This window comes from Dichelobacter nodosus (assembly GCF_001263335.1).
In the GTDB taxonomy this organism is placed as follows: domain Bacteria; phylum Pseudomonadota; class Gammaproteobacteria; order Cardiobacteriales; family Cardiobacteriaceae; genus Dichelobacter; species Dichelobacter nodosus.
Genome location: NZ_LGVW01000028.1, coordinates 275,105 through 332,775, shown reverse-complemented (window position 1 = coordinate 332,775; position 57,671 = coordinate 275,105). Strand labels below are relative to the sequence as shown.

Here is a 57,671-nt window from a genome sequence, read left to right as displayed (position 1 = left end):
CGGCGGCTAATTGCGGCGCAACCGTTTTGCGTGCATCAGAAAGCCTTGCCGCGCAACGGTGATAATCATCAGCCGCTAACGCGCATTGTTCGGCTAATTGCGCCTCTTGCAGCGCATGATTTTCGATTTGTTCGAGTTCGCGGCGTAATTGTTGTTCATAATCATAGAGTTGTTCGGGCGTAATGCGATATTTTTTCGCGGCACCGTGTAATGCCGCCATACGTTCATCAATCGCCGCTAAACGTTCGGGATCCAATTCAATATGGCGCAATTGCGTTGCGAAACTATCGTATGCCTCGCGCAAATAAATCAAACTTTGCTGCAATAAATCCGCCGCCTCCTGAAAATCGGAACATTTTTCCGCCAATTGCACCATCATTTGACCGCTGCGATGCAACGAAAAATCAACGCTTGCCGCATCTTCATAAAGCATTTGCGACAATTGCGCGCCTTTTGAAAGCAATTCATCGGCATAACTGAGGCGATGATGCTCTTGGCTTAATTGCATAAACTCATTTTCTTGCACGGCAAGTTCATCAAATTGCGCCAATTGATAACGTAACCATTCTTGCCGTTGCATAAAATCACTCTGCTGCGCTTGGGCTTCTTGATAACGTTTTTGCTGCGTTTGCCAATGTTGCCACGCCGCACGCACCGCATTTTTTTCCGGCGTTAATTGTCCAAAATCATCGAGCCGCGCGCGTTGTTCGTCGGCTTTGAGCAGCGCTTGATTTTTATGTTGACCGTGAATGGTGACGAGCGCCGGCGCGAACGTTTTTAAAAATTGCGCGGTACTTTTTTGTTCGTTAATCCAAATTTTTCCACTTTTTTCGCGAATACTGCGCCGAATAACGCAAGACGGCGTTTGCTGTTCTGCCGTTAACAGTATTTGCGCCGCTTCGGGCAACGCGTCAAATTGTGCGCAAATTTCGGCAGTATCTGCGTGAGGACGAATCATCGCCGCCTGCGCGCGTTCGCCGAGCAATAAAGCAATCGCATCAATTAAAATCGATTTGCCGGCGCCCGTTTCGCCAGAGATCACATTAAATCCCGCGCCAAAGGCAATTTCGCTGTAATCGATGAGAGCAAATTGTTGAATACAAAGACGATTAAGCATGATAATTCTCGATTAGTCGGGCGTAATTCCCCAATTGAATTTTGTGCGCAGCCGTTGTTGGAATTGATAATCAGCAGGGTGAATTACGAGCAATTGATTCGCGGCGGTGATATGAATGCGGTCGGACGTTTGCAGTATCCATTCTTCTTGCCCGTCAACGGTGATTTGAACGTCATAAGAATCATGAAACGGTTCAATATCAATATCGCTATTGGCATCAATCACTACGGGGCGGTACGTTAAAGAATGCGGGCAAATCGGCGCAATAACTAACGCCGGCATACTGGGCTCTAAAATTGGACCGCCGGCGGCTAAAGCGTAAGCCGTTGAACCGGTGGGCGTGGAAATAATCAAACCATCGGCGCGATAAGCAGAAAAAAATTGCCCGCGGGTATACGTATTGAGTTCAACCATGCGCGCCATCGTGCGTTTATGCACCACGGCATCATTGACCGCATAACTTTGCCACAACAGCGTTTGTTGTTGATCAAAAACTTGCACGGTGAGCACTTGCCGCATTTCCTGACAATAAGCGCCGCTTAAAATCGCATTTAAATCCTTTTCCAATTGATTGACGGCAACATCAGCCAAAAACCCCAAGCGCCCCATATTTACGCCCAAAAGCGGAATATTTTTCGCACAAACGGCGCGTCCGGCATATAAAAAAGTTCCATCACCGCCAACAACAATGCACAAATCAATCTCATCAGACCAATCCACAATCGGAATCGCGCGATAATGCCGCGCGAGCGGCGCCGGAATTGTGTTACGGTCGAGGGTATAGTTGAGCTTGCGTTCTTTTAAAATGGAAATAATACGGGTGATGGTTTCCTGCGCGTGTGGAGCGCCATATTTGCCGACGATCCCGATATGGCGGAAGACATTTTCGTGCATGATGGTATTGGTTGAAAAAACGGGCATTATAACGGAATTTGTAGTTATTCTTGGGAGGAAACCATGCAACGTTATTTAGTTGGCGGCGCCGTGCGCGATCGTTTATTGGGATTAGACGGCAGCGATCGAGATTGGGTTGTGATTGGCGAAACCATGGATTCGATGCGCGCGCGGGGATTTCGTCAAGTGGGGCGCGATTTTCCCGTTTTTTTACACCCCGAAACCGGCGAAGAATACGCTTTGGCGCGAATTGAACGCAAAATTGCCCGCGGTCATCAGGGATTTTGTTTCGATTTTCATCAAAATATTACTTTGGAAGAAGATTTAATTCGGCGCGATTTAACGATTAACGCTATGGCTGAAGACGAAAATGGTCAACTCATTGATCCGTACGGCGGCAGCGCCGATATTCAAGCGAAAATTTTGCGCCACGTTTCACCGGCATTTAGCGAAGATCCGTTGCGCGTTTTACGATTAATGCGTTTTTGGGCGCGGTTTGCGCATTTGGGTTTTACGATTGCGCCGGAAACGTTGCAATTATGTGGCGAAATGGCGCGCAGCGGTGAATTGCAAACCTTAACCGCCGAGCGCGTTTGGCAGGAATGTGAAAAAGCATTAAAAGCGCCCAATCCAGAATGTTTTTTGATGGGGTTGGCACAAATTCACGCGTTAAACGTGCTTTTTGGCGCCACTCAACCTAGCGCGCGCCAATTAGCGGCAATGAATCAACGTTTAATGAATACGCCGACGCTGGAAGCGCATCAACGTTTGGCGCGGTGTTTGTGGCATGAAAAAGATTTAATTGCTGCCTTAAAAAAACAAATGCCGTTGCCGCAAAAATATCATTATTGGTTGGATTTAGTTGCCCGATATGGAGAATTGCTGCAAAACTGGCAACACATCAGCGGTGAACAGCGTTGGGCGATATTAAAAGCCTGCGGTGGATTGCGCGCGGCGGGTGATGTTTTCGCGTTGGCACAAACGTGCGGCGTTGATGAAGCGTTACAAACTCAAATCACGGCGGCGCAAGAAAAAGTAAACAGCGTTCAAGCAAACGATGTGCAAAAAGCGGGATTTTCCGGCGCGGCTTTGGGCGCGGAATTAAAACGGCGGCAAATCGTTTTATTAACGGATTAAGTTTGATCGGCAACATAAATACTCGTGGGCGCAAAATGTCGGCTGCGCGTGTGAGACGCGCAATAACGTTCAGTAAAACCATTTTTTTGCCAAAATTGCGCCACACCTTCTTGATAATTAAAACTGGTTGCAAAACGATAATCGGGATAACGTGCGCGGGCAAAAGCAAGCAATTGGCTGGCGATGCCGCGGCGACGAAAAACCGCGTGTACCGCAAGACGATGAATGCGGGCGATGGTGCGCGTGTTCCATTGTGGGTTTTGCGTATGAATGAGTAATTGTTGCAAAAGCAGCCGACCGCGCGGGCGGCGTTGACCAGCAATCACCGCCGCGCATAAATTTGGGGGCAGCGGCGTTTCCAGCAAAATATGCAAAACGCCCAATAACTGTCCTCCTTGATAAGCGGCAAACAACATTTGTTGCGGCAAATCGAGCAGACGTTTTAAATCTTCCGGACGATTGCGGTAATGCGCTTGCCGTAATAGTTGCCAAATTGCGGCTAATTGCGGCGATTGAGCGAGATCGTGCGGCGAATATTGAATAATATGCCGCGGTGCTGGCGGTAAATTGTTAGCAACGGGGTAATCATCGCGCAAAAAGCAGCGGCGCAAAACGCAATCCAGCGCGTCATTTTCGTGATAACGGTAATGATGATGAAGATAGGTGATTGCCGCCGGCGGTAATTTCAGAGCGTTGAGCGTGTGGTAATGAAAAGTATTGGCGCTGCCTTCATAACCTTCCGTGGTGGTGGCGAGGGTGAAGTTGGAATAATGATGGCATAGTTGCAACAATTGCGCGGGCGCGCAGGCGGCGGCTTCGTCAATGATGAGATGTTGCGCTGTCGGCAATAATCGACAGGCTTCATCGGGCGGTAAAAAGCGCAGAAAACGTTGCACCGATTGAGGCAACGTTAAAATACGGTTGATATTGGCTAAAAACGGCGCTACTACGAGAATTGGCGCGATGTTTTGTTGCACGAGCCAGATTATTTTTTCGGCGAGTAAGGTTGATTTTCCGGTGCCGCGTGCACCGAGAATGCATTGTTGGGCGTGATGAAAACTGATGGCGGTGTCGTGCTGAAAAGTGGATTTAATGCTGTTGGGTGCGCTGATAATGCGCCGTAAACGGTGATTAAAATGATGATGACATTGACGGATATCGCCGCCGAAATCGAGTAAACGCCGATGATCGGGATCGCTTTCGGGATAATATTCGGGCAGATGTAAATAAAGATGATGGTGATCCGCGATGCCGCCGCATAATGCGGCAAAGGCGTTAGGAAATAATCCACCGCGGGCGTCGTAATAAATATTGCCGCAATTTTTGCCCAACCATTGGCGATAATGTTCAAGGGCGATGTCGCGCCCGAAAACGGCTTTTTGCGGTAACGCTTCAGCAGGAATCAGAAAGATGTGACGCATGATAATCAAAGATGAATAAAGCGTTTTATCATAACGTTTATATGGATTTTTTCAGAAATAAAATGATGGAGCATATTTTGAGGAAATGATGATTGATTTGAGTAAAAAATTGGTGCTTTTTGATCGTGATGGCGTGTTAAACGAGGATCGCCGTGAACATGTGCGCGCGCCGGAGGAATTGTTGTTATTTGACGGGGCACTTGCTGCGCTGGCGGATTTGACGCGGGCGGGCATTCGCATTGGTATTTGTACGAATCAAAGCGGAATTGAACGCGGTTATTTTGATGAAGCAATGTTGACGCAGATTCATCAGTATTTATGCGCGCGGGCGGCGACTTTTGGGGCGCGGATTGATCGAATTGTTTTTTGTGCGAGCGCCGATAATGCGCACCCGTGGCGCAAACCCAATGCCGGCATGTTGTTAGATCAGGCGCGTTATTTTGCGGTGGATTTAAAAGGTGTACCTTTTGTTGGCGATAATATAATTGACGTGCAAGCCGCGCGGGCGGCGGGTGCGCAACCGGTGTTAGTAAAAACGGGAAAAGGGTGTTTGGTGGCGAAAGAGTACGCGCAGGAATTATCTGATGTTTTGGTTTATGACGATGTGCAAACAGCGATAAAGGATTGGTTATGAAATGGATTCGGACGGGACTTTTTTATGGTTTGTGGTTTTTTGTGATTATTTTTTGGGCACTTTTTATTTTATTGATGTATTTAGTGCCGTATCGCGTGCGCCATTATGTTGCGACTTATTGGGCAGATAGCACGATTCGATTATTGCGCGTGATTTGCGGCGTTGATTGGCACGTCACCGGTTTGGAACATTTGCCAACGGCGCCGGCGATTATTGCGGTAAATCATCAATCCACTTGGGAAACGGTTTTTACGCCAACTTTGTTGCGTCGCCAGCTTTGGGTGGTGAAAAAAGAATTGGTGCGGATTCCGGTTTTTGGTTGGGCGATGGCAGCGCTGCGACCGATTGCTATTGACCGTAGTCAAAAAAAGGCGGCGATGATACAAGTTATCGAGCAGGGAAAGGAAAAGATTGAACAAGGTTATTCATTGGTGATGTTTCCAGAAGGACATCGTTTTCCGCCCGATGCGCCGTTGCAATTTCGTTTAGGCGCCGCGCGTTTGGCAAAGGCGTTAAACGTACCGATTGTGCCGATTGCGCATAATGCAGGGCAATTTTGGCCGCGGCGCGGTTTGATTCATGAGGGGACGGTGCAAGTATGCATTGGTGCAGCTTTTTTGCCGGAAAATTATCAAACACCCGAAACGCTTAATGCGGCGCTTGAAGATTGGGTGCGGCAAAAACGTGATGATTTTGTGCAGGCGGAAAAAATAAGAAGAGGAGAAAACGGTGCATAATATTTATGGTTTGCCGTTTATCAGTGCCGCTGATTGGTTGAAGAATTTGTATTTATTAGCTTTTAAAAAATAACAATATTTTGATATACGTTACATAAAAACAAAGCAGTGAGCATTATTTGAAAATCGCAATAAAAATACGAAAACAGAATTTATCGCAGTATTGAATTATTTGCCGGCATCGGTGGATTTCTTGCCAAGCGTTTTTCTGTTTTCAACTAACTGTATCACCGTTATAGGACAATGACAGATGCTTTAAAAGCAGGGGTTGGAGAATACGCGCATTCAAACTGTTCCAGATGATTGATTTTTCAAGGTTTGATAAATCAAATTGGTAACGCGTTGCCGGTAAATTTAGCTTGTGTCGCGGGGAAAAGTGTGATCATTTTATTGGATTCGTGAGTAGCCATGAATTAATCATAAAAAAACACCGCTTTTGCGGTGTTTTTTTATTCAGCGGTAGAGTTAGCCGCGCGGTTTACTTTCAGCAACGCGCGCTTTTAGTTTTTGTCCCGCTTTAAAGCTCACCACCCGACGCGCGGTAATCGGAATTTCTTCTCCGGTTTTGGGATTGCGTCCGGGGCGTTGATTTTTATCGCGCAATTCGAAATTACCAAAGCCGGAAAGTTTGACCGGTTCGCCAGTAGCTAAACAAGAGCGAATTTCTTCAAATAAATCATCTACGATTTCTCGCGCTTCCGGACGAGGAATGCCAATTTGCGCAATAATGGCTTCTACGATATCTGCTTTAGTTAGTGTCATTAATTTTTACCTTAATTCTGCACCAAAATTTTGGTGTAATAACTCAATAAGGGGGGCAATAATACGCTCAACATATTCATCTTGCAAGGTTTTTTCATTATCTTGCAGGATAAGCGCAACTGCCATACTTTTTTTATCATCGGTCAGCGGCGCACCGGTAAACACGTCAAAACAAAAACAATGTTTGAGAACGTTTCCGCCGTGTTTTTTCAATAAATTGAGCACGGATTCAGCATCAATGCTGCGATCGAGCACCAATGCAATATCACGGCGCACGCTGGGAAATTTAGCAATCGTTTGAAATTGCGGCGTGTGGTGGAAAAGTAACGGCGCGCTGGTGATTTCAAAAACGGCAATGGCGCCGCCTTTGGTGTTTAACGTTTCCAACATTGAAGGGTGCAACATACCAAAGCGTCCAATCGATTGATCGCGATAGATAATTTCCGCACTTTGATGAGGGTGCAAATAAGCAACGTTGCTTCGTTGATAGGAAACGTCTAATCCCGCAACCAAACGTTCTACAACGCCTTTTACGTCAAAAAAATCAACGGTGCGGCTGTTAAATCCCCATTGTTCGGGTTGGGCGTGACCGCTCATCACGCCGGCAATATGCTCAATTTGTTGACAATCTGCCGCGCTGTTTCCCTGCGGAATAAATACGCTGCCAATTTCAAACAAACGCACATCATTTTGTTGCCGGTGGCGGTTGTAAATTAATTTTTGCACCAAACTGGGCACCAAACTTAACCGCATTTCCGAAAGTTCAGCCGAAATGGGATTAAATAAATTGACCGTGGGCGCGTCGGCAAAAAATGCCGCATGCGTGGCGCGATCGATGAAACTTAACGTAATGGTTTCTTGAAAACCCATGGCAACCATTTCGCGGCGCAAAACGGCATCAGAAGGCGGCGCTTGATGATCTTTTTGATAAACCTGCGCCGGCAATTGTTCGGGAATATGGTCATATCCTTCAACGCGCGCAATTTCTTCAATGCAATCCGCAGCGATTGCCAAATCAAAACGCCACGCCGGCGGTGTAATCAACCAACTATCCGTTGTTTTTTCAATCGTGCAACCCAAAGAAACAAATATATTTTTAATGTTTTCATCGGGATAACTGTAGCCGAGCAGCCGCGGAATTTCTGTAAACGGTAACGTAATCGGTAAACGTTGCGGCAAAAATTCCGGCGCGTGATGTTCCACAATTGCGCTCGCGCTGCCGCCGCAAATTTCTATGATTAATTGAGTGACGAGATCGAGAGCTTGCCGTTGCAGTGTAAAATCCACGCCGCGTTCAAAACGTTGCGCGCTGTCGCTACTTAATGCAAAACGGCGCGCTTTGCCGGAAATGGTAACCGGTTGAAACCACGCACTTTCCAAAATAACGGCTTGAGTATTTTCCGTGCATGCCGTTTCTTTTCCGCCCATTACGCCGGCAATTGCCAACGCTTTTTCCTGATCGGCAATCAGTAAAACGTCTTCATCTAAAGCGGCTTGGTGATCATTTAATAAAACAAGTGATTCTGCTTTTTGCGCGCGTCTGATGACGATATCGCCGGCGACTTTTGCTGCATCAAAAGCGTGTAACGGCGTTCCCAAAAGCATCATGACGTAATTGGTGCAATCAACGATAGGATCGTGGGTACGAATGCCGGCGCGGCGCAGCCGTTCGCGCAGCCAAAACGGCGTTTCCTGATGATTATTAATCCCTTCAATTCGGCGCGCCAAATAAAGCGGGCAATCTTTGGGCGCACGGTTATCAATGTGAAAACGTGCATCAGCGGTTGCGGGATATTCGGGAACGGGCGTAAATGTGAGCGGTTTTTGCAGCAAAAGCGCCACTTCACGCGCTAATCCGCGCATTGAAAAACAATCGGCGCGGTTGGGCGTTAAATCGATTTCTAAAATGGGATCGTCTAATTGCAAATAGTGCCGCAGATCGGAGCCGATCGGTGCATCTTGAGGCAAAATCATCAAACCGCTGTGATCGTCACTCATGCCGAGCTCGCGCGCCGAACATAACATGCCGAAAGAAGCCACGCCGCGCAGTTTGCTTTTTTTAATATGAATATTGTCGGGCAAAACGGCGCCAATTAATGCTACGGGCACACGAATACCTTGGGCAACGTTTGCCGCACCGCAAACGATTTGCAGCATTTCATCAGTGCCAATATTGACGGTAGCAATTTTTAATTTGTCGGCATTTTCATGCGCGGTTAATGCGATGACTTCACCAACGATGACGCCAGAAAAATCCGGCGCTGCCGGCAAAATGCCGTCCACTTCTAAACCTGCCATAGTTAACCGTTGGCTCAGTTCGGCGCTGGCAACGGTCAATTTGAATTCGTTTTTCAGCCATGCTGTGGATAATTTCATAAAAGATAACTCCTAACGTTCGCGGCGGAATTGTTGTAAAAACCGCAGATCGTTTTCAAAAAAGAGGCGCAAATCGGTGATGCCGTAGCGCAACATTGCCAGCCGTTCGATGCCCATGCCGAAGGCGTATCCTTGATAAACGTTGCTGTCGATACCAACGTTTTTTAAAACGTTGGGGTGCACCATGCCGCAACCCAATACTTCTAACCATTGGGTATTTGTTTCATCATTTTCTTGAGGGAAAAAGGCGATATCTACTTCCGCCGATGGTTCGGTGAATGGGAAAAAGGAAGGACGAAAACGAATGCGTAAATCGTCGCGTTCGAAAAAGTCGCGCAGAAAATGGATTAATAATCCTTTTAAGTCGGCAAAAGTGGAATGCGTATCCACCACTAAACCTTCACATTGGTGAAACATAGGGGAATGCGTGGCATCAGAATCGCTGCGATAAACGCGTCCCGGCGCAATCATGCGCAAAGGTAGCGATTCTTTTTCTAAAGTATGGATTTGTACGTTTGATGTTTGCGTGCGTAACACGATTTGCGCCTCGCGATCAAAATAAAATGTATCTTGCATGGCGCGCGCGGGGTGATGTTCGGGCACGTTTAACGCGGTGAAATTATGAAAATCGTCTTCAATTTCAGGCCCCGTGCGGATAACAAATCCTAGTTGACCAAACCATTGTTCAATGCGTTTGCGGGTTAATGTGATGGGGTGTTCACCGCCTAAATAATTTTGACGACCGGAAAGCGTAATATCAACGGTTTCTTGGGCGAGTTTTTGCTGCAGTGCGGCTTGTGAAACTGCGGTTTTTTTGGCGTTAAAAGCGTTTTGAAAATGCGCTTTTGCTTGATTGACGATTTTGCCAAATTGCGGACGCTCAGTAGCGGGCAATGCGTTAAGTGTTTGCATGTAACCAGCAAAAATGCCTTTTTTTGCCATATAGGTATTTTTAACACCCTCTAAAGCGACAAGATCATTAGCGGTTTCCAGCGCTAAAAGTGCATCGTTTAGTGTTTTTGCCAATTCCGTTTCCAAATTAATATGATTCACGGTATTCCCCGTTTGCGAAAAAGCGCGATTCTAACAAATTACCTTTTATCAATAAAATATTGATCGTGAAAAAAATGTTGTCTTTTTAGCGCCATGACTTTTTTGAGGGGTAAATTTGACATTAATTGCGCGGTATTCACATAATCTGCCATTATTTTTATATTCACAGGAAGATAACTCATGGCAACTTTTCTCACTTCCATTACACGAAAAAATACAACCGCAACACAATGGAAATTTTATGATTTATTAACTCGTTGTTTAGATGATGATTATTTGGTTTGGTTTGAAGCACCCAATGTTTTTTCTGGACGCACTTTGCCGGATTTTCTCATTTTTCATCAACGCTACGGTTTATTGGGCATTGAAATTCGTGATTGGAAAATGAAAAGTGTGAAGAAAATAGACGCTGAAAGCGTTTATTTGGGCATAAAAAGAGAGGCGTATCGTCACCCTGTTCAAGTTGCGCGCGAATGTTTATTGCCATTTATTTTGCAGATGCAAAAAGATGCGCAATTAGTGCAAAAAGCCGGTCAACGGGCGGGCGATTTAGTTTTTTCTTGGGGATACGGTGCCGTGATAGGGGGATGGGAAAGATGCAAAGTTTCGCCATCAAAAAAAGTGTTGCTAGATCGCTATTTTTCGGAGCATGACTGTTTGCTTGATGATGAATTACTCACGATAGATGAACCCAGATTTTTGCAATGGTTACACGGTTTATCACTTTATCATTACTCGCAACCGTTAACTGAAGTACAAACGCAAAAAGTGCGCGCTTATTTATTTCCGGAATGTATTGCCAATGATGTGCGTTTCAAGTTGCCGAAAAATTTAGACAAAATGGATTTACCGGATACGGTGCGTGTGATGGATAACACGCAAGAATACATTGTGCGTAATTTAGGAGACGGGCATCGCGTGATTCACGGCGTTGCCGGTTCGGGGAAAACGTTACTTTTGGAATATTTCGCGAAAAAACGTGCTGCCGAAGAATTCCAAAAACCGATTTTGGTGATGTGTTTTAACACGATGTTATCCAGTATTTTGCGGAAACGTCTGCCGAAAAACGTGGATGTATTTTATTTTTATGAATGGTGCGACAAAATTAAGCGCGAGTACGGCATTTCGGGAAAAGATGATGAAATGTCGGTTGCCGATGATGTGTGTCGAGCAATTTTGCAACGCGGCGTATTAAATGGTGCGTATTCGTCGATATTAATTGATGAAGGTCATGATTTTAAATCTGAACAACTTAAAGCATTGGTAAAAACAGTTGATCCGGATACGAATTCTTTATTGCTTTTCTATGACGACGCACAAAATATTCGCGATACACAAAATTTGAAATTTCCCTTGAAATCGGTGGGCATTAAAGCGCAAGGGCGTACCACGATTTTGCGGATTAATTATCGTAATACGCAGGAGATTTTGTCGGTGGCTTTTAATTTTTATCAACAGTTTATTGCGGTTAATGATACAGAAGATGGCGAAGACGGTGCGTTAAACAGAGAAATATTTGCCGATGAAGAACAGAAAATTCCCTTGATTCGTCCCGTAAAATCAGGGCGGGCGAGTGGAATTGTTCCGATTTTGCGATTGTGTCAATCCGCTGATGAAGAGTGTCAATACATCGCAAAAACCATTGATAATTGGCTAAAAGCAGGCGTTTTGCGCGGCGATATTGCCGTTTTATATTTCAATAAAAAATCACAATTAGGCGACGAATTAAAAGCCGTTTTAGAAAAAGAAGGAATATCCGCGCAGTATTTAAACAATCCCAAAGCTAAAAAAGAGTTTGTTTATCAATCAGATAAAATCACTTTAAGCACGGTTACCGCGAGTAAAGGTTCGGAATTTAGTCACGTTATTCTTGCCGGCTTGGGCGATTTTAAAATGGAAACACTCAAACTTAACAAGTTGGAATCTAGTGTGCGCCAAATTTATGTGGGCATGACGCGGGCGATTCATTGCTTGGTATTGACTTCAGCGCGGGAAAATGTATTTACAAAAACGCTGGAAGAGGTGCTTTCAAAATCTCTTAGCGACGAAGGTACTTTGAATGAGGAAAAATGACGGCGTGCTTTTGATGGCGCGCCGTCGGGCTTTATTAAATGGCTGCGCGGTTTATTTTCTTATTCGTTTTTCCAATGATTAACAGCATAACCAGTTGAAAAATCGCCGCTTTATTTACGGGCGGTCAATCAGTTATGCCCGCTGCATTAGATCATGAATTTTAAGCGTTCAACAAAATAGCGAGCATGCGGCGCAGCGGTTCTGCCGCGCCCCAAAGCAATTGGTCGCCAACGGTAAATGCGGATAAATATTCTTTGCCCATTGCTAAATGGTGCAGCCGTCCCACGGGAATGGTTAACGTTCCCGAAACCGCCGCCGGACTCAAAGCATGGATTGTTGCTTCTTTTTCATTCGGAATTAGCCGCACCCAAGGATTATGTTGGGCAATTGCCGCTTCAATATCCGCCAACGGAATTTCGCGTTTAAGTTTAATGGTTAAAGCTTGCGCGTGCGAACGCATGGCGCCAATACGAACACATAAACCATCGATAATTACGGGATTGTGTTGACGGTTTAAAATTTTATTGGCTTCAACTTGCGCCTTCCATTCTTCACGACTTTGTCCGTTTGCCCACGCTTGATCAATCCACGGAATTAAACTACCAGCAAGCGGTACGCCAAAATGACGGCAATCGAGCGCATCATTTTTTAAAAGACTCGTGATGCGGCGATCAATATCTAAAATACTGCTGGCGGGATTGATGAGATCTTCGCCGGCAACATGCGCCAGCGCGCCCATTTGAATGAGTAATTCGCGCATATGTTGCGCGCCGCCGCCGGAAGCCGCTTGATAGGTCATCGGTACAATCCATTCCACCCAATCTTGCGCAAATAAACCGCCCATCGCCAATAACATTAATGAAACCGTGCAATTACCGCCGATAAAATCTTTTTTACCGTCAGCAATCGCCGCATCAATCACCGCGCGGTTCACCGGATCGAGAATAATCACGCTGCTGTCGTGTAACCGTAAAGCGGAAGCGGCATCAATCCAATAACCTTGCCAACCGTGTTGACGCAATTGTGGGTGTATTTTTTCGCTGTACGCGCCGCCCTGACAACTGATCAAAATATCCATTGCGGAAAGCGCATCTAAATCATCAGCATCAGCGAGACGTTTTTCGGAAACGGGTATTCCCGCTGGCGCCGCCGCACCGGCTTGAGAAGTGGAAAATAACGTGCTGTTTATTGCGGCAAAATCATTCATTTCTTGCATGCGTTCGATTAAAACGGAACCAACCATGCCGCGGTATCCGATGATGCCAACTTTTTTCATAAATTATCCTCGTCTGCATTTGGGGGCTGGATTATAGCTGATTGCGGTGCCATCGCTGCCAGCGCTTGCTGCCAAACGTTGATATCGGATCCGGCGCGCGGTGCGCATTCGCTTAAAATTTGCCGAAAACGTTTGGCGCCGTTTTTGCCGTGAAAAAGTCCTAATAAATGCCGCGTGTAATCGTGTAAACGTTCGCCGCGATCGAGTGCGTTCATTAATAATTGCGTGATTTGCGGCACGATTTCTGTTTCACTCATCACGGCATCGCCGAATAACGCGCGCGCGGCAAGCAATAATTGCGGTTGTTGATAGGCGGCGCGTCCGAGCATAACGCCATCAACATAATGCAAATGATTTTGGCAAGCGGCGATGAAATCGATGCCGCCGTTGATAATTATGGTTAATTCGGGAAATTGTTCTTTGATTTTGTAGACGATTTCATAATGAAGCGGCGGCGCGGTGCGGTTTTCTTTAGGACTCAATCCTGATAACCACGCTTTGCGCGCGTGCACAATAAAAATGCGGCAGGGACTTTCTTGGCTGATTTGGTCAACAAAATCAAAAACTAAATGTTCATCTTGTTCATCAATGCCTAAACGATGTTTGATGCTGACCGGCACATCGCTTTCTTTTTGCATCGCGGTTAAACATTGCGCCACTAATCGCGGCGATTTCATCAAACACGCGCCAATTTGATTATTTTGCACGCGATCGCTGGGGCAACCAACGTTTAAATTCATTTCCGCGTAATGATAAGATTGCGCAATTGCCGTTGCGCGGGCAAGTTCGTCAGGATTACTGCCGCCGAGTTGCAGCGCGCAGGGTTCATCGTTTTGATGCGTTAAATAGCGCTGTGCATCGCCGAAAAGAATGGCGCCGGTTGTGATCATTTCTGAATACAATCTTGCTTTGGGCAATAAAATACGGTGAATTTGACGACACGCCGGCGTTGTCCAATCCATCATCGGCGCTACGCAAAATCGCCAAGCAGAATTATCAGGCATCTTTCGTGTTCCTTTTTGTGGTTCGGATTGATTGAAAAACGGCAAATTGTAGAAAAAAATAACACAGAGATCATGATGATTTCGGTATCTTCGCGCTTTTTGGTATTGATTGTGTTTCTTGGTATTTAAAAAAAATCGGCGGTAGAATAGCCAATTCTTATTATAAAAAAGGGTGCTTACTCATGAAAAACGAAATTCAAGACGGGTTGGGATCAGCCTTGATATTGGTCGCTAAAAATCATGGCATCGATATTCGATTATTAGATCAAGCCATTGAAATAGAACGATGCAAAGACCCTGAAAATGGGGATTTTGCCAGCAATATCGCTTTGAAATACGCCAAAGTATTCAAGATGAAACCGCGGCAATTAGCCGATGAATTGGTGGTTTCTGTACCGCTGATGGATAGCGTTGCGGGCATGGAAGTTGCGGGTCCCGGATTTATCAATATTCGTTTATCTCGAGAAAGCATTACCGCTGTTTTAGAAAATGTTGTTGCTAAAAAAGAACGGTATGGCTGCTTTGAAAATCCCAACGCGCGCAAAATTTTAGTGGAATTCGTTTCCGCTAATCCAACCGGACCGTTACACGTGGGACACGGGCGCGGCGCGGCTTATGGCGATTCTTTGAGCCGTTTATTAATTGCCAACGGTCATCAAGTTGACCGCGAATATTATATTAATGACTTCGGCAGACAAATGGATATTTTGGCGTTGTCGGTTTATTGGCGTTACGTTCAAGAATGCGGCATCGGCGTGGCGTTGCCAAAAGGTATTTATCAAGGCGATTATGTTATTGATATTGCTAAAAAATTAAAAGAAAAAGAAGGAAAACGCCTTGCCTATCCCGTCAATGAATGGGCGCCTGATTATCCGCAAACTTGGACGCAGGAACAAGTGGATAACGGCGACCGCGATCGCTGGATTGATGGCGCAATTGCTGGTTTGAAAGAAAAATTAGGACAAAAAGAATACCGCGGCGTTTTTGATTTAGCGTTAAGCATGGAATTGGACGATATTCGCGGCGATTTGGAAGAGTTTGGCGTCTTTTTTGATCGTTGGTTTTCCGAGCGTTCGATGTCAGAAAACGACATGATTAATAACGCGTTAAAGAAAGTTGATGAAGCTGGTTATTTGTATGAAAAAGACGGCGCGGTTTGGTTTAAATCAACGGCTTTTGGCGATGAAAAAGACCGCGTGGTGCGTCGTAAAAATGGCATGACCACTTATTTTTCTTCCGATATTTCCTACCATTTTGATAAATATAACCGCGGCTATGATCAAATGATCGATATTTTAGGCGCCGATCACCATGGTTATATGGCGCGCGTCCGTGCTTCTTTGGCGGCTTTGGGTTTGGATCCGGAAAAACTCGTGATTGCTTTGGTGCAATTTGCCGTGTTATACAAAGGCGGCGAAAAAATGCAAATGAGTACGCGCAGCGGTGAATTCGTGACTTTGCGCGATTTGCGGGAACATGTTGGCGCTGATGCCGCGCGGTTTTTCTATGTGATGCGTAAACCTGAGCAACATTTGGATTTTGATTTGGATTTAGCAGAATCTAACAGCAAAGATAATCCATTTTATTATGTGGAATATGCGCACGCGCGTTGCTGCGGTATGCTCAATAAAGCTGAAGAAGAAGGTTATGAATTTTCACCGGAAGCGGCGTTGAAATGTCGTAATGCCTTAGTGGAACCGGAGGAAACGGCTTTAATTTCGGAATTACACCGTTATCCAGAAGTAGTTATTGCCGCGGGCAAACAAATGGCACCGCATCAAGTTATTATTTATTTGAAAGAGTTAGCAACACGCTGGCATCATTATTACGATGTGGGTCATAAAGTTTTGCATGAAGACGAAGAAATTCGTAATGCCAGATTGTTACTGACTTGGGCAGTGCGGCAAGTGTTGCGTAATGCTTTAGCAATTATTGGTGTGCAGGCACGGGAGCGGATGTGAGCGGACGCGTTCGCAGAAGAAAAGAACAAAAATCACGCGCACAAAGTAATGCACAATTTGTGCGCCAGAGGTTTGCTGGCATTGTGTTGTTAATAATTATCGTCATGGTGCTGGTTTTTATGTTGATTCATATGTTATTGGGAAAAGATGATGCGCCGCTTGCGGTGCGTCATCAAGAAACGATCGCAAAAGCGCAAGTTTTAGCAGATTCGAGCGCGCCGCGTGCCGGTGATAAACCCAAATATACTTTTTATGATGAACTTAAAAAACGCCATGAAGAAGTTGATGCTGAAGTGCGCCGGCGGGTTGAAACGTCGGAAAAGTCAACGGTGACGGGGCGTAATTTTAGGATTCAAGTGGGCGCGTTTAAAGAGGTTGAAGCGGCAGAACGACTGCGGGCAAAGATGATTTTGCGGGATTATCCGGTGACGATGATTCGTAATGGTTCGGTTTATTTGGTGCAAATTGGTCCTTATGTTCAACGTGAAGAAGCGTTGGAAGTGCAGAAAAAAATCGAGCGCGAAGGCATGAAAACTTTGCTAAAAGCTTATGTAAATTGATTTGATAAATATTTTTAAATTGAGGTTGATATGAAAAAAACATGGATTGCCGTGTTAGCGGTTTTTTTAAGTGGAATGAGCGCGGCGCAGGAAAAAGCATCGGTGAACTTGTCGCTTTCTGATGAAAAAGCGGTGGAAAAAGAAGCCTGTGAAGTTTTTTTAGAAGCCGATGATGCCATGCATTTTAATCAAGATACGTTAATCATTAACAAAATGGATTGCGCTGAATTTACGCTGCATTTAAAACATACCGGCAAATTACCTGCCGAAAAAATGGGGCATAACGTTGTTATTGCTAAGATTACTCAAAAAGATAGTAAAGATGATTTTGAGGATATCGTGCAAACCAATATCGCAGCCGGCGTGAAAAATAATTATGTACAACAAAATGATAGACGCATTATCGCGCATACTGATTTAATCGGTGGCGGCGAGGAAACAAAGATTACGTTTAAAACGAATATCTTCTCCGCAAATTTTGATTATGTTTTCTTCTGCAGTGCGCCGGAACACGCCAAAACTATGCGCGGCACGGTAGTTGTTGCTGAATAGGGAATATTTGCAAAAACCGATCGTTTCTTATAAAATCGCTCGCCTTTTGTTAAGCCATGCCGTCGGTTTATATTCGTTTTTTCGGAGTACACAATGTTAACAGTTGAAAATAAAGCAGATATTATTAAAAAATATCAGAAGAAAGAAGGGGATACGGGTTCAACCGAAGTGCAAATTGCATTATTGAGCGCGCGTATCAGCGATTTACAAAGTCATTTTGATCTCAATAAAAAAGATCACCACTCTCGTCGTGGTTTGCTCAAAATGGTTAGCCGTCGCCGCCGTCTTTTAGAATATTTCAAAAGAACTAACTTTGAAGGCTATCGCCAACTGATTGCTGATTTAGGATTGCGTCGTTAATTATTAATAGGGTTTGCTGTGAAACATTCTGTCTCTTTTACATACGGTCAGCACCAAGTTACGCTGGAAACTGGGGAAATCGCTCGGCAAGCGGACGGGGCTGTCATCGTTAATATGGACGATACGATCGTTTTGGTAACGGTAGTTGCTAACAAAACCGTTGCCGAGGGGCAGGATTTTTTCCCGCTTACCGTTGATTATCAAGAAAAAAATTATGCCGCGGGTAAAATACCGGGTGGATTTTTCAAACGTGAAGGGCGTCCGAGCGAAGAAGAAACATTAATTTCTCGATTGATCGATCGCCCGATTCGTCCTTTGTTTGCAGATGGTTTTTTAAATGAAGTGCAAATTATTGCGACGGTACTTTCTTATAATCCGGAAGTCAGTCCTGATATTCCTTCTATCATTGGCGCATCAGCGGCACTGAAATTGTCTGGACTGCCTTTTAACGGACCTATCGCGGCGGCGCGCGTGGGTTATGTTAATGATGCGTATGTTTTAAATCCATCACCAAAAGCTTTGAAGAATTCACGGTTGGATTTGGTCGTTGCGGGAACAGAATCAGCGGTATTGATGGTTGAATCGGAAGCCGATCAACTTTCTGAAGCGGTCATGCTTGAAGCCGTGATGTTCGGACATCGTCAGCAACAAGTTGTTATTAAAAGTATTAATGAGTTAGCCGCTCAAGCTGCTAAACCCGCTTGGGCTTGGCAATCGCCAGCACGCGATGAACAATTAGATACGGAAGTAAAAAATCATTTCGAAGAACGATTGGTTGCGGCTTATCAAATTGCGCATAAACAAACGCGGCAAGAAACGGTAGCACAAATTCATGCCGATGCCGTTGCGCTGTTAGGCATTCAAAATAATGCGCACGGTTGGGAAGAAACGCTGGTTAACGAATACGTACATCACTTAGCCTATCGCATTGTGCGCGACCGTATTTTAAAGAAACAACCGCGCATTGATGGTCGCGATACAAAAACCGTGCGCCCCATTACTATTCACACGAGTGTTTTGCCACGCGCACATGGTTCTGCTTTATTTACGCGTGGCGAAACGCAAGCGCTGGTGGTAGCGACTTTGGGCACGGGACGCGATGCGCAATTGCTGGATACTTTAGATGGTGAAGTTCGGGATAATTTCATGCTTCACTATAATTTTTTACCGTTTTCGGTCGGTGAGATCGGGCGGATTGGTTCTCCCAAACGTCGTGAAATTGGTCACGGACGTTTAGCACGCCGCGGATTGTCCGCAGTATTGCCGCTAGAAGAAGATTTCCCTTATACAATTCGCGTTGTTTCTGAAATTACGGAATCTAACGGCTCGAGTTCTATGGCTTCTGTTTGTGGTTCAAGTTTGGCTTTGATGGACGCTGGTGTACCCGTACAAACGCCCGTTGCTGGTATTGCGATGGGATTAATTAAAGAAGGGGACGAGTTTGCTATTTTGACCGACATTCTCGGAGATGAAGATCATCTTGGGGATATGGATTTTAAAGTGGCAGGTTCGGCGACAGGGGTAACCGCGCTGCAAATGGATATTAAAATCAACGGCATTACCGAAGAAATTATGCGTCAAGCGCTTTCTCAAGCGCATGAAGGGCGTTTGCATATTCTTGAAGTGATGAATCAAGCGATTGCGGCACCGCGCGCGGAATTGTCTGATTATGCACCGCGCTTTTCAAGTATGCGTATTGATACTGAAAAAATTAAAGATGTTATTGGTAAAGGCGGCGCAACAATTCGTAGCATTACCGAACAGACGGGAACAACTATTGAAATTGAAGATGATGGTAGTGTTAAAATTGCCGCAACTGATAAAGCTGCCGCGGCGAATGCACGCCGTTTAATCGAAGAAATTGTGGCAGAACCAGAAATTGGTCGTATTTACGATGCTAAAGTGACAAAAATCACGGATTTTGGCGCATTTTTGCAATTTTTGCCGGGAAAAGAAGGTTTAGTTCATATTTCACAAATTGCTGATTATCGGGTTAATGATGTACGCGATGAATTAACAGAAGGGCAGGAAGTGAAAGTGAAATTGTTGGAAATCGATCGCCAAGGGCGGGTTCGACTTTCAATTAAAGAAGCAAAATAATTTTTTGGACAGGTGGCGGAGTGGTTGAACGCGCACGCCTGGAAAGTGTGTATACGTTAATAGCGTATCGGGGGTTCGAATCCCCCCCTGTCCGCCACTGATGCTTAAAAGCAGCTTTTATAAGCTGCTTTTTTTATTGGTTTTTTCCCAATTTCATGATGTAAAAATTCTATAAAAACATAGTATTAAGTATATTTAATTTGTTCAGTTGTGTTCGGTTTAATTCTGTTGTGTTCAGTTCTGTACTCCATTTTTTATGGTTTATTTTGGACTGTTTAAAAGCTAAAACCCAGCTGCTAATCTGATGTTAGGCAATCATTTTTCTAACATCATGCGACTCACTGACAAAATCATTCAAACAGCAAAAAAGCCCAGCAGAGGCTATCTTCGCCTAACCGATGGCGATGGTTTAAGCCTCAAAATTACCGATAGAGGCTCATATTTTTGGAATTTCCGCTATTACATTAACGGGCGTGAACGCAATATGTCATTGGGGCGCTATCCTGCAATGAGTATTGAAGCTGCACGCGGTGAAGCCTTAGAACTGCGCTATCACTTACGCCAAGGCTTAGACCCTTTAGCAGAACGCAAGAAAAAGCAAGCAGCTTATTTAGCCGAAGAAAAAACTCAAAAAGAAACTTTTGAGTTTGTTGCGCGCGAATGGTACCAACTCAAGCGCCCTGAATGGAAAAATGAAAAGCACGCACAACAAGTGATTACTACTTTGGAACAGTTTGTTTTCCCTTTCATTGGCAAAAAACCGATTAGCAGAATTTCACCGCCTGAATTGCTTAAAGTCATGGAAAAATTGTACGACCGACCAGAGACCGCAAGCCGAGTGAAGCAGCGTATACGTGCCGTTTTTGATTATGCCATTCAAACAGACCGCCTCAGTAGGAATCCTGCCATTGCCTTACCGAAAATCTTTCGCAGCACCATTGCAAAACAACCTTCTTTGCCTGCTAGAGAATTGGGCATTTTTTTCAAACAGCTTGACACTTACGGCAACCCAAAAACTGCCTTAGCTTTACGCCTACTTATCCTTACCATGACAAGAAGCGGAGAATTGCGCTTTGGACAATGGCAAGAGTTGCAAGGCAATGAATGGCATATTCCAGCCGAACGCATGAAGATGAACCGTCCGCACATTGTGCCGCTATCCGATTGGGCATTAGAAATCTTGGACGAATTAAGAAGTTTACGCAGAAATAACAGCCCTTATTTTGTAACAGGCAACCGTAACACACCGCTAAGCGACACGACGCTATCACTTGCTATGAAGCGTTTAGGGTATGCAGGGCGAGCTGTACCGCATGGCTTTAGAGCCACCGCATCAACGGCAATGAATGAAAGTGGTTTATGGAATCCCGATGCCATTGAAAGACAATTGGCGCATACAGACGAAAACGCGGTTAGAGCTGCCTATAACCGCGCGGAGTATTTGGAAGAGCGCCACCGTATGATGCAGTGGTGGGCGGATTATATCCGTAAAAAAATCAGGGTGAGCTAATGAATACAGACAGCTAAAAACACAACTATTTACGCTTAAGTCAGGAAAATATCAGACAAAAGCGCAAGAACATCAACGCTAATGCATTTTTTATTTAAGGAGATTATTCAATAAAAATGAAGACTTATCTATTGACAAGCCAAGAGCTTTTAGCCTATAGTCCACTCGCTACAGTAAGCTGTAGTCGGGATTGGCATCTCGTTGATACGAAAGCGTGTACAGCGCTTATTAAGCGCATTTTTTATGCCTCAAATTTGTTATGGCAGTGTGCGTGGGAGAACCGCAAGGTTCGCCGTTTCTTTCGTAGCGGTAATGCCAATCCCGCGTATGCTGTCGCCCTTATTTGGCATTAATGGCGGCAGTCAATCCAAAATTACGAAAGGAGACTGCACATGTCTGATTCATTTATCGGCGCTACAACATCGCCAACTATCACCATCTTGAATCCCGATCACGTTTTATTGTCGCTTTTATCTTGCCTAGAACTCGCTGCCGATCACCCAGATCGCGAATTAAATCATGACATGCAATCTGATTTATTGCGTCTTGCCTATCATTTAACGCAAGCGTTAATTGCGCAAAATGCCGCGGCAATCGCAGCATTGGAGGATTAAGTCATGGAAAGATTGGCTCATATTACTGCCATTGAGGAAGAGCAAAAAAAATGCTGCGAAACCGCAGCACAAACATCTAGCAAGAGAATTTTATCATGAAAACCGAACTTGTAAAATCTCTACATAAAAACCTGCCTGATATTGCCTTTGTGCTGAATAACAACCGCATTGCTAAAGATTACCGCAACGTTCTAGCGTTCTTTCAGCAAGATGAATCCCTAATCGGTTGCATGGCATTCAATACTCTTTACAACCGCGCCGTTTTTATTCGTGATTTGCCATGGCGAAAATGTCAAGACCAACACAACGGTACAGAATGGACAGATGACGACACTGAGGAATTTTACCGCTATGCAGGCGATAATTATGGTTTGATTTTGCCTATAGATAGCATAGACATAGGCATAAAAATGTTGGCAAGAGAGCATATTTTTTGCCCAATACAGCAATATCTTGAAAGCCTACAATGGGACGGCAAACCGCGCATTGCCACCGCTTTTCATGACTTCTTAGGTGTAGAACGTAATGCTTACACCATTGACATATCTACCCTATTTTTTCGTGCTCTTGTCGCGCGTGTTTATCAACCTGCAATTAAATTTGACCATGTAATTGTCTTACAAGGCGATCAAGGAATTAGTAAATCTAGCTTTCTGCGCATTTTAGGCGGTGAATGGTATTCGGACGGTATCCGCAAATTTGAGGGAAAAGAAGCTATCGAAGCCATACAAGGTGTGTTGATTGGTGAAATCCCTGAACTACAAGGTTTCAGTAAAGCAGAAATCGAGGAGATCAAAGCATTTATCACGCGTACAGAAGATCGCGCAAGAATGGCTTATGGGCGACGTGTGCAAAGTTTCCCGAGAAGAACAGTATTCGTTGGCACAACGAATGCTGATGATTATTTACGCGATGCCACAGGTAATAGACGCTTTTTTCCGATTATCTGCCATAAAGCGCTTGATTTTGAGGCTTTAGCCGAAGTTAGAGAACAACTCTTTGCTGAAGCGGTAGTACATTATAAAGCTGCACCCTATGTTCCACTGATCTTACAAGGCAAAGAAGCCCTAGAACAGGCAAAATTAGCCCAACAAGCGGCGAGTTATCTAGACCCTTGGGAAGGCGTCATTCTGCCTTGGTTAGACGAGAAAATCCGTGATGACTATTGGGAATGCAACGCTGGGCAAGCTTACCCACCAAGAGATGGAAACAGCGTGCAATGGGTGATGCGCGATAAAGTCGCCACTTTGGAGATTTGGAGAGAATGCCTAAACATCAGTAAAGAGCAAATGACAGATGCTAAAGCCAAGCGTATCGCTAACATTATGCGGCGTGCAGGGTGGGAGCACACAACTAGCCGATTTGGAAAACGCTATGGCTTAGCGAAAGGGTATTTACGGCAAAAGTAAAAATTCCGATTACCTTGTATGAAATCACCTAAAAACATAAAAGCAGCTTCGGCTGCTTTTTTATTTGTCTTTAAAAATCATAAAGATATGAAATTCTAGCAAAGTCTTTAAAATAGGGGTAACAAGGGTAACATGTATGTTAATATCATGATTTTTATATCATTATTATGTTACCTATATGGAGTAATAAAGAGTAACAATAAGTAACAAAAAACCGATTAGCAGAATTTCACCGCTTGAATCGCTTTATAAATGGATTTAAGGCTCTCAGTGAGTATGTGTGAACACTCAACATCTTTTGGTTGCTCAAAAAGGATAATAAAAGTCATGAAAGAGAGTTCATTCTTTTCTTGACTTTGAATGAAATAAAGATGCCCTCATCAGATCGCATTAAAAGCGCAGGATTTTCCTTATCTTTTTGATTGAAACTCAATTATTGATAACAGATAATTTGTGCAGGAGAAATATCTCTTCCATTTAGACAACATGAGGAATTTAAAGATGTACGCAATTGCTTTTGATTTAGAAATTGCCGAATTAAAAAAACACTATGGCGAACCGTACAATGGCGCATACTTAGAAATTGGTAAAGAACTTAAAGCAATCGGATTTGAATGGACACAAGGGAGCGTTTATCTATCTAATGATAACAACCTCGCAACGGTTTACCGTGCAATTAGCACCCTGTCTAAGATTGATTGGTTTAAAAGTTCCGTAAGAGACATTAGAGCATTCAAAGTTGAGGATTGGTCAGATTTTACCGCAATAGTGAAAGGTGCATGATCATCTAAACGCCCAGATTCAAGCGGAGGCATGGATTAAGTATCCTCCAAAAAATATGAAGCAGCCAAATAGGCTGCTTTTTTTATTGTCTAAAAAGTCATAAGGTTAGCAAAACAGATTAAAAACATCTCTATTTGTATTTCTAGTGTTGCATATGTTGCACTTACTAAATATTATAATTAATACATTGATAAATAAAGAAAAGAGGTGCAACACTATGCAACATTATGCAACACTATAAAAAAGCGTCCGCCTAATTGTAATTAAAATACAACACTATGCAACACACTTGCAACAGGTATGCAACTACAGTGTTTCATTTTTTATTTTTTTAAATCAAATAATTAACGTGAGATGCAACACCTAAAACACGTGCGACACTAACTTTCAACATATAGCATAATTACAACGAGTATAAAATCGGTAACTAATTAATTTAATTAGATATTATTTTTTGAGGTCATTTTTTGACGTGTTGCGGACAAATATGGACTATTACCAAAACATTAATATCAAGAAATCATAAAAGACCAGATCCGGCGGTACTCAAAAAGATAATAAAAGTCATAAAAGATGGAGCTATCTCTTGTGACTTTTAAGAAAATGAAGAGGCACCCGTCAGATCGCATTAAAAGCGCAGGATTTTCTAAACCTCATAAAAGACCAAATTCGGCTGAAATAACCCAATAAGTTTAAAAAAATACCTCGATGAGTCGCGGCATTAGAAAATTAAGTCATGAGGGGATGGTTATAAATGGATTAATCTATCACCCAATTATCTAACATCAACCCATCAACGCGTTCAAATTCTTTGGTGTTATTTGTTACCAACGTGATATCAAGCGCCAATGCATGGCTAGCGATAAGCATATCTAAAGCCCCGATAGGGGTACCGCGGTTTTGCAGTGATTGTCGGATTCGTGCGTAATGCCAAATAGCTTGTTTATCAAAAGGCAATATTGATAGTGGTGCCAAAAATTTTGTTAATGCGGTTTTGTTTTTTGCTGAACCTGATTTTTCTACGCCAAACGCAAGCTCACAAGCGGTAATGTTAGATATACCAATATCGCCTATTTCATATCGCGAAAATTTTTCGGCAATATATGGCGGTTTTCGATTGATGATATAAATGCAGATATTGGTATCAAGCATTAATTTGATACTCATAAAAAGTCTTCCCGCACTTGTTCTATTTGCGGCTCACGCTCAATTTTAAAATCAGGCTCAAACTCATTGAGTGCTTCCAGAAAACCTTGCCAATCCGAATTTTTAGGGATTAATAAAATTCCGTTGCCGAAACGCTGAATAATTACCTCTTTCGTATCAAATTGGAACGCCTTAGGAATGCGAACCGCTTGCGAGCGCCCCGTAGTAAAGACTTTGGCTACTTTCATGATATGCCTCCTTTGCATTGTGATATATCAATGCCGTATATCATACTATCGAATTTTAGCAAGGTAGTTTTTTATTCGAAAAAGTCATCGAAAACGGATAGCGCCTCATTGGCGTTTAGAGCCGTTATTTTATTTGGGGGTACCAAAACCATTACCGATAACCATCGATAATGCGCCAGCGCATCTGATGAGCGCTTTATCAAAATAAAGGAATTATAAAGATGAGCCATAATTTCAATATGAACTTTGACCCAGAAGTTAAAAAAATACCGCGATGAGCCGCGGCATTGGAAGATTAAGTCATGAGCATGAGCGGGAATATATTTTTCCGCTTGTTATACGGACTCCATCAGGGGAGAAGTTTTAATGGGTTTCACTTTATCGGCACAATGGGGATTGACGCGCGACAATGCATATCCTGCCTGAGCCCGTAACCAAAAAGAAGCCGAATGTTTGGGGAAGGCTTTTTCTAGCTTCACCGCGACTTCAGGACTAATTGCGCGTTTGGCGTTTACAATTTCAGATAAAGCAGAACGCGGCATATCCAGCTTTTCCGCGGTTTCCGTAATGTTGAGCCCCAATGGTTCCAAATACATGACTTTCAGCATTAAACCGGGGTGCGGTGGATTTTTCATTTTTGCCATAACTCTTTCTCCTTAGTGGTAGTCCACATAATCAACAATGTAGGCATTGCCATCTTTAAACTCAAAAATGACGCGCCAATTGCCGTTGACTTTCAAGCTCCAATGCGTTTTTAGTTTGCCCTTTAACCGGTGCAATTCAGCGCCTTCAATGTCCAATTCTTGAATGGTTTCCGCAATATCCATTGCGTACAGCAACACGCGCAATTTTTCCGCATGATGCGGTTGAATTCCTCGAGTGTCATCATCTTCAAAAAACCGTTTCAATCCTTTGTGCGCAAAAGATTTAATCATTGATGTACCTTGAAAGAAAGGCGGTATTGTATCGCGTAACGTGACGGGGTTCAAAGACAATGCCACAAGTAAGCGCGGCATCAGAAAATTAAGTCATGAGGAAAAACGGTAACCACCACGGTAACCACTGCCTAAAACATGCTTATCTTTTAATTTCAATCAGTTAGCAAATGGGACTCAATTTTGGCTGTTAGCTCGAAAATATGCTTTCTCTTTTAAAATCAATGCGGTAACCACCGGTAACCGTGCGGTAACCACCTAAGCACCCCAAAAACTCCTTTAAAATCAACGTTGGTAACCAGGTAACCAGGTAACCACGGTAACCACCTATTTTTGCCTATATATGCATTTTTATCTTTCGCATGCCATGAGGATAGTGACAAATATGGACTATCAAAATTTTATGATTTAATAACCGTATGTAATACAAATAAAAATCAATAAGTTACATCTCGCCCCCTCCGCCATACTTAGTTTCAAGCTCCATCATGGAGCTTTTTTATTGCCTTGAAAAGCTGTAGTTAAGCCATTTATGACCTCATAGAGCCTCAAGGAACCTCACCTAAAGCCAGCGTTATTTGGGGGTATATATAATTCCATGCCAAAAAAATACCCCCAACGATAAAAAACAGTGGTGAGGAAGAGAGTATGGGCAAGTTAACAGCAAGGAAATGTGAAGTTGCAAAGTTGGGAAAACACTTTGACGGTGAGGGTTTATATCTATACGTTACCGAAAAGGGTAAATACTGGCGACGGTCTTACCGTTTCAATGGGAAACAAAACACTGCTGCTTTTGGTGTATATCCTGAAACCAGCCTATTGGAAGCGCGCGCGTTGAATGCCATTTTTACGCAACAGCTCAAGCAAGGCATTGACCCTAACTATGAGAAACGTAAAGCCAAAGCAGCAAAGAAGGCGCTTGAGTTGGAGGTTAACGGTTCATCACCGCAGTTATTTCGTAATGTAGCGATGGACTGGCTAGAAACAACCCATAAGGCTAAAGGTTGGACGTTAAAGCATCGCAATGATATTTACGCCAATCTAAAGAATTACATTCTTCCTGCTTTTCATGCGCGCCCTATTGAGTCCATCACTGCTGGAGAACTCGTCACCCATCTGCGAAGCATTCCCTTTATTTTTTGATACATCAAAGCCGTTTTTTTCTGCCCAAAGCATCAGTGCTTCAACAACAATCGCCACTTGCGGTATTGAACTTTCTTTGGCGAGCTGCTCCAAAAAGTCAATGTCTTCAATCTTCATTTTTAGCACTTTATTTTTAACCCCACGTTTTTCATCGTTGCGGCGCTGAATTTCGGATTTTGATAATGCCATGTCTTTAACTTACCTTAGAATTACTGGGGGCGAAGGTGGAAACCACCTTGCCCATCTGCCTAGAACGCTGGCGCGCTCAATAACAGCAGAAGAATGATTATGATGTATCAGATCATAATGTTCTCCAGTATCCGCCTAACTTCAATAGGTCAAGGCGGTTAGCCTATTGGGAGGGTGTGAGTCTCTCGATAGCTATAATAGTAAGCTGCGAAATTGCGCAAGTTGGCGTTTTTGCAAGTTTTTGATATGACCGAACGCTTAAAACTGATGTGAAAACAATTGATAAGATTAAGAGGTCAAATTAAAAAGCGTTGGTTTTTTACTGTTATTAATTTGACCACGACATCACCGATTTTAAGAATATGGGCGTTATCGCGGAATCATTCGAGCTTCTTAAGTAAAAACTGCCCAACAATAGGTTCAATAAAAAAACCAGCTTAATGCTGGCTTTATCATTTTTGAGTACTAATCAGTCGTTATTTTTCGGCGGCAATGGCGCGCGGGCGGCGGAGGAAAACAGGTAAATTGCCGCCTTTAAATAACGTTAACTCGCGGTTATAAAATGCTGCTAAAAAGCCGGAAATAACGAGGATTGCGAAAGCATATTGAGTGAATTCCCAAAATGGCAATTGCGTTTTGCCGAAAAAGTGTTTCAAACATACCCACGAAAAGCCCAAAATCACCCAATGAATACAATAAACTTCTGTGATATTGCGGCTTAAACTCAATAATGGCGTAAAAATTTTCCGCGGAAAAACCTGTAAAAGACCATAATGCAAGCCAAACAAGCCAACCATAAGCATCATGATGAAACAGGCGTCTAATAAATTCATGTGATAATAAGAATTGCCTTCCGCATACATACTTAATCCGAAAATTAAGCATACGGCGATATAACCACAAGAAAGTATTAAAGCTGCGGGGGAGACGAGTTTATAAAAACTGCCTTTATCGCGGCACTTCACCCAATAACTACCGAAAACGTAACCAAAAGTTGGGAAAATAATCCACGTGAGGAACGGGAAAAATGTTTCATCGCTCGATGCCCAAAAATAACCGAGCAATTGTTTGCCGATATAATGATCAACCGTTACCCCTTTCAATAAAGTGCCTAACAAAGAGCATAAAACGGCAATCATGACCAACGTTGATTTACTCCAACCCATTTTTTTAGCAAAAGAAAAATAGATAAAAGTTAATCCTGCAAACTGTAAAACGTCCACACTAATTTGCCAAGTAATCACCGCAACATAAGGAAATGGTTCATTCAGCAGCGAAGCGTCCCAAATTATCGGCAAACTAAAACGTACAATATTGAGCAAAAAGCCCAAAACTAAAATATTAATACCCCGATCGAGCAATGCTTTCGGAGAAGTATGGCGCGAATAAACCAATCCAACGCCTAAAGTCGTTAAAAAAACGGGCGCGGCAAAAGGTTCACTCAACACATATTCCACCAAAATATGCGGAATCGTGCTGCCGAAAGAATCCATTTCCTCCATAACATGCACCCAAACCATAAAAATAATGGCAAAACCGCGCGCAATATCGATTTCATACTGCCGCGCAGTATTGACTGCTTCAAGAGCAAAACAACGTTTAATTTTTTCTAACATAAGCGTTCAGATAATTGATGAAAAGTGGCGAAATTATACGGAAAAAAGCTTTTTTATAAATTAATAAAAAGATATTAAATATATTTTGTTTAATATTTTATATACGAATTGTTCATGAAAAATATACGGGCATAAAAAATCCTCTAACTGATTAAAAACAATCGGTTAGAGGATAAAATCGTAAACAGAAATAAAATAAATTATTTCAAAACATCAATACCGGGTAATACTTTTCCTTCCAAATATTCCAACATCGAACCGCCGCCGGTAGAAACATAATCCATTTTATCGGTTAATTTAAATGCTTCCAGCGCTGCCAACGTATCGCCGCCGCCGATAAAGGTAAAACCATCGCCTTGAGCCATTGCTTCCGCAATTTTTCGGCTACCATTTGCAAACGGCGGCAGTTCAAAAACACCCACTGGACCATTCCACATAATCGTTTTACTTTCGGCAATCAAACGCGCATAAACGGCAGCTGTTTCGTCGCCAATATCCAAAATTAACTCTTGTTCACCCACATCATTTACTGATTTCATGCGCGCGGCGGTTGCGCTACATTCATTTGCCACCACCACATCGCTTGGTAACGGCATTTTTACGCCGCGGCGTTCCGCCAAAGCCAATAATTCTTGTGCGGCAGGTAATAAATCTGGTTCATATAAAGAAGCGCCCACCGCGTGCCCCGTGGCTGCTAAAAAAGTGTTCGCAATGCCGCCGCCTACGATTAACGTATCCACTTTTTCAATTAATGATTTCAAAATCAATAATTTAGTTGAAACTTTCGCGCCACCAACAATTGCGAGTAACGGTCGTTCGGGGTGTTTTAGAATCTTTTCTAAAGTCGTGACTTCCTTTTCAACCAACAATCCCGCACACGCTACGGGTGCTTTTTGAGCGACGCCGACCGTGGACGCTTGCGCGCGGTGCACCACACCAAAACCATCGCTTACAAAAACATCACACAAAGCAGCATATTGCGCAGCCAATGTTGCGTCATTATCTTTTTCTCCAACATTAAAACGCACGTTTTCCAGCAAAACGACCTCCCCCGCGCGCACTTGTGGCGTTTTCGTTAAATAATCCTTAATTAACGGCACTTCTTGCTTTAATAATTGGCTTAAATGTTGAGCAACCGGCAACAAAGAAAATGCTTCATCATAATGACCTTCTTTGGGGCGTCCTAAATGCGCCATAATCAAAACCGCTGCGCCTTTTTTTAACGCCAATTCAATGGTCGGTAGCGCGGCAGTAATCCGCGCATCGCTTGTAATTACGCCGTTTTGCATGGGAACGTTTAAATCCAACCGCATTAATACTTTTTTACCGCGGACGTCCAAATCAGATAATGTCTTCATATTTTTCCTTGAAAATTAAATAATTAATAAACTTTTTGCGCGTTGAACGACGGCTTCAGTCGTCAAACCAAACTGCGTAAATAATACCGACGCCGGCGCCGAAGCCCCAAAACAATCAATGCCGATAACGGCACCCGTCGGCGCAACCATTCCTTGCCATAATGCGGTGGCACCCGCTTCAATTGCCAATTTAGGCAAATGATTTGGCAAAACACTTTCGCGGTAATCATCGGATTGCTTTTGAAAAATTTCAACGCACGGCATGGAAACCACGCGCGCAATAATCTGTTCCGCGGCTAATTGACGCGCCGCGTTCATCGCTAATTCCACTTCAGAACCGGTCGCAATCAACGTTAAAACAGCGGAAGCGTTTTCGTGCAAAACATAGCCGCCGCGCGCAATTGCAGCAATTTGTTCGGGCGTGCGTTTTTGCGGTACCAATGCTTGCCGTGATAATGCCAAAACGCTCGGCGTTTCTTCAGCGGTTAAAGCCGATTGCCACGCGGCAAGCGTTTCAACGGCATCACAAGGGCGCCATACATGCAAATTGGGCATTAACCGCAAAGAGGCTAATTGTTCAATTGGTTGATGCGTGGGACCGTCTTCGCCCAAACCGATGGAATCGTGCGTTAAAACATAAATCACTGGCAGGCGCATCAAAGCCGATAAACGAATGGCGTTGCGCATATAATCCGAAAAAACGAGGAAAGTGCCGCCGTACGGACGCAAACCGCCGTGCAAATATAAGCCGTTCATCATCGCCGCCATCGCAAATTCGCGCACGCCGTAATGAATATAATTGCCGTTAAATTGCCGCGGATAAATCGCGCGACTTTCCGCACAAATCGTATTATTAGACGAACTCAAATCCGCCGAACCGCCGATTAATTCGGGCAATAAAGGTGTTAAAACCGTCAGCGCGTTTTCAGAAGCTTTGCGGCTTGCGATTTTTTCGTCAGCATTTTGCCAAAATTGCAATTGTTGATGAATGGTTTTGCTAAACGTTTCCGGCAATTCGTGACGCATACAGCGTTGATATTGTTTAAAAAGTTCTGGATACGTTTGCGCATAATGTGTTAATTTTTCTTGCCATGATTTTTCCAAAGCCGCGCCTTTTGCGCGTAAATCCGCGTGGCGATAAACCGCTTCCGCAACGCTAAACGGCTCAAGCGGTAGTGATAACGCTTTTTTAGTCGCTTCAATTTCATTTTGATCAAAAGGCGAACCGTGAGCTTGTTCACTGCCGGCGAATTTCGGCGAACCAAAACCAATTGTGGTGTGACAAATGATAATGCTGGGGCGCGTGGTTTCTCTTTGCGCGGCAGTAATTGCGGCATCGATAGCTTGGGGATCGTGACCATCGATGGCACCGATTACCTGCCAACCGTAAGCAGCAAAACGTTGCGCGACGTCTTCTGCAAACCACGCATCAATGTTGCCGTCAATAGAAATGCCGTTAGCATCGTAAAAAATGATCAGTTTGCCCAAACCGAGCGTTCCAGCCAATGAGCACGCTTCGTGCGCAATGCCTTCCATCAAACAGCCATCGCCTAAAAAGCAATAAGTGTAATGATCAACGATATTAAAATGTTCTCGATTATATTGCGCTGCCAAACGCGCTTCCGCGAGTGCCAAACCAACGGCATTAGCAATACCTTGCCCGAGTGGACCAGTGGTCGTTTCAATACCTAAATTGTGATCAACTTCTGGGTGACCGGCGGTTTTGCTGTGCCACGTGCGGAAATTTTTCAAATCTTCCAACGATAAATCAAAACCGCTTAAATGCAGCAGCGCGTATAACAACATCGAAGCGTGACCGTTTGACAACACAAACCGATCGCGATTATCCCAATTCGGGTGTTGCGGATTCACATTGAGATGTTTTTGCCATAAAACTGCCGCAATTTCTGCCATACCTAACGGCGCGCCGCAATGTCCGGAATGCGCTTTGTCTACCGCATCAAGTGTCAGCGCGCGAATAGTGTTGGCAATATCATGAAAAACAGATTGATTCATAACGATTCCTTAATGAGAAGAGTGGCGCAACTGCGTGAAATCTTTTAACACGTGTAATGCCTCATATAATTCAATATCCGGAATAAAACGCTCTTTATCTTCTTCATCGGCAACGGCATTGCGTTCGGCGACATCTTTTTTGCGTTTAGCATCGGCGTTCAACGGCGGAATAGCATCTTGTTGATCGTATTCATAAGTTTCCGTGTATTTTTTCCACGCATCGTATTGTTGCCGCCGTACATCAACGTTAAGCGACCAAACATTGCGTTCATTTTCGGCGCCGAGCCGTTTAATGTAATCAGTAAAACGATTGAGCACGGGTAACGATAGCATGCGCGATTCGTGATTTTGTTGCAGCGTTGCGATTTCGCGGTCAGTGATGTTGTTATATAAAACATAATCTGCCGGCGGAATCGCTTTCCAGTCAAGCGCGTGCGGATTTTTACTTTCGCCCATTTCTTCCAAAGCGCGAATAGTTGGAAAAGCGATATCTGGTTGCACGCCTTTTTTCTGCGTACTGCTACCATTGATGCGGTGGAACATGGCAATGGTAAATTTCACTTCGCCTAATTTGGGCGCGGTATCCGGCACAAAACGGTTTAAATCGATAATCGTTTGCACGGTTCCTTTACCAAAAGAATTGGTGCCGATAATCAAACCGCGTTTGTAATCTTGAATCGCGGCGGCAAAAATTTCTGAAGCCGATGCTGACGCGCTATTAATCATTACCGCTAATGGTCCATCGTAAATTGCGCCGGCATCTTTATCTTTTTCCACATTAACATTGCCGTTGATATCCGAAACCATCACCACGGGACCTTGATCGATAAATAATCCCACCGTGCGAATGGCTTCATACAAAGAACCGCCGCCGTCGTTACGCAAATCGATAATAATCGCGGATACGTTTTCCGCTTTAAGTTCTTTAAGTAAACGTTCCACGTCGCGGCTGGTGCTGCGGTATTCCTTTTCGCCCTCGCGCGCACCTTGAAAATCCATATAAAAAGACGGCAAACGAATCACGCCGATTTTGGTTTCCGTGCCGTTTTCGGAAAGCGTTTCCACGAATGCCTGCGCGGCTTGATCTTCGAGTTTGACGCGATCGCGTTCGATGGTGACTTCATGCAAATTTGCTGCGGCATTAGCGGGTTCAATGAGCAGGCGCACCAATGTTCCTTTTTTGCCGCGGATTAAACGCACAGCTTTATCCAAACGCATGCCCACAATGTCTTCCATTTCGCCGTCTTTTCCTTGCGCGACGGCGATAATTTGATCATTAATTTTGAGTTTGCCGCTTTTATACGCCGGGCCGCCGGGCAATAATTCGCGGATAGTGATCTTGTCGTCTTTATACGATAACGTCGCGCCGATTCCTTCCAGCGCTAAACTCATATTAATATCAAAATCTTCACTATTATCCGGCGATAAATAATTGGTATGCGGATCAAAATTATTGGCGATGGTATTCATATACATATCGAATACATCATCGGAAGTCATTTGATTGAGGCGTTTTTCCACCGATTGATAACGTTTTACCAACATTTCAACGGCTTTTTCTTCGTTGCGACCGCTCATCACTAAACGAATTAATTCATCAGTTAAACGTTTTTCTTGAAAATCATGCACTTCTTCCAGCGTTTTTCGCCACGGCGCGCGGCGATTTTCATAAACATCGCGCGGATAAGTAATGGTTTGCGTTGTATTTAAATCAAAAGGTTGTTTTAAACGCTCTAAAGTCCAATGATTCAGCGCAATATTGCGTTCGCGGTAGCGTTCAAAAATCGTAATCGCAGCTGATAAATCGCCAATACGCGTATTTTGGCGCAAACTTTGGCGAAAATGAGCGAATTCTTCAATATCGCTTTGTAAAAAAATGATGCGCGAATAATCCAAAGCGTGAAGATAGTCATCGATGACCGATGCGCTGATTTCATCGAGCAATTGTTCGTGTTGCGTTTGCGCGCGGTAATGATATTTCGATAATAAATTGGCGGTTAATTGCAAACTGTTTTTTTGCGTTTCTTTAACGATTAACGCTTCCGGCTGTGCATAAGATTTTTTTTGCGGATAAGTTGTGGTGGCGCACGCCGTATTTAACAGCATGCTGCTTAACAATAATAAACTCAAACAGCGCATATTTTTCATGCCAACACCGCCTCAACCCAACTGGGAACGGCTTTTGTTGCCGCGCCATATATTCCTTCATCAAACAATTTTGTTCCTTCCGTTTTATTTAAATTAATTTCAATCGTTTTTGCGCCATAAGCGTGCGCTAATTGCACAAAACCCGCCGCCGGATAAACGACGCCCGAAGTGCCAATAGCAACAAAAATATTGGCTAATGCCAGCATATTTTCAATTTCTTCCATGTGATGAGGCATTTCGCCAAACCAAACAATATCCGGACGCAACGCGCCTGATTTATGACAAACGGGGCAGGGCGTTTGCGGACCGCAGTCCGTTTTCCAAAGAAAAACATTCTGGCAAAAAAGACAGCGAATTTTATACAATTCGCCGTGCATATGAATCGCATCGCTGCCCGCGCGTTCGTGTAAATCGTCAATATTTTGCGTAATGATTGCCACTTTTTCTTTAGCCTCTTTTTGCAAACGCGCCAAAGCAAGATGTGCAGCATTAGGAGAAACGGTGGAAAGCTGCGCCCGCCGCGCATTATAAAATTGATGCACTAATTCCGGATCGCGCATAAATCCTTCCGGCGTTGCTACATCCTCAACGCGATGCTCTTCCCAAGTGCCGTTATCCGAGCGAAACGTTTTAATGCCTGATTCGGCAGAAATGCCGGCGCCCGTTAAAATTACAATCATGTTTTTCTCCCACAAAATAATATTGATGAATTCCGAACCGCTGCGGTTAAAACGAAACTTTAGTTTATCCTCATGGTTTTTCAACCGTATTGCAGCAATTGCGCTGCGGATTTTAGTGTGACGTTTTACTTTTTAACGCTAAAAACCGTTGCCAAATTATCTCCGCCGACCAATGATGCATACAGGCATTTTCATCGTGCGCGCCGTGTTGCCGACAATCTTTTTGCATGCATGGATTGGTTAACGCCAAATTATCGCTACGAATGCCATACATTCCCGATTTTTGAGCATCAGTTGCCGCGAAAATGCCAAGCGTCGGCGCCTCGCACGCTGCTGCTAAATGTCCCAATCCCGTATCCACGGTTATCACGCCAGCGCAATGAATTATTGCTTGCCGCAATTGAGGCAACGATAAAGCAGGAAAACATTGTGCCGCGGGAAAACCAGAAATGAGGCGTTGAGCACGTTCGTATTCCGTTTTATCGCCCCACGGTAATCGTATTTGAAAACCCGCGTTTTGCGCCTGCGCGATCAATGTGCGCCAACACGATTCCGGCAATAATTTACTGCGCCATGTGGTGCCGTGGATAAAAATCAGCGTGTTATTCTGCGCTTGCCAAGTTGGCAAACCGTAATCCAATTGTTGATCGGTTAATGAATATTCAAAAGCGTTGGCAAATAATTGTCGCGTTCGTTCTACGGCATGCATTTTTTTTGTAACCGAAATGGTTTGGTGGTAAAAAAAATGAGCTGCCGCTTCGCGCGCGCTTTGGGCGTCGTAACCGATGCGTTTGGGGCAGCGCGCAAAACGCATGATTAAAGCGCTTTTTATTAAACCTTGAGCATCAATTGCATAATCAAAATGGTTACTGCGCAGCGTGCTAATTAAAGGTTGGAGCGCGCGCCAATTTTTGGGATCTTTTTTGATGCGGCGAAAAGGAACCGTCCACACGTTATCGATGGCGCGATGTTGGCGCACTAAATCTGCATAAGCTTCTTCCACTAACCACGTGATTTTTGATTGCGGTTGATGGCGGTGCAAATCGCAGGCGGCGGCAAAAGTATGAATAACGTCGCCTAAAGATGAAAGTTTTACTAAGAGAATTTTTGGTACGGTCACAAGATTCCTCAAAACGGTAACGGATTATTTCGAACACCAAAAATGGTGTTTTGATGAAAAATATCCGTTTTATATCAAAAAAGGGTGCACTTCATTAAAAATGCGTTCATTATAGCGATTTTGTATTAAGTGCCGTAGAAAACGTATTGATTGGATTTTGCGGTTTAACGATGATGGAGATTGAATGATGACGACTTATGTTTTAACGCTGATTCAAGAAAAAGGCGATGTTTTATGGGTGAGTTTTGATTCACTACAAAGTGGACGGGAATTTTTGGCGCAATTGTCGGGCTATCATTGTGAAAAAGATGAAAAAAGTGGCGTAATTCTTCGTGAATGGTTGCTGCCGGCGGAGTTTCCCGATTATGCCGAAATCACTTTTCGGGGTAATCGTTTTCCGGTTAGTAAATTTATGTTTGAAGATTTTTATGAAACGGAATTTTATTTTCAGGAAATTCCCGATTTGGGGACGCCCGATCAAGGTTTTATTGACGGCGTTATGGTGGTTGATGCTTATGCGATTCCGCACGCCGAGATCAAAAATTACATTGAAACGCGGGAAAAAGGTTTTTGTATGGTGCAAAAAATCTTGGCAGAACTCGATTACGACAGCAAACGCGCTTTTCACGGTTCGGAAGATGGCGAAGCGATTATGTATCGACGCCGCAATAAGAAAAAATGGCATTTTTTAGCGCATATGGATCCGTTGTTTGTTGATGTGGCAGAACAAGGGGAGGCAGCGCTTAAAAAATGGGTGAAGAAATGTTTACCGCGAAAAGATAAATGAAAACAAAAAAACCGCTCGCAATGAGCGGTTTTTTTATGAGTGCCGATTAAAACCAACCGAATAAAAGCGTAATTACAAAAGCGGCAATAGAAAAAAGATAAGCACCAACACGCATACGGTTATCTACGCGAATATGCATATCGTGCAAAATATAGTAAAAACGGTGGCAGCCGTGCCAAAGCATAGTAAATACCATTCCGGCTAGAATGAAAAAGACAAATTTATGAGTGATAAATCCATGAATACTATGATAAAAATCTTCACCGCTGCCTAAAATACCAAAAGCAAGCAAAATGCAAACGCTCGCAATTAACGGCGCCAAAATCAGCGCTGCAACGGTGCCGCCTACCGAAAATAATCCCCAGTAAAGCGGTTTTAAATGTTGTTTTTGATTCATGCTTTACCTCCGTTAAGCCAACATAATGATGATTAAACATAAAATCACAAAAACGCTGCCAAAAGCAATCCAACTGCCTTTAACTAGTGTTTCTGCTGCTACAAATCCATTGCCTTTAGGAATGCGGACGGCTTTCGGCATTGCTTCAAACCATGTTTTGCTGTTGAGCAATGAGCCAGCAATGGCAATGAGATTGAGCGTAATCATGAATGTAGATTTTTGCGCGTTTAACCAACATTGCCAGCTTTCTAAACTGCTTGCCAAAGCGGCGAGCCCCCAAAAAAGGTTGAGCGCCGCAAATGCAGTGGTCAGGCTGGTTAATTCACGCAACATATACCAGCGATAAAACCGGCTGGATAAATACCAAAATTTTGATTGTTGGCGTTGATAAGGCTGACGGTTCATTTTATGCCTCCTTTGCTTTTCCGCGCACAAAACCCATTGCCCAATGAGGAATGGCAGCGGCTTTGGCTTGTTGAATAGCGGCGGCGGGGTCAACTTGTTTCGGACACACTTCCGAGCAAGCGCCCACAAATGTGCACGCCCAAATGCCATTTTCTTTATTTAACGCTTTAAAGCGTTTTGCGGCGGCGGTGTCGCGGTTATCTAAATTGTAGCGTTGCGCCAACGCGGTGGCGGCGGGGCCTAAAAAATCCGCATTAATGCCCAATTGCGGGCAAGCTTGGTAACACAACATGCAGTTAATGCACATCGTATATTGCTTGAATTTTGCCAATTGTTTTGGCGTTTGCAGATATTCTTTTTCTTCCAGCGCGCGCGGTGTTTTGTTGATGATGTAGGGACTGATACGATTGAGGCGGTCAATAAACGGTTCAACGTCAACCACCAAATCTTTTTCAATCGGAAACGCATCTAAAGCGCCGATTAAAATTTCGCCGGCATCGGCATAATCGCGCACAAACGTTGAACACGCCAATTTCGGTTCACCATTAATCACCATGCCGCAAGAACCGCATACTTCCATGCGGCAAGACCAACGATAAGCCAAAGTAGGATCGAAATCGTCTTTAATCAAAGCCAAAGCATCTAAAATCGACATGTCCTGCGTCCATTCGATTTCAAATGCTTGCGGCCATGGTTTTTCATCTTCTCCGGGGCGGTAGCGCATTACTTTTAAGGTAATTTTATTCATAACATTTCTCGCTTATTTTTCTGCTTCAGCACCATAAACCCGTTTAGCAGGTTGTGATTTGGTAATGGTGACGGGGCTATAATCTAATCGCGGTTTATCGTCTGCTTGATAATAGGCTAATGTGTGTTTGAGGAATTGTTCATCATCGCGTTCAGGATAATCCAACCGTTGATGCGAACCGCGCGATTCCGTTCTCGCTGCTGCAGAATAAATCATCGCTTCTGCCACATCGATCATAAATCCCAATTCAATCGTAGTAAGCCAATCGGTATTAAAAACAGCGCTGTGATCAGAGACTTGAACATTTTGATAACGTTCTTTGAGTTCTTGGATTTTTTTAATTGCGCGTTCACAATTTTCAGCGCTGCGGTAAATACCAATTTCCGCTTCCATCATTTCGCCTAATTCGTTACGCAACGCGGCAGGTTTTTCCGTACCATTTTCACGTTGACGCAATGCTAAAAACGGTTGCGCTTGTTTTTCTGCTAATTGTGTAAATTGCGTTTCTTCGAGCTGATGCGGTTGCGTTTGCGCGAACTTTAACGCTTCTTCGCCGGCGACTTTACCGAATACGGATAATTCTGCCAAAGAATTGGAGCCCAAACGGTTCGCGCCGTGAATACCGACAGAAGAACATTCTCCGGCGGCAAATAATCCTGCCATTTTGGTTGCACAACGACCGTCTGTTTCAATGCCGCCCATCGTGTAATGCGCGGTTGGACGCACGGGAATCGGATCATAAACCGGATCAACGCCAACAAATTTTTGCGCCAAACTGCGGATAAATGGCAAACGTTCATTAATAAATGTTTCGCCGAGATGACGCAAATCCAAATGAACAACGGCGCCGCGCGGCGTTTCAATCGTGCGTCCTTTTTTCCATTCGTGATAAAACGCTTGAGAAAGCCGATCGCGCGGGCCTAATTCCATATATTTATTTTTCGGTTCACCGATGGGCGTTTCCGGCCCTAAACCGTAATCTTGCAAATAACGGTAACCGTCTTTATTCACCAAAATACCGCCTTCACCGCGGCAACCTTCTGTCATTAAAATGCCGGAACCGGGTAAACCAGTGGGGTGATATTGCACAAATTCCATATCGCGCAAAGCAACGCCGCGCCGATAAGCAAGCGCCATGCCGTCGCCCGTGACGATGCCGCCGTTTGTGTTATAACGGAAAACGCGCCCCGCGCCGCCGGTTGCAATAATTACGGATTTGGCTTGTACGGCTTTAAAAACACCGTTTTGAACGTCGTAACATAAAACGCCTTGCAAGTGTTCCTCATCAACGAGTAAATCCAAGGCAAAATGTTCATCAAGACGATAAATGGACGGATATTTTATTGAGGTTTGAAAGAGCGTGTGCAGCATATGAAATCCCGTTTTATCCGCGGCAAACCAAGTGCGCGGGATTTTCATGCCACCAAAGCGACGCACGTTAACGTGACCATCATCTTTGCGCGACCACGGGCAACCCCAATGTTCTAATTGCACCATTTCTTCCGTGCAGTGATTGACAAAATATTCCACAACATCTTGTTCACATAACCAATCGCCACCGGAGACGGTATCGTTAAAGTGGTTTTCCAAAGAATCATCATCGCGAATAACGCCCGCAGCTCCTCCTTCCGCGGCAACGGTATGCGAACGCATGGGATAAACTTTAGAAATCAGCGCAATTTTCGCGCTGGGATCTTGGTGGGCGACTGCGATGGCAGCGCGCAATCCGGCACCACCGCCGCCGATAATGGCGACATCTGTTCGTATCGTTTGCATAATGCCTCTCTTGGTTTTTTTATACAGTCGAACATTGTAGCAAACAATAATAAAAAAGTTAGAAATTACATATTTTTATAAAGAACTTAATCAGTCTTAATTAAGAAAATAGAAAAATAATTTAAAAATTTTAAACAAAATAAAAGGCTGGATTTGATCCAGCCTTTAGCTTTTCTATGAAAAATAAAGTATTAAGCAACTAATGCTTTTTTCTTGGCATGCATGCGGCTTTTTAAGCGACTGGCTTTATTTTTGTGAATAATGTGTTTTCGCGCCGCGCGATCTAATAAACTTGCCGCAGTTGAAAATTCTTGTTCTGCGGTAGCAATATCTTTCGCTTCAATTGCTTTTAAAAACTTTTTCATAACGGTGCGAATCGTTGAACGTTGGCTTGCGTTTTGGGCGCGCGCTTTATTTGTTTGTCTGATTCGTTTGAGTGCCTGTGCTGTATTTGCCAAAATAGTGCTCCTAAAAATCTGTTCGTCTTTATAAAAAACGAGATACGCTCACGTTGGGCGCAACCCATGAAGATGATTTAAGGGCGCGAATTATCTGAAAAAATCATCGTATTGTCAAATGATCTGCCCCGAAAAAAGCGGTCGTTTTTTCCTTGCTTGCTGGCGGCAGATGGTAATACCATAATTAATTCATTCTAATTTGAGAGGATTTTGTAGTGACTGATTCAGCGTTTACGCGTGCCGCGCGTGTGATTCCAGGTGGTGTTAATTCTCCCGTTCGGGCGTTTAAAAGCGTTGGCGGTGAACCGATTTTTATCGCTCGAGCCGAAGGCGCATATTTATATGACGTTAACGGTCGCCGTTATATTGATTACGTTGGATCTTATGGCCCGATGATCAATGGTCACGCGCACCCTGAAATTGTTGCCGCGGTTTGTCGAGCTAGTCGCAATGGTATGAGTTATGGCGCGCCCAATGAATTAGAAACCGAATTAGCAGAAAAAATTGTTGCCCGCGTGCCCAGTGTGGAAATGGTTAGAATGTGTAATTCGGGAACGGAAGCGACGATGAGCGCAATTCGTTTAGCGCGCGCCGCAACAAATCGTACTCAAATTTTGAAATTTGCCGGTTGTTACCACGGACATTCCGACGCTTTACTCGTTTCTGCGGGATCGGGCGCTTTAACATTCGGCAGCCCAAATTCTCCAGGAGTGCCGGAAGATTTTGTGCGGCATACGTTAACGGCGCCGTATAACGACGTTGCCGCATTAGAACGTATTTTTGCGCAACACGGAAAAAATTTAGCCGCCGTCATTGTTGAACCGATTGCCGGCAATATGAACTGCGTGCCGCCGCTGCCGGAATTTTTGCCTACTTTGCGCGCGTTAACCAAACAATATGGCGTGATTTTGATTATTGATGAAGTGATGACGGGATTCCGCGTTGCTTATGCCGGCGCACAGGGTTTATATGATATTGCTGCGGATTTAACGACTTTTGGCAAAGTTATCGGCGGCGGCATGCCCGTGGGCGCGTTTGCTGGAAGCGTGGATTTAATGTCAATGCTGTCGCCGGTGGGATCTGTTTATCAAGCGGGCACTTTATCGGGAAATCCCGTGGCGATGACCGCCGGCATTACTAATTTGCGTTTAACCGAAGCTGAAGGTTTTTATGACATTTTAGCTGCCAAAACGCAGAAATTAGCCGAAGGTTTACGGCAAGCAGCAAAGAAAAATGGCATTCATGTGGTGGTAAACGATGTATGCGGTATGTTGGGTTTATTTTTTACCGATTTGCCGCAAGTTTGTAATTTTGCTGATGTACAAACGGCTGACACGGCGCGTTTTGCAAAATTTTTCCATGCGATGTTGGCAGAAGGCGTGAATTTGGCGCCGTCGGCGTATGAAACGATATTTGTCAGCATGGCGCATGATGATGCCGTTTTAGATGAAACAATTGCGATTGCGGAATATGTTTTCGCACATTTGGAGGAATAAATGGATATTGGATCGATTCGTCACGATTTTACCGAACACCCACCGCTTTTAGAGCAAGATTTAGCAGCTGATCCCATCGAGCAATTTGCCGCGTGGTTTCAATATGCCGTTGATAGCGGCATTTCCGAACCCAACGGTTTTGTATTAGCAACCGTTGCCGCCGATGGACAACCGTCCCAGCGCAGCGTTTTATTAAAATTATTTGATGAGGAAGGATTTGTGTTTTACACCAATTATTCCAGTCAAAAAGCAGAAGAGATCGAAAAAAACGCGCAAGTGTCGATGTCTTTCCCGTGGTACGCTTTGCAGCGGCAAATTCACGTTTACGGTCGGGCGGAAAAAATTCCCCGTGAACAATCTTTGGCTTATTTTTTAACGCGTCCTCAAGGTAGCCAAATCGGTGCTTGGGCATCGCCGCAAAGTAAAATTATTGAATCGCGCGATTTTTTGATGTTGAAATGGCAAAACATGAAAGCCAAATTCCACGAAGGCAAAATTCCTTTGCCAGATTTTTGGGGCGGTTACCGCGTTCGTCCGCACAAAATTGAATTTTGGCAAGGACAACCCAGCCGATTGCACGATCGTTTTTTATATGAAAAAACTGAAAATGGGTGGACTGTATCGCGGCGTGCACCTTAAAAGAGCCAATAATGTCAGATGCGGCATTTAAAAATTTGTTGGCGGGATATTCTTTAGAAGTCACGCCGAAATTTGCAGAATCCATTGCCAATTTTACGGCGTATTTTGCGAAAGAAACCGCGGCATATGTAACTTTTCTGCCCAATTCGGATTTTTTATCAACGATACGGGCGACCGTTTTATTGCAGCAAAACGGTTTGCGCACGGTGCCGCATATTGCCGCGCGTTCTTTGCATTCGGAAGCAGAATTAGAACAAGGTTTAGCGCAACTTTATGATGCCGGCGTGCGCGATCTTTTATTGATTGCCGGATCTATCGATCAACCGCGCGGGCCGTGGGCGAGTACTTTGGCGTTACTTGCCAGCGGCATTATTCAAAATTATCAGTGGCATTCGATTGGTTTTGCCGCGCACCCCGAGGGTCACCCGCGCATTGGCGCCGATGAATTATTGTATACTTTGCAACAAAAACAAGCGTTTGCGGATTCTATTTCCGCACAATGTTATTTACTGACGCAATTTTGTTTTACTGCCAAGCCGATTGTGCACTGGCATCGTATGTTGCAAACGCAAGGTATTCGTTTACCGATTCATTTGGGCGTTCCGGGCGTGACGACGATCGGCAATTTATTTCGTTATGCGCAATTATGCGGAATTGGCAATTCCGTGCGCTTTTTGCGTTATAGTCAACACGGATTGCATCAATTTTTGGAGTTATCAACGCCCGAATTATTGCTTTCAAACATTGTTCGGGCGCGCGCGCAGGGCGAATTATCATTATTAAAATGTCTGCATTTTTATCCTTTGGGCGGTTTTGAAGCAACGGTACGCTGGATTCACCAATTTCAGCAATCCGATGATGCCGAAAAGACGCCGTAAATTTTTTATTTTTGGCTGATTGCGTAACAGACCCTGAAAGATGTCTGTGGTAAGCTAGTCAACTTTTCAACTCACGGTATTTTTAAGGAATTATTATGGCAAGAGTGACGGTAGAAGATTGTTTAATTCATGAAAATAGTCGATTTCGTTTAGTATTAGCGGCAAGCAAAAGAGCCAGACAATTAACTTTAGGTCATCAGCCGTTGGTGGCGCCGGAAAATGATAAACCAACGGTGTTGGCGCTTCGAGAAATTGAAGAGGGAAAAGTAACGGTTCAAGGTTTGCTAGATGGACAGGACGTTTCTGAACATCTTGCTCGTCAAGCATAAATTTATGAGCGTACCGGCAGCGCTTTCATACGCTCCATTTTCGGGTTTAACCGACGCCCAGCAGTTAGAAGAAAGCTACGCTCGTTTACAAAAAGAAGTCGCCCATTATCTCGATCCCGAAGATATGGCAGTGCTTTTGCGGACTGCCGTTTACGGCGCCAAAGCTCATGAAGGGCAAATGCGGCAATCCGGCGGTCCTTATTTTACGCACCCGATTGCCGTTGCCGAAATTTTAGCCAGTCAACGCTTTGATTTGCCCGTGTTACAAGCAGGGTTGTTGCACGATGTTTTAGAAGATACGGCAGTGAGTAAAGCGGAAATGGCGGCGACTTTTGGGAATGAAGTCACTGAATTGGTTGACGGCGTCTCCAAACTCGATCGCTTAAAAGATCAGGCGCCGCAGCAGGTACAAGCAGAAAGTTTTAAAAAAATGCTGGTGGCAACGACTGACGATCCGCGCGTTATCATCATTAAATTAGCGGATCGATTGCACAATATGCGCACGTTGGGCGCGCTGCGGCGAGATAAACGCATTCGTAAAGCCAAAGAAACTTTAGATATTTACGCTTCAATTGCGGGGCGTTTGGGGCTGTTTTATTTTCGCATGCAGCTGGAGGATTTGGTTTTTTCCCATTTATATCCTTGGCGTTATGCCGTGTTGCAAAAACATTATCAACAGCGTTTTGCAAATAACCATGCCGCGCATAAAGTGCGCCACGATTTATTGCCAACGCTTAAAAGCATGGGCATTAAAGCGTCGATTACGAAAAGACAACGGCATTTATGGGGCGTTTATCAGCGCATGCAGCGCAAACAAAGCTTTGATGCCGCCTGCCGCACAATTCCGATCCGCATTATTACGGATAGCATCGATGATTGTTATCGCGTTTTAGGCGTTTTACACGGCATTTACCGTCCCATTTCTGGAAAATTTGAAGATTATATTGCCGCGCCGAAAAGTAACGGTTATCGCTCATTGCATACCAGCGTATTGACGGCGAGCAGTGAAGTGTTAAACGTACAAATCCGCACGCACGATATGCACAGTTTGGCAGAGATGGGCATTATCGCAATTTGGTATCAACACGTGAAAAATCGCTCGGTGCAACTCGAAAAGCATACGATTGAAGCGGAAAAATATATGCGCGACTGGTTATCGCGTTTGCGTGAAGTGCAAAATATTACCCACGATCCGCTGGAATTTTACGATGCCATCAAAAAAGAATTATCACCCGGTGATATTCATGTTTATACGCCGAAAGGTGAAGTGATTGATTTACCGCGCGGTGCAACGCCGGTTGATTTTGCTTATGCCGTTCATACGCGGATCGGCAATCATTGTGCGGCGGCGAAAGTCAACGGCGAGTTATATCCTATTTTTCGTCCGTTAGAAATTGCGCAAACGGTTGAAATTATTACCCGTCCCGAATCTCACCCCAATATTGGTTGGTTGCAATTTGTGGTGACTGCTAAAGCAAGAGCCGGCGTTAATCATTACATTCGTTCACTGCAATATAAAGAAGCCCAACAATTAGGGCGCGAATTGCTCGATAAATCGCTGCACGAACGCGGCAGTTCTTTGCGCGCGATGGAAGAAACGGCGCTGCAAGATTATTTGGTAGAACAAAAAATTACCATTCAACAATTATTTGACGATATCGCGCACGGTCAGCGGCAAAGTGGATTAGTGGCGTCAACGATTTTGGGCGGTAAATCGTGGCAGGAATTATCAAAAACGGAAACGCTTTATATTCACAGCGCATTAGACAGCGCGATCAGCATGGCATCGTGTTGCTATCCTTTGCCGTATGAACCAATCATTGGTCATTTTGAGCCGCAAGTTGGGATCAAAATTCACCGCCGGCAGTGTATGATTAGCGAGGTCAACGACAGCCAAGATTGGATTCGCGTGGCGTGGGCGCAAGAAGTTTCAGGGATTTTCATTTCGCTTATTGAATTGCATGTTTTGGATAAGCCTATGATTATCCCGCAAATTACCCATGAAATTGCCGCTGCTGGTAGTAATATTCGTGATTTTCGTTTAGAACGTCATTGGCAGCAGGAAAACATGCGGATTATAAAATGTTGGCTAGCGGTGGAAAACCGCGATCATTTGGCAAAAGTGATGCGTAGTTTGCGCGGAATAGACGGCGTTATTGCCATTCAGCGCAGCTAATTTTTATTAATCAATAGGAGTAAATTATGACTAAAACGGTTATTCATTCTGATAATGCCCCGAAAGCAATCGGACCTTATTCACAAGCCATTCGCGCTGGTAATTTGATTTATACATCAGGACAAATTCCGCTCGATCCGAAAACTGGCGCTATTGTTGCTGGCGATTTTAAAGCACAAGCCAAACAAGTTTTTGAAAACTTAAAAGCCGTTTGCGCTGCCGCCGGCACCGATTTTAGTAAAGTTGTGAAAGTAAACGTTTTCATTTCTGATATGAATAATTTTGCCGTTTTCAACGATATGATGGCGAGCTATTTTTCAGCACCGTATCCTGCGCGTTCTGCGGTAGAAGTCAGCCGTTTACCCAAAGATGCGATGGTTGAAGTTGAGCTTGTATTAGTTGTGGATTAATAGTGGATTTTTCCGCAGAATTAAATGCCATTTTAAGCCTGAGTCCTTACCGTACTCGGGCTTTTTTGCGCGCAGACGTCAAAACAATCCGCGATTTATTGCTGCATTTGCCGCAGCGTTATGAAGATCATTCGCGTTTAACCGCAATGAATGATTTGCAAGACGGGCAGACGGCTTTTGTGCACGGGCAAGTTATACGCGCAGAAATTCAACAATACCGCCGCCCCGTCTTAACGGTTTTATTGCGCGACCGCGCCGGCGGCGAACTCTACTTACGTTATTTTCATTTTTACCCCAATCAAATAAAAACCTTTCGCGCGGGGCGTTGGGGTTTGTTTTACGGCAAAATTAACCGCAGTTTTGCGTTGCCGGAAATGTCGCACCCAGAGATTACGTGGCTTACTAATGAACATTTGCCGCCGCTTCCGAAAACGTGGTATCCCATTTATTCAAGCGTTCAAGGACTCACGCAGGCGCATTGGCAACAAGCGATAAATGATGTTTTAAAACAATTAGTTATTTCGGAAACCGATGCTTTAACGCAAAAAGGTTTTTTGTCGCTGGCGCAAGCATTGCGCATTTTGCACCAACCGCCTTTAACCGCAGATCCCAATGCTTTACTTTTACCGCAACACCCAGCGCGTCAGCGGTTAATTATGGAAGAATTGTGTGCGCACCAATTATCGTTTACGCAGGCACGAATGCATCAACAACAAAAAACGGCGCCGGAATTGCCAGAAAATAGCGTACTGATTCAACAATTTATCGCGGCGTTGCCGTTTACTTTAACCGCCGCACAAAAACGTGTTCACGCGGAAATTGCCGCAGATTTAGCAAAAAACGCGCCAATGATGCGTTTGGTGCAAGGCGATGTTGGTTCTGGAAAAACGGTGATCGCGCTTTTAGCGGCTTTGCAAGCCATTGCCGCAGGTAAACAAGTCGCCTTTATGGCGCCAACCGAATTATTAGCCGAACAACACGCCGCCAACATGAAAAAATTATTGAAATTGAGCGCGATTGAACCGGTTTTATTAACGGGAAAATTATCAGCAAAAACCAAAAGAGCGCGGTTAAAAGCTATTGAACGCGGCGAAGCGGCATTAATTGTCGGCACTCATGCTTTGTTTCAATCGCAAGTAAATTACCATCGTTTGGCGCTGATTATTATTGATGAACAACATCGTTTTGGTGTGCATCAACGTTTTCAATTACAAGATAAAAGTCATGAAGAATGGGCGCCGCATCAATTAATTTTAACAGCGACGCCGATCCCGCGGACTTTAGCCATGAGTTTGTACGGAAAATTATCCACTTCCATCATCGATCAATTGCCTGCGGGACGGAAATCCATACAAACCGCGGTCATGAGCAATCATCATCGCGATACTTTGATTGCGCGTTTGGGCGCCGTTTGTCGAAAAGGGCAACAAGCTTATTGGGTATGTCCTTTTATTGAGGAATCCGATGTATTCGTTTGCGAAAACGGGGAAGCGATGACGGCTTATTTGCAACGTTCATTGCCCGATTTGCGCGTTGAGTTTGTACACGGAAAACTATCGTCCGACGCGCGCCGTGAAAAAATGGAAGCTTTCGCTGCCGGCGCTGTTGATATTTTGGTGGCAACCACCGTGATTGAAGTCGGCGTTGACGTTGCTAATGCCACGCTGATGATTATTGAAAATGCGGAACGTTTTGGTTTATCGCAATTGCATCAATTACGCGGACGGGTGGGGCGCGGGTCGCAACAATCTTATTGCGTATTGTTATATCAAGCGCCGTTGGGAGAAAATGCGCAGCGGCGGCTGGCGGTGATGCGCGCTACAACGGACGGATTTCAAATTGCCGAAGAAGATTTACTTTTGCGCGGCGCCGGCGAATTATTGGGCACCAAACAAACCGGAGAAAATGGATTTTATCTTGCTGATTTAACGCGTGATTATGCTCATTTACCGCATGTTGCCCAATGGGTGGAAACATGGTTGTGCGAAGATAAAGCTTTTGCTGCGGTTTTACAAAAGCGTTGGTTGCACGATAAAACGCATTATTTGCGGGTATAAAAAACGCAGGTTTTTAAACTGAAAAAATAAAAGCCCTCAATAAAGAGGACTTTTTTAAAATTAATTTTTGATGTTATGAAGCGCGGTGTGCAAAAGATTTGCCCTCGGCGCGGCTTCTTTTTCGCGCGACGGTTATTTTGCCCGTTTTGCGGTCATGCCAATTGCCGCGCGCAGATTTTGCTTCACTATTTGCACGACTTCCATTTTTTGCGCCGCGCGCTTGCCACGTTTTGCCGCGTCCACTGCTTGGTTTTTTCTTGCTCGGTACTTTTGTGGGTTCCAAACCTTCTAAAACATCAGTTTTAATGGCGCGTTTTAAATAGCGTTCAATATGTGCCATTGCTGCGCGGTCGGTGAGGCTGACTAAATTCAAGGCAACGCCGCTGCGTCCGGCGCGTCCGCTGCGTCCAATTCGGTGCACATAATCTTCACTTTGGCGCGGTAAATCATAATTAATAACGTGGCTAATCGCAGGAATATCAATGCCGCGCGCGGCGATATCGGTGGCGACTAAAACGTTAATTTGCCCGTTACGAAAACGTTCGATGATGCGATTGCGTTTTTGTTGTTGTAAATCGCCGTGTAAAAATTGCGCTTGAAAACCGTTTTCATATAAATGATGAGCAACGGTTTCGGTGGTTGATTTTGTTGCAGTAAAAACAATGCATTGTGTGACTGCTTCATCAGCTAATAAACGATCTAAAACGGCGTTTTTATGCGCTTGATCGTCGGTGAAATAACTGATTTCTTCAATGTGGCTGGTTTCGGGGGCAATGATGATTTTTTCGGCGTTGTGCGTAAAACCTGCGGCGATTTTGCCAACGTTGCCGTCCCATGTTGCCGAGCTCATGATGGTTTGGCGATTTTGGGGACATTGTTTGATGATGGCGTGCATATCGTCGGAAAAACCCATATCCAGCATGCGATCGGCTTCATCTAACACTAAATAACGGATTTGTGATAAATCTAAATGACCTTCACGAACGTGATCGAGCAGGCGTCCAGGCGTTGCCACCACGATGGATACGCCTTTTTTCAAAGCGCGGATTTGTTTTTGATAAGCTGTGCCGCCAACGAGCGTGATTGAATATAATTCTTTGAATTCACGGCTGTATTGAAAAACGCTGTCTTGCACTTGTTGCGCGAGTTCACGCGTCGGAATGACGATTAACGCGCGCGGCAATTTGCTTTTGGTTGGTTCTGCGGCGAGTTGTTGCAGTATGGGTAGCACAAACGCTGCGGTTTTTCCGGAGCCAGTTTGCGCGGATAACAAAAGATCGCGTCCTTGCAAAGCCAAAGGAATGGCGCGCGCTTGAATGGGCGTGGGTTTTTCGTAACCGTGACGGCTAATGGTACGCAGAATTTGCGTGGATAGTCCGAGTTCGGAGAACGTATTATTCATGAGGGTTCCTTTAAGGAAGGGGCAGCCGCATCATCATGAAAATGAGCATAGAAGCGGTGTTGCCGTAGGTCGCGTAGCGACAAAATCATCGGCAACAATCAGAAAGCAGAAACTGCGCAGGATCGCGGGCGATGGACGTAAGCGGCGGATTATACGCACATCAAGAGCAAAAGCAATGAATTTCAATTATTTTGCGTGGCGACGTTGTTGCGGTTTTTCATTAATTTGGTAAACGGCGATGGTGGTGCGTAAAGTTTTATTGATTGTTTAATGCAATAATTTTGGTTAAAAATAATCTCTTTTTGCAAAATAATTGCGGTATAGTGAAACCCCCATAGTTAGACGAAAAGGAATCTATGATGAAAAAAAATTATTTCTTGTTAGCTGGCGCTGCATTTTTCTTGAGTACGGCTTGTGTGTCTTCTCCAGAAAGCACAAATGTTGCAGAACAACGTCCTGTGGTGGCGGGCTATGAATCTTATGACTGTGAAAATGGGTTAGCAGTCGGAATTAAACAACTCAATGATGAGCAAGTTTCATTAATGTTGAATGAAGACGCTACGCAATTGACGATTGCACCGGCTGCTTCTGGCGAACTTTATCTCAATGAACAAGGATTATTTGGTAAACGCACCGAATGGCATACCAAAAATAAAGAAGCTGCATTTAGTTTTTATGATCAATACGGCAATCTCGTTGAAACCACTTGCCGCGCGAAATAGTGTAAAACGCAAAAAGCATGACGCATTTGGCGTCATGCGATGAAAACGCTTTTAAAGTCCCATTTCGTTAACGACAATAAAAACGGTTTTAATTTATGCGCCTCTGGGTTTTAAAAGTTGAATGAGACCGCGCAAATCGGTTTGACGGTAAAAAATATCCGCCGCTTTTTCGACTTCAGGACGCGCAACAATGCCGCCGTAACCAATCACGGCATCAGCAGCTTCATCAGCTTTAGCTGCGATATCGGTCATGTTGTCACCAACCATATAAACGCAGTTTAGTTGATGTTGTTTTTTCCACATCTTGATCATTTCGGCTTTGCCGGCTTTACCCATTAAAGGCGTTGGCACGATATTGAAATAATTGCCCTCAGCATCGAGCAATAAATCAACGGCGAAAACGTCTTCTTTGGCAATGTGTAATTGCGCTGCCAGCGGTAAAATCGCCTCGCGTAATCCCGTGCTCACAATGCCAACGCGAATGCCGCGCGCACGCAAAGAAACGATCACATCGGCGGCGCCTTCGGTGATTTGTTCTAAATAACGGTTAGCAAGAATTTCTAAATCGCTGCGAGAAGGCGTTAACGCATCAATGCGTTTGCGATAAGCAACTTCAGCGCTGATACTTCCAACCTTTAATTGGTTGTTAATTTTCGCAATTTCTTTTTCTTTATGCTTAAAATCTGCCAGCGCATCAATACCAGCAACGGCGGAAAGCGTAGCGTCACAATCAAACACAATCCCATCTGGGGAAGCTAAAGTAGTCATTTAAAATCCTTTTTAATCAATAAATTAGGCAATTGTTAAAGCGCTTTGATCGCGTTTGTAATGCCCTTTAATGAGAATTCCATCATTTGTTGCTCGTCACCAATAAAGGCGGCAACTTGAAGTTTATTGCCTTTTTGCAGCGCAGAAATTTTATCGCCTGCTAAAGGAATAGCAACGTTACAACCGCTGGGATCGCAGAAATCAAAAGGAGCTTTCAAAATTTCTTTATTATCAACTGCCATACCCAAACCGGCATGCAAATTAACGCCCAACGGCACGGTGACGATCATCACGGGCGTATTTCCCGTTTGCGGCAATTTGCGCAGCACAATCCGCCCAACAGGCATATTATTTTGATTATTAACCAATTGAATGATGCCACATTCTTTCTCTTGGCAAACGCCTTTCCAGTCGCCATATGCTTGCCCTTCTTTAATCGCGGCAGAAGTCAACGTGGCAGCGCAAGAAAGAAGCGATGCAAGAATGAGTTTTTGCGTGATATTCATTTAAATCATTACTCCATAAATTTTGACGCTAAAAATAAAGCGTTTTGGCATATTCCGCGACGGTTCATCGGAAAAAATCGCTGCAATCTTTGATTTAATCGTCGGGAAAATGCCGGCAAAACGATTTTTAAAAGGAGTGGGCAGTTTAGCAAGTGCCGCTGGTGTCCGGCAAATAATATTTACAAAAAATCCATGTTTGGATCATTGCTTTTTAGTTTTTGCCATGTTAACCGGTTAATTGTCGGCTGATTAAATGTTTTAACGGGGAAAAACGGTCGCTAATTTGCACGATATGCCGCCGCAAAAATCGTGCGGCACGGGTTTCACGCGTAAACAAATGAACGATGTGATTGGTGCCGTGATAAAGCGGACGCGTATTGATTTGATGACGGCGGTTATAGTTTTTTAAAAGTTGGGGCGCGGCGATGCTTTTTCCTTGTTCCGCGGCTTGTATGATTAATCGGCTTAAAATGTGTTGACTTTTTAGTCCCAAATTAAACCCTTGCGCGGTAACTGGGTGCATGCCGCACGCCGCATCGCCAATTAAAGCGCAATGAGGCGCATAAAACTGGCGCGCGTGAACCGCCATTAAAGGATAATGATGCAATTCGCTGATAACGCGCATTTTTCCAAAACGGTGCGCAATTTGTTCGCTGATGGTTTCTGCCCATTCTTCTTGGGTTAACGCCATAAATTGCGGCAATTTTTGCGTATCAATCGTTACCACGCAATTGGTGATGTGTTCAGAAAGTGGTAATAAAGCCAAAGTGTTACCGTAAAAAAAACATTCGTAAGCGGTTTGTTGATGCGGGATTTCGTGCTCCACGCGAAAAACGATGACCGTACGCGCGAAATCGTGCAAATCGGCAGCGATTCCAATTTGTTGACGAATGGTGGAAAAACGACTGTCGGCGGCGATTAATAAATCCGCGGTTAAAGTTTCACCGTTGGTTAAGGTCACGGTTGCGCAATCATCATTACAACGAGCGCTGGCAACGCGTTGTTCTAAACGCCAATGGATATTTTCTTGCGTTGATACGGCAGCATACGCGGCGCGGCGAATTTGATAATTCGATACAAAATAGCCTAAATTATCAATGGGTTGTTTTTTGCTATTGTGCGTTGGTTGAGGAAAATGCAAAGCGCGAACATCGCAACCGTTAACGACTTTGGCATCGCGCAGCTGATAAATTTCGTGTTCGGGGATTTTTTGCCAGATGCCCAACTGTTGCAGTATTTCTTTTGAAGGGTGCGTGAGCGCAATTTCGCGACCGTCATAAGACGCGGTGGCTAATTCATCAGCGCAATGCGGATCGATGAGCGTCATGTTGAGTTGACTATCGGCAAGTGCGCGGCAAAAACTCAATCCCGCGGGACCTGCGCCCACGACGATAACGTCACTTTTTTTCATAAATATTTCCTCATTGTATTTTTGAAAAATTTTAACATAGAGACGAAATCAACGGCGGCGCGGGTTTTTCAAATCGCGCTATCGCACAGAAATTTGTTCAAACCACGCTTGAATGCGTTCTTCCGAACAGTGAGCAAAAGCAAGAAAGGGCGGATTTAAAGGATCATCAGCAATGCCGTAACGCAATGAAGTATTACCCAAATAACGCAAACCGCCTTGCGCTTCGTGTAGCAAAATATCGCCGGCAGCCGTATCCCATTCGCAGGTTTTTGCCGCGAGTTTGGGATATAAATCTGCTTTACCTTCAGCGATGAAACAAAATTTTAAAGCGCTGCCGCAAGCAATGTGCTGATAATCATCATCGGGAAAAATGGCATGTAAATATTGGCGGATATTTTGGTGCATTTGCGGTTTTGCGGTAATCACGGTGAATTGATTATTCGGGCGGCGGCAGAAAAGCCGTTTCGTAATGCCTTGATTATTCTTGGTATATGCGCCTTCGCCGGCGATTGCATACCAATATTGATGCGTGGTTGGCGCATAAATCAGTCCAAAAATCGGGTGATGCTGGTAAATGCGCGCGATGCAAATGCAAAATTCCCCCGTTTGGGCGATGAATTCTTTGGTGCCGTCGATGGGATCAATGAGCCAATAATCGCGTAGTGAAGCCGTTTTTAATGTATGACTCGATTCTTCACTGACCACGGGCAAAGGCAGAATGTTCGGCAAACCCTCGCTTAAAAGGCGGTGCGCGGTTAAATCAGCATTCGTCAACGGCGTATGATTGGATTTTTCTTGAACGTGTAAATGTTCTTTTTGACCGTAAAAACGCAAAATCGCCGCAGATGTCGTGCGACACAAAGCGGCGATCGGTAAAATGTAATCCTGCATTGAGATTACAACTTCTTGATTAAACAGAAGCTTTTTTTTCCAACTTTTCTTTAATGCGAGCGGCTTTACCTTGCAAGGCACGCAGATAGTACAGTTTCGCGCGGCGAACATCACCACGGCGTTTTACTGTAACGGAACTGACCAATGGGCTGTGGGTTTGAAATACCCGTTCAACGCCTTCACCGTGAGAAATTTTGCGCACGGTAAATGATGAACCAATGCCGCGGTTTCTCTTAGCAATGCAAATGCCTTCAAAGGCTTGTAAACGTTCATTATTGCCTTCACGGATCTTGACTTGTACAACCAATGTATCGCCAGGACCAAATTCTGGCAGATCCGTTCTAATTTGTTCTTTTTCTAAAATATCGATGATTTTGCTCATCATAGCTCTCCGGAAATTGAATATTCAGCTAAAAATTCATTTAATAAGTCTTTCTGCGTATCGGTGAGTACAAGCGCGTCAAACAAATCAGGACGACGCAAAAAGGTGGTACCTAAAGCTTGTTTTAACCGCCAACGGGCAATTTTTTCATGGTTGCCGCTTAGCAGGATTTCAGGGGCGCGGATTTTACCAGCATTTTCAGGGCGTGTATAGTGAGGGTGATCCAGCAAAACGTTTTGAAAAGAATCTTCCTGCGCGGAATGTTCGTCTCCCAAAACGCGCGGCACAAAACGACAAACTGCATCAGCAACTGCCGCCGCCGCAATCTCGCCCCCAGAAAGCACGAAATCTCCCAAAGAAATTTCTAAATCAATATAACGTTCTATGAAACGCTGATCGATTCCTTCATAACGTCCGCACCACAAAACCAAATGGTCTTTTTGTGCCAACATTTGAGCGATACGGTTATGAAACGGTTCACCCTGCGGACTTAAATAAATATGCAGCGGTTTTTCGCTGACGCTGGCATTAATTTGTTCGGCAGTTTTTGCCAGCGGTTCATATTGCATCACCATGCCCGGTCCACCGCCGAACGGTCGATCATCAATGCGGCGGTAGCGATTTTCACTAAAATCACGCGGATTATGGTAAAAAAACTGCACAATCTCGCGTTCTACCGCTCGCGCAATAATCCCTTGATTAAACCAATTTTGGATAAGTTGGGGAAAAATGCTGACAAAATCAATCCGCATCGTCAGTCCACGCCATTTGCCAATCAACGTACAAATATTTATTTTCAAAATCAATGCGATCGATATAACGTTCGCTGATAAAAGGAATTAAATATTCTTGCCCATCTTTATTGATGACGAGCACATCATTGGCGCCGGTTTCAAAAATATCGCAGACTTTGCCCAAATGTTCGCCGCTTCGATTGATAACCGTCAGCCCCAAAACGTCAGTCCAATAATATTGCCCGTTTTTGAGTTGCGGCAAGTCTGCGCGTGTGACGTTTAACGTAAAACCATTGAGTTGCAAAGCGGCATCTCGATCGCAAATATCAGCAAACAGCGCAATCAATGATTTTCCTGAACGCCGTGCGTCGAGCAATTTTAATGTTTGCGCGTGATGATGACGGGTTGCCTGAAACACAGAATAGTTAAAAATGGCTTCACGAGGACGACATTCCGAGTGAATTTTAACCCAGCCGCGTACCCCGTGTACTCCGATAATTCGTCCCAACGCAATCAGCGTCGGTTGGGCTTTCATTATTTATTCGCAGATTTTTTGTATTGTTTGATCAAACTTTTAACACGATCACTGATTTGACCGCCTTGGGATTGCCAGTATTCAATTCGTTCGAGATCGAGTCGAAGTTCTTCTTCTTGACCGCGCGCTTGTGGATTGAAAAAACCGAGACGTTCAATAAAATTGCTGTCACGCGCATTGCGGCTGTCAGTTGCAACTACATGGTAAAACGGACGTTTTCTAGAACCGCCACGAGATAGTCGGATTGCTAACATAAAATACCTTTTCAATTGATGAATAAAAAGAGGGCGTATTATACGCAAGAAAATAAAAAAAAGAAGCGGGGGAAATGTTGTTTTTATACAACATCACAGGAATAAAAAAACGGGCGAGTTGCCCGTTTTTTATTTTTTATCCGAACGGATTATTTTAATTGTGATTTTGTAAATACACGATCAATTTTAGCAGCGTTTTGTTGTGCTAATTGTAAAGCTTGTTGAGAAGTTTGGTTTGCTTGAACCGCAGCAGCGCGCGCTTCTTCAATAGATGCACGCAAAGATGCTAATTCTGTGTTATCAGTAGCAGTTTGGCTTGCGCAACCGGTAAAAAGCAGAGCAACAGCTGATAAAGCGATTAATTTTTTCATGAAAGTCTCCTTGTTTTTAAATTAGTGTCAAAATGACAACAAACAGTATAGCAAAATTGCTATTGTCCGCCACTATTCAAGCGTAATTTTTTTTTCACAATGTCATGAACCAGCCCGTCGAGCGCGCCGTTTAATTGTGCTAATTCGCGAACAAGCGTTGATGAAATAAAGGAATATTGCGGCGCTGGTAGCAAAAAAACGGTTTCG

57 protein-coding genes and 1 tRNA gene (2 of these 58 running past the window's edge) are annotated in these 57,671 nt (G+C 44.2%); 24 read left to right on the top strand and 34 right to left on the bottom strand.

Annotated features, from left to right (window positions below):
• Positions 1-1,117, bottom strand: partial view of a DNA repair protein RecN gene (gene recN / locus AKG33_RS06130; protein WP_050708036.1) — the 5' portion only. Its footprint begins 542 nt before the window's first position; 1,117 of the gene's 1,659 nt are visible here — the first part of the coding sequence; it begins with the start codon at positions 1,115-1,117; the stop codon falls past the left edge of the window.
• Between the two features lie 12 nt (positions 1,118-1,129).
• Positions 1,130-2,011 (bottom strand): NAD(+)/NADH kinase, encoded by an 882-nt coding sequence (locus AKG33_RS06125; protein ID WP_041729954.1) that lies wholly within the window; start codon positions 2,009-2,011, stop codon positions 1,130-1,132.
• Between the two features lie 63 nt (positions 2,012-2,074).
• On the opposite strand from AKG33_RS06125, the gene AKG33_RS07580 reads away from it, so the two are divergent.
• On the top strand, positions 2,075-3,148 hold the full coding sequence (locus AKG33_RS07580; RefSeq protein ID WP_012031368.1) for a tRNA nucleotidyltransferase: 1,074 nt from the start codon (positions 2,075-2,077) through the stop codon (positions 3,146-3,148).
• Here AKG33_RS07580 and AKG33_RS06115 read toward each other — a convergent pair.
• On the bottom strand, positions 3,145-4,569 hold the full coding sequence (locus AKG33_RS06115) for a GNAT family N-acetyltransferase (RefSeq protein ID WP_050708035.1): 1,425 nt from the start codon (positions 4,567-4,569) through the stop codon (positions 3,145-3,147). The genes AKG33_RS07580 and AKG33_RS06115 overlap by 4 nt on opposite strands.
• Positions 4,570-4,654: 85 nt before the next feature.
• Here AKG33_RS06115 and AKG33_RS06110 point away from each other — a divergent pair, with 85 nt between their 5' ends.
• Together AKG33_RS06110 and AKG33_RS06105 are read left to right on the top strand one after the other, a co-directional pair.
• Positions 4,655-5,203: a D-glycero-alpha-D-manno-heptose-1,7-bisphosphate 7-phosphatase gene (locus AKG33_RS06110; protein WP_228369803.1), complete on the top strand. Its 549-nt coding sequence runs from the start codon at positions 4,655-4,657 to the stop codon at positions 5,201-5,203.
• The gene (locus tag AKG33_RS06105) at positions 5,200-5,940 is read left to right on the top strand and encodes a lysophospholipid acyltransferase family protein (RefSeq protein WP_012031365.1); all 741 of its coding nucleotides are present in this window, start codon (positions 5,200-5,202) and stop codon (positions 5,938-5,940) included. The genes AKG33_RS06110 and AKG33_RS06105 overlap by 4 nt, the downstream gene beginning before the upstream one ends.
• A 465-nt stretch (positions 5,941-6,405) precedes the next feature.
• Here AKG33_RS06105 and AKG33_RS06100 read toward each other — a convergent pair whose 3' ends face one another.
• The 3 genes from AKG33_RS06100 to pheS are packed head-to-tail and all read right to left on the bottom strand — an operon-like array spanning position 6,406 to position 10,122.
• On the bottom strand, positions 6,406-6,702 hold the full coding sequence (locus AKG33_RS06100; protein WP_012031364.1) for an integration host factor subunit alpha: 297 nt from the start codon (positions 6,700-6,702) through the stop codon (positions 6,406-6,408).
• A 6-nt stretch (positions 6,703-6,708) separates the two neighbouring features.
• Positions 6,709-9,078, bottom strand: a complete 2,370-nt coding sequence (pheT, locus tag AKG33_RS06095) for a phenylalanine--tRNA ligase subunit beta (RefSeq protein ID WP_012031363.1) — start codon at positions 9,076-9,078, stop codon at positions 6,709-6,711.
• Between the two features lie 12 nt (positions 9,079-9,090).
• On the bottom strand, positions 9,091-10,122 hold the full coding sequence (pheS, locus tag AKG33_RS06090) for a phenylalanine--tRNA ligase subunit alpha (RefSeq protein ID WP_135326059.1): 1,032 nt from the start codon (positions 10,120-10,122) through the stop codon (positions 9,091-9,093).
• Between the two features lie 189 nt (positions 10,123-10,311).
• On the opposite strand from pheS, the gene AKG33_RS06085 reads away from it, so the two are divergent.
• Positions 10,312-12,204, top strand: coding sequence for a DEAD/DEAH box helicase (locus AKG33_RS06085; RefSeq protein ID WP_012031361.1), 1,893 nt, complete (start codon positions 10,312-10,314; stop codon positions 12,202-12,204).
• Positions 12,205-12,364: 160 nt separating this feature from the next.
• Here the strand turns inward: AKG33_RS06085 and asd are convergent, their stop codons facing one another.
• Complete coding sequence (asd, locus tag AKG33_RS06080) at positions 12,365-13,480, bottom strand: aspartate-semialdehyde dehydrogenase (RefSeq protein WP_012031360.1); 1,116 nt, start codon at positions 13,478-13,480, stop codon at positions 12,365-12,367.
• Positions 13,477-14,484 (bottom strand): tRNA dihydrouridine(20/20a) synthase DusA, encoded by a 1,008-nt coding sequence (dusA, locus tag AKG33_RS06075; protein ID WP_012031359.1) that lies wholly within the window; start codon positions 14,482-14,484, stop codon positions 13,477-13,479. The genes asd and dusA overlap by 4 nt, the downstream gene beginning before the upstream one ends.
• Positions 14,485-14,666: 182 nt before the next feature.
• Between dusA and argS the strand changes: the two genes are divergently transcribed.
• The 10 genes from argS (at position 14,667) to AKG33_RS06025 (ending at position 24,333) form a co-directional block, all read left to right on the top strand.
• Positions 14,667-16,445, top strand: coding sequence for an arginine--tRNA ligase (gene argS, locus AKG33_RS06070; RefSeq protein WP_012031358.1), 1,779 nt, complete (start codon positions 14,667-14,669; stop codon positions 16,443-16,445).
• Positions 16,442-17,005 (top strand): SPOR domain-containing protein, encoded by a 564-nt coding sequence (locus AKG33_RS06065; RefSeq protein ID WP_012031357.1) that lies wholly within the window; start codon positions 16,442-16,444, stop codon positions 17,003-17,005. Before argS ends, AKG33_RS06065 begins: the two co-directional genes overlap by 4 nt.
• Positions 17,006-17,035: 30 nt before the next feature.
• Positions 17,036-17,557, top strand: a complete 522-nt coding sequence (gene azu / locus AKG33_RS06060) for an azurin (RefSeq protein WP_012031356.1) — start codon at positions 17,036-17,038, stop codon at positions 17,555-17,557.
• A 93-nt stretch (positions 17,558-17,650) separates the two neighbouring features.
• The gene (rpsO, locus tag AKG33_RS06055) at positions 17,651-17,917 is read left to right on the top strand and encodes a 30S ribosomal protein S15 (protein WP_012031355.1); all 267 of its coding nucleotides are present in this window, start codon (positions 17,651-17,653) and stop codon (positions 17,915-17,917) included.
• A gap of 18 nt (positions 17,918-17,935) precedes the next feature.
• Positions 17,936-20,017 (top strand): polyribonucleotide nucleotidyltransferase, encoded by a 2,082-nt coding sequence (pnp, locus tag AKG33_RS06050; RefSeq protein WP_012031354.1) that lies wholly within the window; start codon positions 17,936-17,938, stop codon positions 20,015-20,017.
• 6 nt (positions 20,018-20,023) lie between these two features.
• Positions 20,024-20,114, top strand: a tRNA-Ser gene (locus tag AKG33_RS06045).
• A gap of 207 nt (positions 20,115-20,321) precedes the next feature.
• Positions 20,322-21,527, top strand: a complete 1,206-nt coding sequence (locus AKG33_RS06040) for a tyrosine-type recombinase/integrase (RefSeq protein ID WP_012031353.1) — start codon at positions 20,322-20,324, stop codon at positions 21,525-21,527.
• 392 nt (positions 21,528-21,919) lie between these two features.
• Entirely contained in the window at positions 21,920-22,141 is a 222-nt protein-coding gene (locus tag AKG33_RS06035) for a hypothetical protein (RefSeq protein ID WP_050708034.1), read from the top strand.
• A gap of 95 nt (positions 22,142-22,236) precedes the next feature.
• Positions 22,237-23,550 carry a virulence-associated E family protein gene (locus AKG33_RS06030; protein WP_012031351.1) on the top strand — a complete coding sequence of 438 codons (1,314 nt, stop codon included), beginning with the start codon at positions 22,237-22,239 and terminating at the stop codon, positions 23,548-23,550.
• A 501-nt stretch (positions 23,551-24,051) separates the two neighbouring features.
• Positions 24,052-24,333 carry a virulence protein gene (locus AKG33_RS06025; protein WP_012030611.1) on the top strand — a complete coding sequence of 94 codons (282 nt, stop codon included), beginning with the start codon at positions 24,052-24,054 and terminating at the stop codon, positions 24,331-24,333.
• Positions 24,334-25,092: 759 nt separating this feature from the next.
• Here the strand turns inward: AKG33_RS06025 and vapC are convergent.
• From vapC to AKG33_RS06005, 4 genes are all read right to left on the bottom strand, one after another.
• The gene (gene vapC / locus AKG33_RS06020) at positions 25,093-25,494 is read right to left on the bottom strand and encodes a type II toxin-antitoxin system tRNA(fMet)-specific endonuclease VapC (protein WP_119185609.1); all 402 of its coding nucleotides are present in this window, start codon (positions 25,492-25,494) and stop codon (positions 25,093-25,095) included.
• Between the two features lie 2 nt (positions 25,495-25,496).
• The gene (locus AKG33_RS06015; protein WP_012030622.1) at positions 25,497-25,727 is read right to left on the bottom strand and encodes an antitoxin; all 231 of its coding nucleotides are present in this window, start codon (positions 25,725-25,727) and stop codon (positions 25,497-25,499) included.
• A gap of 335 nt (positions 25,728-26,062) precedes the next feature.
• On the bottom strand, positions 26,063-26,371 hold the full coding sequence (locus tag AKG33_RS06010) for a HigA family addiction module antitoxin (protein WP_012030621.1): 309 nt from the start codon (positions 26,369-26,371) through the stop codon (positions 26,063-26,065).
• A 12-nt stretch (positions 26,372-26,383) separates the two neighbouring features.
• On the bottom strand, positions 26,384-26,662 hold the full coding sequence (locus tag AKG33_RS06005; RefSeq protein ID WP_041729404.1) for a type II toxin-antitoxin system RelE/ParE family toxin: 279 nt from the start codon (positions 26,660-26,662) through the stop codon (positions 26,384-26,386).
• Positions 26,663-27,310: 648 nt separating this feature from the next.
• Here AKG33_RS06005 and AKG33_RS06000 point away from each other — a divergent pair.
• On the top strand, positions 27,311-27,805 hold the full coding sequence (locus AKG33_RS06000) for a tyrosine-type recombinase/integrase (RefSeq protein WP_012031350.1): 495 nt from the start codon (positions 27,311-27,313) through the stop codon (positions 27,803-27,805).
• A 665-nt stretch (positions 27,806-28,470) separates the two neighbouring features.
• Here AKG33_RS06000 and AKG33_RS05995 read toward each other — a convergent pair.
• From AKG33_RS05995 to waaC, 6 genes are all read right to left on the bottom strand, one after another.
• Entirely contained in the window at positions 28,471-29,610 is a 1,140-nt protein-coding gene (locus AKG33_RS05995) for an acyltransferase family protein (protein ID WP_012031349.1), read from the bottom strand.
• A 200-nt stretch (positions 29,611-29,810) separates the two neighbouring features.
• The gene (locus AKG33_RS05990) at positions 29,811-30,968 is read right to left on the bottom strand and encodes a phosphoglycerate kinase (RefSeq protein ID WP_012031348.1); all 1,158 of its coding nucleotides are present in this window, start codon (positions 30,966-30,968) and stop codon (positions 29,811-29,813) included.
• Between the two features lie 15 nt (positions 30,969-30,983).
• Positions 30,984-32,984, bottom strand: a complete 2,001-nt coding sequence (gene tkt / locus AKG33_RS05985; RefSeq protein ID WP_012031347.1) for a transketolase — start codon at positions 32,982-32,984, stop codon at positions 30,984-30,986.
• Between the two features lie 9 nt (positions 32,985-32,993).
• Positions 32,994-35,132, bottom strand: a complete 2,139-nt coding sequence (locus AKG33_RS05980) for a carboxy terminal-processing peptidase (protein WP_041729584.1) — start codon at positions 35,130-35,132, stop codon at positions 32,994-32,996.
• Positions 35,129-35,812: a Sir2 family NAD+-dependent deacetylase gene (gene cobB, locus AKG33_RS05975; RefSeq protein WP_012031344.1), complete on the bottom strand. Its 684-nt coding sequence runs from the start codon at positions 35,810-35,812 to the stop codon at positions 35,129-35,131. The genes AKG33_RS05980 and cobB overlap by 4 nt, the downstream gene beginning before the upstream one ends.
• Before the next feature lie 112 nt (positions 35,813-35,924).
• The gene (gene waaC, locus AKG33_RS05970) at positions 35,925-36,932 is read right to left on the bottom strand and encodes a lipopolysaccharide heptosyltransferase I (RefSeq protein WP_012031343.1); all 1,008 of its coding nucleotides are present in this window, start codon (positions 36,930-36,932) and stop codon (positions 35,925-35,927) included.
• A gap of 184 nt (positions 36,933-37,116) precedes the next feature.
• Between waaC and AKG33_RS05965 the strand changes: the two genes are divergently transcribed.
• Positions 37,117-37,719: a hypothetical protein gene (locus AKG33_RS05965; RefSeq protein WP_012031342.1), complete on the top strand. Its 603-nt coding sequence runs from the start codon at positions 37,117-37,119 to the stop codon at positions 37,717-37,719.
• Between the two features lie 46 nt (positions 37,720-37,765).
• Here the strand turns inward: AKG33_RS05965 and AKG33_RS05960 are convergent, their stop codons facing one another.
• From AKG33_RS05960 to rpsT, 5 genes are all read right to left on the bottom strand, one after another.
• Complete coding sequence (locus AKG33_RS05960; protein ID WP_012031341.1) at positions 37,766-38,116, bottom strand: fumarate reductase subunit D; 351 nt, start codon at positions 38,114-38,116, stop codon at positions 37,766-37,768.
• 12 nt (positions 38,117-38,128) lie between these two features.
• Positions 38,129-38,521: a hypothetical protein gene (locus tag AKG33_RS05955; protein ID WP_012031340.1), complete on the bottom strand. Its 393-nt coding sequence runs from the start codon at positions 38,519-38,521 to the stop codon at positions 38,129-38,131.
• 1 nt (position 38,522) lies between these two features.
• Complete coding sequence (locus AKG33_RS05950; protein WP_012031339.1) at positions 38,523-39,269, bottom strand: succinate dehydrogenase/fumarate reductase iron-sulfur subunit; 747 nt, start codon at positions 39,267-39,269, stop codon at positions 38,523-38,525.
• Between the two features lie 12 nt (positions 39,270-39,281).
• Positions 39,282-41,045 carry a fumarate reductase (quinol) flavoprotein subunit gene (gene frdA / locus AKG33_RS05945; RefSeq protein ID WP_012031338.1) on the bottom strand — a complete coding sequence of 588 codons (1,764 nt, stop codon included), beginning with the start codon at positions 41,043-41,045 and terminating at the stop codon, positions 39,282-39,284.
• A 191-nt stretch (positions 41,046-41,236) separates the two neighbouring features.
• Positions 41,237-41,503: a 30S ribosomal protein S20 gene (gene rpsT / locus AKG33_RS05940; RefSeq protein WP_050708033.1), complete on the bottom strand. Its 267-nt coding sequence runs from the start codon at positions 41,501-41,503 to the stop codon at positions 41,237-41,239.
• A 215-nt stretch (positions 41,504-41,718) separates the two neighbouring features.
• Between rpsT and hemL the strand changes: the two genes are divergently transcribed.
• The 7 genes from hemL to recG all read left to right on the top strand — a co-directional run bounded on the left by hemL (position 41,719) and on the right by recG (position 49,488).
• Positions 41,719-42,999, top strand: coding sequence for a glutamate-1-semialdehyde 2,1-aminomutase (gene hemL, locus AKG33_RS05935; RefSeq protein ID WP_050708032.1), 1,281 nt, complete (start codon positions 41,719-41,721; stop codon positions 42,997-42,999).
• Entirely contained in the window at positions 43,000-43,638 is a 639-nt protein-coding gene (gene pdxH, locus AKG33_RS05930) for a pyridoxamine 5'-phosphate oxidase (protein WP_012031335.1), read from the top strand.
• An 11-nt stretch (positions 43,639-43,649) separates the two neighbouring features.
• A complete protein-coding gene (locus AKG33_RS05925) occupies positions 43,650-44,516 on the top strand; it encodes a methylenetetrahydrofolate reductase (RefSeq protein WP_012031334.1) in 867 nt (288 codons plus the stop codon).
• 95 nt (positions 44,517-44,611) lie between these two features.
• Positions 44,612-44,845, top strand: a complete 234-nt coding sequence (rpoZ, locus tag AKG33_RS05920; protein ID WP_012031333.1) for a DNA-directed RNA polymerase subunit omega — start codon at positions 44,612-44,614, stop codon at positions 44,843-44,845.
• Positions 44,846-44,849: 4 nt separating this feature from the next.
• A complete protein-coding gene (locus tag AKG33_RS05915) occupies positions 44,850-47,021 on the top strand; it encodes a RelA/SpoT family protein (protein ID WP_050708031.1) in 2,172 nt (723 codons plus the stop codon).
• Positions 47,022-47,047: 26 nt separating this feature from the next.
• A complete protein-coding gene (locus AKG33_RS05910) occupies positions 47,048-47,431 on the top strand; it encodes a RidA family protein (protein ID WP_012031331.1) in 384 nt (127 codons plus the stop codon).
• A 2-nt stretch (positions 47,432-47,433) separates the two neighbouring features.
• Positions 47,434-49,488, top strand: a complete 2,055-nt coding sequence (gene recG, locus AKG33_RS05905; RefSeq protein WP_012031330.1) for an ATP-dependent DNA helicase RecG — start codon at positions 47,434-47,436, stop codon at positions 49,486-49,488.
• Between the two features lie 73 nt (positions 49,489-49,561).
• On the opposite strand, the gene AKG33_RS05900 is transcribed toward recG, so the two are convergent.
• Positions 49,562-50,890 carry a DEAD/DEAH box helicase gene (locus AKG33_RS05900; RefSeq protein ID WP_012031329.1) on the bottom strand — a complete coding sequence of 443 codons (1,329 nt, stop codon included), beginning with the start codon at positions 50,888-50,890 and terminating at the stop codon, positions 49,562-49,564.
• 359 nt (positions 50,891-51,249) lie between these two features.
• On the opposite strand from AKG33_RS05900, the gene AKG33_RS05895 reads away from it, so the two are divergent.
• Positions 51,250-51,612 carry an MliC family protein gene (locus AKG33_RS05895; protein ID WP_012031328.1) on the top strand — a complete coding sequence of 121 codons (363 nt, stop codon included), beginning with the start codon at positions 51,250-51,252 and terminating at the stop codon, positions 51,610-51,612.
• 93 nt (positions 51,613-51,705) lie between these two features.
• Here AKG33_RS05895 and AKG33_RS05890 read toward each other — a convergent pair whose 3' ends face one another.
• The 10 genes from AKG33_RS05890 to coaD form a co-directional block, all read right to left on the bottom strand.
• Positions 51,706-52,380, bottom strand: coding sequence for an HAD-IB family phosphatase (locus AKG33_RS05890; protein WP_012031327.1), 675 nt, complete (start codon positions 52,378-52,380; stop codon positions 51,706-51,708).
• A 35-nt stretch (positions 52,381-52,415) separates the two neighbouring features.
• A complete protein-coding gene (locus AKG33_RS05885) occupies positions 52,416-52,886 on the bottom strand; it encodes an invasion associated locus B family protein (RefSeq protein WP_012031326.1) in 471 nt (156 codons plus the stop codon).
• A gap of 226 nt (positions 52,887-53,112) precedes the next feature.
• Positions 53,113-54,297 (bottom strand): 5-demethoxyubiquinol-8 5-hydroxylase UbiM, encoded by a 1,185-nt coding sequence (gene ubiM, locus AKG33_RS05880; RefSeq protein ID WP_050708030.1) that lies wholly within the window; start codon positions 54,295-54,297, stop codon positions 53,113-53,115.
• Positions 54,298-54,375: 78 nt separating this feature from the next.
• Positions 54,376-55,188, bottom strand: coding sequence for a 3'(2'),5'-bisphosphate nucleotidase CysQ family protein (locus AKG33_RS05875; protein ID WP_050708029.1), 813 nt, complete (start codon positions 55,186-55,188; stop codon positions 54,376-54,378).
• 19 nt (positions 55,189-55,207) lie between these two features.
• The gene (rplS, locus tag AKG33_RS05870; protein WP_012031322.1) at positions 55,208-55,570 is read right to left on the bottom strand and encodes a 50S ribosomal protein L19; all 363 of its coding nucleotides are present in this window, start codon (positions 55,568-55,570) and stop codon (positions 55,208-55,210) included.
• Positions 55,570-56,322 (bottom strand): tRNA (guanosine(37)-N1)-methyltransferase TrmD, encoded by a 753-nt coding sequence (gene trmD, locus AKG33_RS05865; protein WP_041729581.1) that lies wholly within the window; start codon positions 56,320-56,322, stop codon positions 55,570-55,572. The genes rplS and trmD overlap by 1 nt, the downstream gene beginning before the upstream one ends.
• Positions 56,312-56,839 (bottom strand): ribosome maturation factor RimM, encoded by a 528-nt coding sequence (gene rimM, locus AKG33_RS05860; RefSeq protein ID WP_012031320.1) that lies wholly within the window; start codon positions 56,837-56,839, stop codon positions 56,312-56,314. The genes trmD and rimM overlap by 11 nt, the downstream gene beginning before the upstream one ends.
• Positions 56,839-57,093, bottom strand: coding sequence for a 30S ribosomal protein S16 (rpsP, locus tag AKG33_RS05855; protein ID WP_012031319.1), 255 nt, complete (start codon positions 57,091-57,093; stop codon positions 56,839-56,841). Before rpsP ends, rimM begins: the two co-directional genes overlap by 1 nt.
• A 149-nt stretch (positions 57,094-57,242) precedes the next feature.
• Entirely contained in the window at positions 57,243-57,464 is a 222-nt protein-coding gene (locus AKG33_RS05850) for an alanine-zipper protein (protein ID WP_012031318.1), read from the bottom strand.
• A gap of 59 nt (positions 57,465-57,523) precedes the next feature.
• Positions 57,524-57,671, bottom strand: the 3' end of a protein-coding gene (coaD, locus tag AKG33_RS05845; protein WP_050708028.1) for a pantetheine-phosphate adenylyltransferase. 344 nt of this gene lie beyond the right edge of the window; only the last 148 of its 492 coding nucleotides appear in the window; its start codon lies beyond the right edge, outside the window; it ends in the stop codon at positions 57,524-57,526.

Coding starts and splice junctions, on each gene's coding strand:
- AKG33_RS05875 (WP_050708029.1), bottom strand. CDS start 55,188: ATGCAGGATTACATTTTACCGATCGCCGCTTTGTGTCGCACGACATCT.
- AKG33_RS06015 (WP_012030622.1), bottom strand. CDS start 25,727: ATGAAAGTAGCCAAAGTCTTTACTACGGGGCGCTCGCAAGCGGTTCGC.
- rplS (WP_012031322.1), bottom strand. CDS start 55,570: ATGAGCAAAATCATCGATATTTTAGAAAAAGAACAAATTAGAACGGAT.
- AKG33_RS05980 (WP_041729584.1), bottom strand. CDS start 35,132: ATGAAAAATATGCGCTGTTTGAGTTTATTATTGTTAAGCAGCATGCTG.
- AKG33_RS06025 (WP_012030611.1), top strand. CDS start 24,052: ATGTACGCAATTGCTTTTGATTTAGAAATTGCCGAATTAAAAAAACAC.
- rpsP (WP_012031319.1), bottom strand. CDS start 57,093: ATGTTAGCAATCCGACTATCTCGTGGCGGTTCTAGAAAACGTCCGTTT.
- AKG33_RS06005 (WP_041729404.1), bottom strand. CDS start 26,662: ATGATTAAATCTTTTGCGCACAAAGGATTGAAACGGTTTTTTGAAGAT.
- AKG33_RS05910 (WP_012031331.1), top strand. CDS start 47,048: ATGACTAAAACGGTTATTCATTCTGATAATGCCCCGAAAGCAATCGGA.
- AKG33_RS05900 (WP_012031329.1), bottom strand. CDS start 50,890: ATGAATAATACGTTCTCCGAACTCGGACTATCCACGCAAATTCTGCGT.
- AKG33_RS06115 (WP_050708035.1), bottom strand. CDS start 4,569: ATGCGTCACATCTTTCTGATTCCTGCTGAAGCGTTACCGCAAAAAGCC.
- AKG33_RS05895 (WP_012031328.1), top strand. CDS start 51,250: ATGAAAAAAAATTATTTCTTGTTAGCTGGCGCTGCATTTTTCTTGAGT.
- AKG33_RS06125 (WP_041729954.1), bottom strand. CDS start 2,011: ATGCACGAAAATGTCTTCCGCCATATCGGGATCGTCGGCAAATATGGC.
- frdA (WP_012031338.1), bottom strand. CDS start 41,045: ATGCAAACGATACGAACAGATGTCGCCATTATCGGCGGCGGTGGTGCC.
- AKG33_RS05890 (WP_012031327.1), bottom strand. CDS start 52,380: ATGACTACTTTAGCTTCCCCAGATGGGATTGTGTTTGATTGTGACGCT.
- AKG33_RS06040 (WP_012031353.1), top strand. CDS start 20,322: ATGTTAGGCAATCATTTTTCTAACATCATGCGACTCACTGACAAAATC.
- AKG33_RS05925 (WP_012031334.1), top strand. CDS start 43,650: ATGTCAGATGCGGCATTTAAAAATTTGTTGGCGGGATATTCTTTAGAA.
- AKG33_RS06010 (WP_012030621.1), bottom strand. CDS start 26,371: ATGGCAAAAATGAAAAATCCACCGCACCCCGGTTTAATGCTGAAAGTC.
- AKG33_RS06085 (WP_012031361.1), top strand. CDS start 10,312: ATGGCAACTTTTCTCACTTCCATTACACGAAAAAATACAACCGCAACA.
- AKG33_RS05995 (WP_012031349.1), bottom strand. CDS start 29,610: ATGTTAGAAAAAATTAAACGTTGTTTTGCTCTTGAAGCAGTCAATACT.
- trmD (WP_041729581.1), bottom strand. CDS start 56,322: ATGCGGATTGATTTTGTCAGCATTTTTCCCCAACTTATCCAAAATTGG.
- AKG33_RS05915 (WP_050708031.1), top strand. CDS start 44,850: ATGAGCGTACCGGCAGCGCTTTCATACGCTCCATTTTCGGGTTTAACC.
- AKG33_RS06000 (WP_012031350.1), top strand. CDS start 27,311: ATGGGCAAGTTAACAGCAAGGAAATGTGAAGTTGCAAAGTTGGGAAAA.
- AKG33_RS07580 (WP_012031368.1), top strand. CDS start 2,075: ATGCAACGTTATTTAGTTGGCGGCGCCGTGCGCGATCGTTTATTGGGA.
- AKG33_RS06030 (WP_012031351.1), top strand. CDS start 22,237: ATGAAAACCGAACTTGTAAAATCTCTACATAAAAACCTGCCTGATATT.
- rpoZ (WP_012031333.1), top strand. CDS start 44,612: ATGGCAAGAGTGACGGTAGAAGATTGTTTAATTCATGAAAATAGTCGA.
- ubiM (WP_050708030.1), bottom strand. CDS start 54,297: ATGAAAAAAAGTGACGTTATCGTCGTGGGCGCAGGTCCCGCGGGATTG.
- rimM (WP_012031320.1), bottom strand. CDS start 56,839: ATGAAAGCCCAACCGACGCTGATTGCGTTGGGACGAATTATCGGAGTA.
- AKG33_RS05850 (WP_012031318.1), bottom strand. CDS start 57,464: ATGAAAAAATTAATCGCTTTATCAGCTGTTGCTCTGCTTTTTACCGGT.
- AKG33_RS05885 (WP_012031326.1), bottom strand. CDS start 52,886: ATGAATATCACGCAAAAACTCATTCTTGCATCGCTTCTTTCTTGCGCT.
- AKG33_RS05990 (WP_012031348.1), bottom strand. CDS start 30,968: ATGAAGACATTATCTGATTTGGACGTCCGCGGTAAAAAAGTATTAATG.
- rpsO (WP_012031355.1), top strand. CDS start 17,651: ATGTTAACAGTTGAAAATAAAGCAGATATTATTAAAAAATATCAGAAG.
- AKG33_RS06035 (WP_050708034.1), top strand. CDS start 21,920: ATGTCTGATTCATTTATCGGCGCTACAACATCGCCAACTATCACCATC.
- dusA (WP_012031359.1), bottom strand. CDS start 14,484: ATGCCTGATAATTCTGCTTGGCGATTTTGCGTAGCGCCGATGATGGAT.
- asd (WP_012031360.1), bottom strand. CDS start 13,480: ATGAAAAAAGTTGGCATCATCGGATACCGCGGCATGGTTGGTTCCGTT.
- AKG33_RS05960 (WP_012031341.1), bottom strand. CDS start 38,116: ATGAATCAAAAACAACATTTAAAACCGCTTTACTGGGGATTATTTTCG.
- AKG33_RS06105 (WP_012031365.1), top strand. CDS start 5,200: ATGAAATGGATTCGGACGGGACTTTTTTATGGTTTGTGGTTTTTTGTG.
- cobB (WP_012031344.1), bottom strand. CDS start 35,812: ATGATTGTAATTTTAACGGGCGCCGGCATTTCTGCCGAATCAGGCATT.
- AKG33_RS05950 (WP_012031339.1), bottom strand. CDS start 39,269: ATGAATAAAATTACCTTAAAAGTAATGCGCTACCGCCCCGGAGAAGAT.
- pdxH (WP_012031335.1), top strand. CDS start 43,000: ATGGATATTGGATCGATTCGTCACGATTTTACCGAACACCCACCGCTT.
- AKG33_RS05955 (WP_012031340.1), bottom strand. CDS start 38,521: ATGAACCGTCAGCCTTATCAACGCCAACAATCAAAATTTTGGTATTTA.
- AKG33_RS06110 (WP_228369803.1), top strand. CDS start 4,655: ATGATGATTGATTTGAGTAAAAAATTGGTGCTTTTTGATCGTGATGGC.
- AKG33_RS05965 (WP_012031342.1), top strand. CDS start 37,117: ATGATGACGACTTATGTTTTAACGCTGATTCAAGAAAAAGGCGATGTT.
- azu (WP_012031356.1), top strand. CDS start 17,036: ATGAAAAAAACATGGATTGCCGTGTTAGCGGTTTTTTTAAGTGGAATG.
- pheT (WP_012031363.1), bottom strand. CDS start 9,078: ATGAAATTATCCACAGCATGGCTGAAAAACGAATTCAAATTGACCGTT.
- argS (WP_012031358.1), top strand. CDS start 14,667: ATGAAAAACGAAATTCAAGACGGGTTGGGATCAGCCTTGATATTGGTC.
- tkt (WP_012031347.1), bottom strand. CDS start 32,984: ATGAATCAATCTGTTTTTCATGATATTGCCAACACTATTCGCGCGCTG.
- AKG33_RS06100 (WP_012031364.1), bottom strand. CDS start 6,702: ATGACACTAACTAAAGCAGATATCGTAGAAGCCATTATTGCGCAAATT.